55 protein-coding genes (1 of these 55 running past the window's edge) are annotated in these 54789 nt (G+C 67.1%); 30 read left to right on the top strand and 25 right to left on the bottom strand.

Annotation, left to right across the window (positions count from 1 at the left end; translation table 11 throughout):
* The 5 genes from ACIPRI_RS18465 to hda all read right to left on the bottom strand — a co-directional run.
* Positions 1-442, bottom strand: partial view of an anion permease gene (locus ACIPRI_RS18465; protein ID WP_446622927.1) — the 5' portion only. The gene continues 569 nt to the left of window position 1, outside the view; only the first 442 of its 1011 coding nucleotides appear in the window; the start codon lies at positions 440-442; its stop codon lies off the left edge, out of view.
* A gap of 10 nt (positions 443-452) precedes the next feature.
* A complete protein-coding gene (locus tag ACIPRI_RS18460; RefSeq protein ID WP_446622926.1) occupies positions 453-1097 on the bottom strand; it encodes a DUF47 domain-containing protein in 645 nt (214 codons plus the stop codon).
* A 129-nt stretch (positions 1098-1226) separates the two neighbouring features.
* Positions 1227-1685 (bottom strand): 2-amino-4-hydroxy-6-hydroxymethyldihydropteridine diphosphokinase, encoded by a 459-nt coding sequence (gene folK, locus ACIPRI_RS18455; protein ID WP_446622925.1) that lies wholly within the window; start codon positions 1683-1685, stop codon positions 1227-1229.
* Positions 1682-3274 (bottom strand): polynucleotide adenylyltransferase PcnB, encoded by a 1593-nt coding sequence (pcnB, locus tag ACIPRI_RS18450; RefSeq protein ID WP_446622924.1) that lies wholly within the window; start codon positions 3272-3274, stop codon positions 1682-1684. The genes folK and pcnB overlap by 4 nt, the downstream gene beginning before the upstream one ends.
* 35 nt (positions 3275-3309) lie before the next feature.
* Positions 3310-3996 carry a DnaA regulatory inactivator Hda gene (hda, locus tag ACIPRI_RS18445; RefSeq protein WP_446622923.1) on the bottom strand — a complete coding sequence of 229 codons (687 nt, stop codon included), beginning with the start codon at positions 3994-3996 and terminating at the stop codon, positions 3310-3312.
* A gap of 143 nt (positions 3997-4139) precedes the next feature.
* On the opposite strand from hda, the gene purM reads away from it, so the two are divergent.
* The 5 genes from purM (at position 4140) to ACIPRI_RS18420 (ending at position 8564) form a co-directional block, all read left to right on the top strand.
* Complete coding sequence (gene purM / locus ACIPRI_RS18440; RefSeq protein ID WP_446622922.1) at positions 4140-5189, top strand: phosphoribosylformylglycinamidine cyclo-ligase; 1050 nt, start codon at positions 4140-4142, stop codon at positions 5187-5189.
* 24 nt (positions 5190-5213) lie between these two features.
* Complete coding sequence (locus ACIPRI_RS18435) at positions 5214-6287, top strand: AI-2E family transporter (protein ID WP_446622921.1); 1074 nt, start codon at positions 5214-5216, stop codon at positions 6285-6287.
* Between the two features lie 104 nt (positions 6288-6391).
* Positions 6392-6964, top strand: a complete 573-nt coding sequence (locus tag ACIPRI_RS18430) for an isochorismatase family protein (RefSeq protein WP_446622920.1) — start codon at positions 6392-6394, stop codon at positions 6962-6964.
* On the top strand, positions 6961-7599 hold the full coding sequence (locus ACIPRI_RS18425; RefSeq protein ID WP_446622919.1) for a DJ-1/PfpI family protein: 639 nt from the start codon (positions 6961-6963) through the stop codon (positions 7597-7599). Before ACIPRI_RS18430 ends, ACIPRI_RS18425 begins: the two co-directional genes overlap by 4 nt.
* Positions 7566-8564, top strand: a complete 999-nt coding sequence (locus tag ACIPRI_RS18420; RefSeq protein ID WP_446622918.1) for a GlxA family transcriptional regulator — start codon at positions 7566-7568, stop codon at positions 8562-8564. Before ACIPRI_RS18425 ends, ACIPRI_RS18420 begins: the two co-directional genes overlap by 34 nt.
* Here ACIPRI_RS18420 and ACIPRI_RS18415 read toward each other — a convergent pair.
* The 3 genes from ACIPRI_RS18415 to murJ all read right to left on the bottom strand — a co-directional run bounded on the left by ACIPRI_RS18415 (position 8561) and on the right by murJ (position 11550).
* Positions 8561-8974 carry a VOC family protein gene (locus tag ACIPRI_RS18415; RefSeq protein ID WP_446622917.1) on the bottom strand — a complete coding sequence of 138 codons (414 nt, stop codon included), beginning with the start codon at positions 8972-8974 and terminating at the stop codon, positions 8561-8563. The genes ACIPRI_RS18420 and ACIPRI_RS18415 overlap by 4 nt on opposite strands.
* Positions 8975-8991: 17 nt before the next feature.
* On the bottom strand, positions 8992-9843 hold the full coding sequence (locus ACIPRI_RS18410) for a SirB1 family protein (protein WP_446622916.1): 852 nt from the start codon (positions 9841-9843) through the stop codon (positions 8992-8994).
* Between the two features lie 141 nt (positions 9844-9984).
* Positions 9985-11550 (bottom strand): murein biosynthesis integral membrane protein MurJ, encoded by a 1566-nt coding sequence (murJ, locus tag ACIPRI_RS18405; protein ID WP_446622915.1) that lies wholly within the window; start codon positions 11548-11550, stop codon positions 9985-9987.
* Between the two features lie 104 nt (positions 11551-11654).
* On the opposite strand from murJ, the gene rpsT reads away from it, so the two are divergent.
* Positions 11655-11957 carry a 30S ribosomal protein S20 gene (gene rpsT / locus ACIPRI_RS18400; protein WP_446622914.1) on the top strand — a complete coding sequence of 101 codons (303 nt, stop codon included), beginning with the start codon at positions 11655-11657 and terminating at the stop codon, positions 11955-11957.
* A gap of 138 nt (positions 11958-12095) precedes the next feature.
* On the opposite strand, the gene ACIPRI_RS18395 is transcribed toward rpsT, so the two are convergent.
* Complete coding sequence (locus tag ACIPRI_RS18395) at positions 12096-12440, bottom strand: hypothetical protein (protein WP_446622913.1); 345 nt, start codon at positions 12438-12440, stop codon at positions 12096-12098.
* A 250-nt stretch (positions 12441-12690) separates the two neighbouring features.
* Between ACIPRI_RS18395 and ACIPRI_RS18390 the strand changes: the two genes are divergently transcribed.
* Complete coding sequence (locus ACIPRI_RS18390; RefSeq protein WP_446622912.1) at positions 12691-13479, top strand: TorF family putative porin; 789 nt, start codon at positions 12691-12693, stop codon at positions 13477-13479.
* A 61-nt stretch (positions 13480-13540) separates the two neighbouring features.
* On the opposite strand, the gene ACIPRI_RS18385 is transcribed toward ACIPRI_RS18390, so the two are convergent.
* The 4 genes from ACIPRI_RS18385 to ACIPRI_RS18370 form a co-directional block, all read right to left on the bottom strand.
* Positions 13541-14041 (bottom strand): GlcG/HbpS family heme-binding protein, encoded by a 501-nt coding sequence (locus tag ACIPRI_RS18385; RefSeq protein ID WP_446622911.1) that lies wholly within the window; start codon positions 14039-14041, stop codon positions 13541-13543.
* A 125-nt stretch (positions 14042-14166) separates the two neighbouring features.
* A complete protein-coding gene (locus ACIPRI_RS18380) occupies positions 14167-14823 on the bottom strand; it encodes a response regulator transcription factor (RefSeq protein WP_446622910.1) in 657 nt (218 codons plus the stop codon).
* Between the two features lie 18 nt (positions 14824-14841).
* Positions 14842-16311, bottom strand: coding sequence for a sensor histidine kinase (locus ACIPRI_RS18375; protein ID WP_446622909.1), 1470 nt, complete (start codon positions 16309-16311; stop codon positions 14842-14844).
* Between the two features lie 46 nt (positions 16312-16357).
* Positions 16358-16693 carry a DUF3579 domain-containing protein gene (locus tag ACIPRI_RS18370; RefSeq protein WP_446622908.1) on the bottom strand — a complete coding sequence of 112 codons (336 nt, stop codon included), beginning with the start codon at positions 16691-16693 and terminating at the stop codon, positions 16358-16360.
* 175 nt (positions 16694-16868) lie between these two features.
* Between ACIPRI_RS18370 and ACIPRI_RS18365 the strand changes: the two genes are divergently transcribed.
* Positions 16869-18077 (top strand): acetylornithine/succinylornithine family transaminase, encoded by a 1209-nt coding sequence (locus ACIPRI_RS18365; protein ID WP_446622907.1) that lies wholly within the window; start codon positions 16869-16871, stop codon positions 18075-18077.
* Positions 18074-19006 carry an ornithine carbamoyltransferase gene (gene argF / locus ACIPRI_RS18360; protein ID WP_446622906.1) on the top strand — a complete coding sequence of 311 codons (933 nt, stop codon included), beginning with the start codon at positions 18074-18076 and terminating at the stop codon, positions 19004-19006. Before ACIPRI_RS18365 ends, argF begins: the two co-directional genes overlap by 4 nt.
* 96 nt (positions 19007-19102) lie before the next feature.
* Here argF and ACIPRI_RS18355 read toward each other — a convergent pair whose 3' ends face one another.
* The gene (locus ACIPRI_RS18355) at positions 19103-21058 is read right to left on the bottom strand and encodes a prolyl oligopeptidase family serine peptidase (RefSeq protein ID WP_446622905.1); all 1956 of its coding nucleotides are present in this window, start codon (positions 21056-21058) and stop codon (positions 19103-19105) included.
* 108 nt (positions 21059-21166) lie between these two features.
* Here ACIPRI_RS18355 and ACIPRI_RS18350 point away from each other — a divergent pair, with 108 nt between their 5' ends.
* The 7 genes from ACIPRI_RS18350 to ACIPRI_RS18320 all read left to right on the top strand — a co-directional run bounded on the left by ACIPRI_RS18350 (position 21167) and on the right by ACIPRI_RS18320 (position 27754).
* A complete protein-coding gene (locus ACIPRI_RS18350; RefSeq protein ID WP_446622904.1) occupies positions 21167-21823 on the top strand; it encodes a response regulator in 657 nt (218 codons plus the stop codon).
* On the top strand, positions 21820-23208 hold the full coding sequence (locus tag ACIPRI_RS18345; protein ID WP_446622903.1) for a sensor histidine kinase: 1389 nt from the start codon (positions 21820-21822) through the stop codon (positions 23206-23208). The genes ACIPRI_RS18350 and ACIPRI_RS18345 overlap by 4 nt, the downstream gene beginning before the upstream one ends.
* 9 nt (positions 23209-23217) lie before the next feature.
* Positions 23218-23532, top strand: coding sequence for a YkgJ family cysteine cluster protein (locus ACIPRI_RS18340; protein ID WP_446622902.1), 315 nt, complete (start codon positions 23218-23220; stop codon positions 23530-23532).
* A 70-nt stretch (positions 23533-23602) separates the two neighbouring features.
* Positions 23603-24250, top strand: coding sequence for an arylformamidase (gene kynB, locus ACIPRI_RS18335; RefSeq protein WP_446622901.1), 648 nt, complete (start codon positions 23603-23605; stop codon positions 24248-24250).
* Positions 24251-24259: 9 nt separating this feature from the next.
* Positions 24260-25627 (top strand): kynureninase, encoded by a 1368-nt coding sequence (kynU, locus tag ACIPRI_RS18330; RefSeq protein ID WP_446623055.1) that lies wholly within the window; start codon positions 24260-24262, stop codon positions 25625-25627.
* An 8-nt stretch (positions 25628-25635) separates the two neighbouring features.
* Entirely contained in the window at positions 25636-26475 is an 840-nt protein-coding gene (gene kynA / locus ACIPRI_RS18325; protein WP_446622900.1) for a tryptophan 2,3-dioxygenase, read from the top strand.
* Positions 26476-26506: 31 nt separating this feature from the next.
* The gene (locus ACIPRI_RS18320) at positions 26507-27754 is read left to right on the top strand and encodes an SMI1/KNR4 family protein (protein ID WP_446622899.1); all 1248 of its coding nucleotides are present in this window, start codon (positions 26507-26509) and stop codon (positions 27752-27754) included.
* A 10-nt stretch (positions 27755-27764) separates the two neighbouring features.
* Here ACIPRI_RS18320 and ACIPRI_RS18315 read toward each other — a convergent pair whose 3' ends face one another.
* The 4 genes from ACIPRI_RS18315 to ACIPRI_RS18300 are packed head-to-tail and all read right to left on the bottom strand — an operon-like array spanning position 27765 to position 31446.
* The gene (locus ACIPRI_RS18315; RefSeq protein ID WP_446622898.1) at positions 27765-28964 is read right to left on the bottom strand and encodes an FAD-dependent monooxygenase; all 1200 of its coding nucleotides are present in this window, start codon (positions 28962-28964) and stop codon (positions 27765-27767) included.
* 1 nt (position 28965) lies between these two features.
* On the bottom strand, positions 28966-29256 hold the full coding sequence (locus tag ACIPRI_RS18310) for a DUF6587 family protein (protein ID WP_446622897.1): 291 nt from the start codon (positions 29254-29256) through the stop codon (positions 28966-28968).
* Between the two features lie 8 nt (positions 29257-29264).
* The gene (feoB, locus tag ACIPRI_RS18305) at positions 29265-31142 is read right to left on the bottom strand and encodes a ferrous iron transporter B (protein WP_446622896.1); all 1878 of its coding nucleotides are present in this window, start codon (positions 31140-31142) and stop codon (positions 29265-29267) included.
* Complete coding sequence (locus tag ACIPRI_RS18300) at positions 31135-31446, bottom strand: FeoA family protein (RefSeq protein ID WP_446622895.1); 312 nt, start codon at positions 31444-31446, stop codon at positions 31135-31137. The genes feoB and ACIPRI_RS18300 overlap by 8 nt, the downstream gene beginning before the upstream one ends.
* Before the next feature lie 189 nt (positions 31447-31635).
* Here ACIPRI_RS18300 and ACIPRI_RS18295 point away from each other — a divergent pair, with 189 nt between their 5' ends.
* Complete coding sequence (locus tag ACIPRI_RS18295) at positions 31636-32541, top strand: peptidoglycan-binding domain-containing protein (protein WP_446622894.1); 906 nt, start codon at positions 31636-31638, stop codon at positions 32539-32541.
* Between the two features lie 3 nt (positions 32542-32544).
* On the opposite strand, the gene ACIPRI_RS18290 is transcribed toward ACIPRI_RS18295, so the two are convergent.
* Positions 32545-35412, bottom strand: coding sequence for an aconitate hydratase (locus ACIPRI_RS18290; protein WP_446622893.1), 2868 nt, complete (start codon positions 35410-35412; stop codon positions 32545-32547).
* 153 nt (positions 35413-35565) lie between these two features.
* Between ACIPRI_RS18290 and ACIPRI_RS18285 the strand changes: the two genes are divergently transcribed.
* Positions 35566-36384 carry a helix-turn-helix domain-containing protein gene (locus tag ACIPRI_RS18285; RefSeq protein ID WP_446622892.1) on the top strand — a complete coding sequence of 273 codons (819 nt, stop codon included), beginning with the start codon at positions 35566-35568 and terminating at the stop codon, positions 36382-36384.
* 38 nt (positions 36385-36422) lie between these two features.
* Here the strand turns inward: ACIPRI_RS18285 and ACIPRI_RS18280 are convergent, their stop codons facing one another.
* The 6 genes from ACIPRI_RS18280 to ACIPRI_RS18255 all read right to left on the bottom strand — a co-directional run bounded on the left by ACIPRI_RS18280 (position 36423) and on the right by ACIPRI_RS18255 (position 43915).
* Positions 36423-37637, bottom strand: a complete 1215-nt coding sequence (locus ACIPRI_RS18280) for a serine hydrolase domain-containing protein (RefSeq protein WP_446622891.1) — start codon at positions 37635-37637, stop codon at positions 36423-36425.
* A gap of 131 nt (positions 37638-37768) precedes the next feature.
* Positions 37769-40363 (bottom strand): bifunctional aconitate hydratase 2/2-methylisocitrate dehydratase, encoded by a 2595-nt coding sequence (locus tag ACIPRI_RS18275; protein WP_446622890.1) that lies wholly within the window; start codon positions 40361-40363, stop codon positions 37769-37771.
* A gap of 86 nt (positions 40364-40449) precedes the next feature.
* On the bottom strand, positions 40450-41013 hold the full coding sequence (locus ACIPRI_RS18270; RefSeq protein ID WP_446622889.1) for a hypothetical protein: 564 nt from the start codon (positions 41011-41013) through the stop codon (positions 40450-40452).
* 33 nt (positions 41014-41046) lie between these two features.
* Positions 41047-42063, bottom strand: coding sequence for an HpcH/HpaI aldolase/citrate lyase family protein (locus tag ACIPRI_RS18265; RefSeq protein ID WP_446622888.1), 1017 nt, complete (start codon positions 42061-42063; stop codon positions 41047-41049).
* Positions 42060-42914: a trans-aconitate 2-methyltransferase gene (gene tam / locus ACIPRI_RS18260; protein WP_446622887.1), complete on the bottom strand. Its 855-nt coding sequence runs from the start codon at positions 42912-42914 to the stop codon at positions 42060-42062. Before tam ends, ACIPRI_RS18265 begins: the two co-directional genes overlap by 4 nt.
* Positions 42915-42928: 14 nt before the next feature.
* A complete protein-coding gene (locus ACIPRI_RS18255; RefSeq protein ID WP_446622886.1) occupies positions 42929-43915 on the bottom strand; it encodes a malate dehydrogenase in 987 nt (328 codons plus the stop codon).
* Positions 43916-44113: 198 nt separating this feature from the next.
* On the opposite strand from ACIPRI_RS18255, the gene ACIPRI_RS18250 reads away from it, so the two are divergent.
* The 12 genes from ACIPRI_RS18250 (at position 44114) to leuB (ending at position 54737) form a co-directional block, all read left to right on the top strand.
* A complete protein-coding gene (locus ACIPRI_RS18250; RefSeq protein ID WP_446622885.1) occupies positions 44114-44875 on the top strand; it encodes a GntR family transcriptional regulator in 762 nt (253 codons plus the stop codon).
* Positions 44876-45012: 137 nt separating this feature from the next.
* Positions 45013-45456 carry a succinate dehydrogenase, cytochrome b556 subunit gene (gene sdhC, locus ACIPRI_RS18245; protein ID WP_446622884.1) on the top strand — a complete coding sequence of 148 codons (444 nt, stop codon included), beginning with the start codon at positions 45013-45015 and terminating at the stop codon, positions 45454-45456.
* Positions 45457-45473: 17 nt separating this feature from the next.
* Positions 45474-45839, top strand: coding sequence for a succinate dehydrogenase, hydrophobic membrane anchor protein (gene sdhD, locus ACIPRI_RS18240; protein ID WP_446622883.1), 366 nt, complete (start codon positions 45474-45476; stop codon positions 45837-45839).
* Positions 45840-45844: 5 nt separating this feature from the next.
* Entirely contained in the window at positions 45845-47653 is a 1809-nt protein-coding gene (gene sdhA, locus ACIPRI_RS18235) for a succinate dehydrogenase flavoprotein subunit (protein WP_446622882.1), read from the top strand.
* Positions 47654-47677: 24 nt separating this feature from the next.
* Entirely contained in the window at positions 47678-48379 is a 702-nt protein-coding gene (locus ACIPRI_RS18230; protein ID WP_446622881.1) for a succinate dehydrogenase iron-sulfur subunit, read from the top strand.
* Positions 48380-48399: 20 nt separating this feature from the next.
* A complete protein-coding gene (locus ACIPRI_RS18225) occupies positions 48400-48684 on the top strand; it encodes an FAD assembly factor SdhE (protein ID WP_446622880.1) in 285 nt (94 codons plus the stop codon).
* Between the two features lie 70 nt (positions 48685-48754).
* A complete protein-coding gene (gene gltA, locus ACIPRI_RS18220; RefSeq protein WP_446622879.1) occupies positions 48755-50065 on the top strand; it encodes a citrate synthase in 1311 nt (436 codons plus the stop codon).
* A 155-nt stretch (positions 50066-50220) separates the two neighbouring features.
* Complete coding sequence (locus ACIPRI_RS18215; RefSeq protein ID WP_446622878.1) at positions 50221-50361, top strand: entericidin A/B family lipoprotein; 141 nt, start codon at positions 50221-50223, stop codon at positions 50359-50361.
* 115 nt (positions 50362-50476) lie between these two features.
* On the top strand, positions 50477-51424 hold the full coding sequence (locus tag ACIPRI_RS18210; protein ID WP_446622877.1) for a LysR family transcriptional regulator: 948 nt from the start codon (positions 50477-50479) through the stop codon (positions 51422-51424).
* Positions 51425-51466: 42 nt separating this feature from the next.
* Positions 51467-52888, top strand: coding sequence for a 3-isopropylmalate dehydratase large subunit (leuC, locus tag ACIPRI_RS18205; protein ID WP_446622876.1), 1422 nt, complete (start codon positions 51467-51469; stop codon positions 52886-52888).
* A 74-nt stretch (positions 52889-52962) separates the two neighbouring features.
* Positions 52963-53613, top strand: a complete 651-nt coding sequence (leuD, locus tag ACIPRI_RS18200) for a 3-isopropylmalate dehydratase small subunit (RefSeq protein ID WP_446622875.1) — start codon at positions 52963-52965, stop codon at positions 53611-53613.
* Between the two features lie 35 nt (positions 53614-53648).
* Complete coding sequence (gene leuB / locus ACIPRI_RS18195; protein WP_446622874.1) at positions 53649-54737, top strand: 3-isopropylmalate dehydrogenase; 1089 nt, start codon at positions 53649-53651, stop codon at positions 54735-54737.
* Positions 54738-54789 lie beyond the last annotated feature (52 nt).

The raw sequence follows: 54789 nt of genomic DNA, 5'->3' as shown, positions 1-54789 counted from the left end.
GCAGCGGCGAAACGAAGATGAAGGCCACCGTCTTCAGGATGCCAGCGCCCAGCAGCGCGCCGGAGCCGGCCTTGGCCATCACCGAACCCACGATGCCGCCGATCAGCGCATGCGAGGAGCTGCTGGGAATGCCGTAGTACCAGGTCACCAGGTTCCAGGTGATGGCGCCGATCAGGGCGCCGAACACCACGTGCACGTCGACGATGCCCGGCTCGACGATGCCCTTGCCCACGGTGGCGGCCACGCTCAGGTGGAACACCCCGATCGCGATCAGGTTGAAGAAGGCCGCGAACAACACCGCATGCGCCGGCTTGAGCACGCCGGTGGAAACCACCGTGGCAATGGAATTGGCCGCGTCATGGAAGCCGTTCATGAAGTCGAAGGCCAGCGCAAGGCCCACGAGCAGGATCACCAACCAGAGGCTGGCCTGGACGGTCGTCATGGCACGCCGCTCAGGAGTTTTCGAGGACGATGCCCTCGATCACGTTGGCGACGTCCTCGCACTTGTCCGTGATGGTCTCGAGCAGCTCGTAGATGGCCTTGAGCTTGATCACTTCGCGCACGTCCGGCTCTTCGCGGAACAGCTTGCTCATCGCGCTGCGCATGACGCGGTCGGCGTCGGACTCGAGCCGGTCGATCTCCTCGCAGGCCTTGAGCGTGGCTTCCGCGGTGGCCGGGTCGGTGATCTTGCCCAGGTACTTGACGGCATCCTTCACGCGCTCGCAGGACTTCACGCTGAGCGTGGTCAGGCGGGTAATCTCTTCCGTCATGTGGCGCACGTCGTACAGCGCCATGGTTTCGGCCGAATCCTGGATCAGGTCGGCCACGTCGTCCATCGTGTTGATCAGCTTGTGGATCTGCTCGCGGTCGATCGGGGTGATGAAGGTCTTGTGCAGCAGGCGGTTGACGTCATGCGTCACGCGATCGGCGGCGCGCTCGGCGTTGTCCACGTCGCGGTTGTATTGCTCGCGCAGGTGCAGGTCGTTGTAGTTGGCCACCAGTTGCTCGAAGGCGCGGCCGGCCTCAACGATGCGCTCGGCATGCTGGTTGAACATTTCGAAAAAATTGCCCTCGCGGGGCAGCAGCTTGCCGAACATGGCGTGGATCCCTTGGGGAAGTTGTTTTATGTCAGTTTGATGACACGCACGGAACCCGCGAGTGTAATTGCCCCGTATAAACCCGGATCGGCCGTCCGTCGGGCCGGTCGATCGACGCTTGCGCGGCGGTCAGAGCCGCTGAATGGCCTGGCTGGCGACTGCGGCCAGTTGCTCGGGCGAAACCCGATCGGGCGCGATCTCTGCCAGCGGCACCAGCACGAAGGCGCGCTGGTGCATGCGCGGATGCGGCAGGGTCAGGGTGGGCGCATCCATCACCTGGTCGCCACAGCTCAGCAGGTCGAGATCAAGGGTGCGCGGTGCGTTGCGGTAGGGCCGCTCGCGCCCGGCCCGCGTTTCGATGGCCTGCAGTTCGGCCAGCAGGGCCAGGGGTTCGAGGCCGGTTTCCAGCGCCACCACGGCATTGATGAAATCGGGCCCGCTGGCGTCCACCGGCGCGGTGCGATAGAGCGAAGATTGCGCCGCCACACGGCTTTGCGGCAAGGCGTTCAGCGCCTCGATGGCGTTGCGGACCGTCTGCCGCGCGTCGCCCAGGTTGGCGCCGATCGCGACATAGGCCGTCGTGCTCATTCCGCGCTCGCAGCGCCGCCGTCTTGCGCGCCGCCGCCGGTGCGCGGCTTGCGGCGGCGCCTGCGCTTGCGCGGCGCGCTTGCTTCGCCGCCCTCTTCGCCGGCGGGCGCGTCGGCAGCCGGAAAGGAAGCGGCTGCCTCGGCCGCCTCGGCCGCCTCGACCGGCTCGCGCTTCGGTGCGCGGGTGTGGACGCGGCGGCCCTTCTGGTGTTGCTCTTCACGGACCTGGTCCAAGAGGTCTTGCCTGCGCAGGTCGTCGGCGGTGCTGAATTCCTGCCACCACTCGGCAATCGCCTCGCTGACCTCGCCCACGTCGGCGCGCAGGCGCATGAAGTCGAAGGCGGCACGGAAACGCGCCTGCTCGACCAGGCTGTAGGGCGTGGCACCGCTGCGCTTGTCGAAGCGCGGCTGCATCATCCAGATCTCGCGCATGTCGGCCGCCAGCTTGCCGCGGCCCGAGACGTCGCCGATGCGCGCGTTGAACACGTCGTCGATCGCGTCCTGCAGGGCGGGGAACGGCGGCTGGCCGCGCTGGCCGTGGCGGCCCTCCATGCGCTGGGCCCAGCCATCGCGCACATCCTTCCACAGCACGCAGGCCAAAAGGAAGCTGGGCGCCACCGGCTTGCCCTCGCCGACGCGGCGATCCGTGTCCTGCAGCGCCGCCTTGACGAAAGGCAGGTCGGCCCGTTCCACCACCACGTCCAGCAGCGGGTAGATGCCGCGCTCCAGCCCCAGCGTGCGCAGTTGCGCCACGGTGGCCAGCGAATGGCCGGTCTGCAAGAGCTTGAGCATCTCGTCGAACAGCCGGCTTTGCGGCACGTCGGCCAGCAGCTGGCTCATTTCCACCAGCGGAGCGGCGGTCTTGGCTTCCAGCTTGAAGCCCAGCGCGGCCAGCTTGGCGGAGAAGCGGATGGCGCGAATGATGCGCACCGGGTCTTCGCGGTAGCGCGTGGCCGGGTCGCCGATCATGCGCAGCACCAGCTTCCTGGCGTCTTTCAGGCCGTTGTGATAGTCCACCACGATCTGGTTGGCCGGGTCGTAGTACATGGCGTTGACGGTGAAGTCGCGGCGCGCGGCGTCCTCGTCCTGCGGGCCCCAGACGTTGTCGCGCAGCACTCGGCCGCTGGCATCCACTGCATGCTTCATGGCGGCCAGCTCGCCCTTGCTGGTGCGCTCGTTGCCCGAGACCTGCTCGGCGGCGGCGTTGTCCATGTAGGCGCGGAAGGTCGAGACCTCGATTACCTCGTGCTCGCGCCCGCGGCCATACACCACGTGCACGATGCGAAAGCGCCGGCCGATGATGAAAGCGCGCCGGAACAGCGCCTTGACCTGCTCAGGCGTGGCATTGGTCGCCACGTCGAAGTCCTTGGGCCGCAGGCCCAGGAGCAGGTCGCGCACGGCGCCGCCCACCACGTAGGCCTCGTAGCCGGCGTCTTGCAGCGTGGTCACGACATTCCTGGCGCGCTCATCCACCAGCGCCGGGTCGATGCCGTGCACGCTGGCGTCATGCGCCTGGCGCTTGCCGAAGCGCGTCTTGGCGCCGGCGCCGTTGGATTTGCCCAGCAGCTTGTCGATGAATTTCTTGATCATTGAATTTATTTCTTGGAAGGCCCTTTTTCGGGCCTTCATTCATTTTCGAGCATGGCTCGGATGAGCGGGATGGTGATGGCGCGTTGCGTCTGCAGCGCGAAGCCGTCGAGCTGGACCAGCAATTCCATCAGGCTGCCCAGATCGCGGCTGAATCGGTGCAGCATGTAGTTGAGCACGTCGTCGGTGAGCATCAGGCCACGCGCATCCGCCGCCTGGCGCAGCACCGCACGGCGCTCCTCCTCGGTCAGCACCTGCAGGGCAAACACATGGCCCCAGCCCAGGCGGGTGCGCAGGTCCTCTCGCAATGGCAGGTCGGCCGGCGGCAGGCTGCCGGCGGCCATCACGCCGCGCTGCAGGCTTTGGGCGTTGACGAACCAGTTGAAGGCAGCGTGCTGCTGCACCGCACTGTAACGGTCGACGTCGTCCATCACCACTGCCACCCAGTCTTCGTCGAATTCGGGCGGTTCGTGCAGATCGGCATGCAGCCAGCCGACCCGCGCACCCTGCGCGGACAACGCCGCGCCCACGCCGCCCAGCAGGTGCGACTTGCCGCTGCCGCTCTCGCCCCACAGGTAGGTGGGGACGGGCGAGTGAAGGGTGGCGTGTCCGGTGCCGCCCAGCCAAAGCTGGAGGTGGCGCAAGGCCGCTTCGTTGGGTCCCGCGAAGTAGCCTTCGAGCGTCGGACCCGTCGTCAAGCCGATGTCGAGCGCGAGCTGCTTCATGCGAAAGGGGTTCCTGGATGGCCCGGGTGTGCTGCCCCAGGCCCTTAAAATCGTGCGGAATTCTATCGGCCCGGCTTTGGACGCCGCCGCGCAAGGCCACACAGGGTCCGATTTCCTTCTTCCCAATTCCCCTCCTTCACGCCATGACTTCCGCCTCTTCCACCCCGCTCAGCTACAAGGATGCCGGCGTCGACATCGACGCGGGAGACGCCCTGGTCGACCGCATCAAGCCCTTGGCCAAGAAGACCATGCGCGAGGGCGTGCTGGCCGGCATCGGCGGCTTCGGCGCGCTGTTCGAGGTGCCCAAGCGCTACAAGGAGCCGGTGCTCGTGAGCGGCACCGACGGCGTGGGCACCAAGCTCAAGCTGGCCTTCGAATGGAACATGCACGACACGGTGGGCATCGACCTGGTGGCCATGAGCGTGAACGACGTGCTGGTGCAGGGCGCCGAGCCGCTCTTCTTCCTCGATTATTTCGCTTGCGGCAAGCTGGACGTGGACACCGCCGCCGCCGTGGTCGGCGGCATCGCGCGCGGCTGCGAACTCAGCGGCTGCGCCCTGATCGGCGGCGAGACCGCCGAAATGCCCGGCATGTACCCGGCCGGCGAATACGACCTGGCGGGCTTTGCGGTCGGCGCGGTCGAGAAGTCCAAGATCCTCACCGGCGCGAGCGTGAAGGCGGGCGACGTGGTGCTGGGCCTGGCCTCCAGCGGCGTGCATTCCAACGGCTTCAGCCTAGTGCGCAAGGTGATCGAGCGCGCCCAACAATCCGGTAGCGAGCTGCCCGCCAAGCTCGACGGCAAGCCCTTTCGCGAAGCAGTGATGGAACCCACCCACCTGTACGTGAAGCCTGTGCTGGAGGCGCTGGGCAAGCACCCGATCAAGGCGCTGGCCCACATCACCGGCGGCGGCCTCTTGGAGAACATTCCGCGCGTGCTGCCCGAAGGCACTGCCGCGCACCTGAAGAAGGGCAGCTGGCCGCAAACCGAGCTTTTCGCCTGGCTGCAGAAGGTGGCCGGCATCGACGACATCGAGATGAATCGCACCTTCAACAACGGCATCGGCATGGTGGTGGTGATCGACGCCGCCCATGCCAAGGCCTGCGCCGACACCCTGCGCGCCGCCGGCGAAAGCGTGCATGAGATCGGCGTCATCGCCGAGCGCGGCCAGGGCGCCGCCGTCGTCGTCGCCTGAGCGGCAAGCGCCGGCACCACCGCGATGGAGAACCCGCCCGCGTTCCCGCTGACAACGCGCGAGCGCGCGTTCTCGCGCCCCGTGCTGATGGCCAGCTACGCGCTGATGGCCAGTGCCCTGCTGGTGTGCATGACGGCGCACCTGCTGACCGGCCTGCTGGCCGTGTGCATCGGCTTTCTCGCGGTGCGCTGGCTCTCGCGCTGGATCCTGGCCGGCCTGCTGCGCATCTGCGCGCACCGCGTGGCGCCTGCGCGCCTGGGCCTTCTGGCCGACACGCTGGCGGTGACGCTGTTGCTGCTTTCGCCCATCGCCATCCTGACCGGCACGCTGTCGCAGTCGCGCGAGGTGATGCTCTACGCACCTGCCCAATACCGCGAGTTGCTGGACTACACCGCGCGCACGGTGTTGGAGCTGCGCTCCAAGCTGCCGACCGACATCGCCGTCTACCTGCCCGACGGCACGGCCGACCTGCAGCGCCTGGTGGCCAAGTACCTGAGCGCGCAAGCCGGCTCCCTGGCGCTGGCCGGCCGCTCCTGGCTCAATGCCCTGCTGTTCGCCTACGTCGGCCTGATCGTGGGCGGGCTGGCCGCCGTCAGCCACCGGGCCGTGGCCTCCGGGCCGCTGACGCAGGCGCTGCGCGAACGCACCGGGCTGTTCGGCGAGGCCTTCCGCCAGATCGTGGCGGCGCAGTTCTGGATCGCCACCTTCAACACCGCGCTGACAGCCGTCTTCCTGCTCTTCGTGCTGCCGATGTGGAACCTGCACCTGCCCTACACGCCGGCGCTGATCACACTGACCTTCCTGGCCGGGCTGGTGCCCATCGTCGGCAACCTGGTGTGCAACGGCGTGATCACGGTAGTGGGCCTGTCGGTGTCGCCGCTGACGGGCCTGGCCTGCCTGGCCTTCCTGATCCTGATCCACAAGGCCGAATACCTCATCAATGCCAAGGTGGTCGGTCGCCGCACGCAGATGGCGGTGTGGGAACTGCTGGCCGTCATGTTTGCGGCCGAGGCCGTGTTCGGCCCCGCCGGACTGGTGGCGGCGCCGCTCTTCTACGCCTACCTCAAGAAAGAACTGCAGGCCGCCCAGCTGGTCTGATGTCCTGATTTGATCGGTTCTGGTCCGACGGTGCGTGGCGCCTTGACCTGCATTCCCTGGAGAATTGGCGTACCGTCCCACTTTTTCTCACGAGGATGCAAGCCATGAAGAGCTGTCTGATTGTGATCGACGCGCAGGAGTCCTTCCGCCAGCGCCCCTTTTTCACCGAGCGCGACCTGCCCGCCTACCTGGCGGCGCAGAACGCGCTGATCGAAGGCGCCAAGGCGGCCGGCGTGCCGATCGTGCGGGTCTTCCACGTCGACGGCCCCGCCGTTGCCAGCAACCCCTTCGCGATGGAATCGGGCCACGTGCGGCCGCTGGAAGGCCTGGCGCCTTTCGAGGCCGACGCCACCTTCCACAAGCGGCGCCACAGCGCGCTGGTGGGCACCGGCCTGGACGTGTGGTTGACGCAGAAGGGCATCGGCCGGCTGATCATCAGCGGCATTCGCACCGAGCAATGTTGCGAAACCACGGCACGCCATGCCTCCGACCTGGGCTGGTCGATCGACTACGTCACCGATGCCACCCTCACCTTCGACATGAAGCAGCCCGACGGCAATCCCTTGTCGGCCCAGGACATCAAGGCACGCACCGCCACCGTGCTCGCCGGCCGCTTCGCGACCATTGCCACGGCGGACCAGGCGCTTGCGCGCGTCGCGGCACCGGTCGCGGCATGAGCGCTTCCGGGAAAGGCACCTTGTGCGTGCTGATCCTGGCCTTCGACGGTGTCGAGGCGCTGGATTTCGCCGGCCCCTTCGAGGTCTTCACCACGGCCAGCCGCATGCACGCGCGCCGGCATCCGCAGGCGCCGGCGCTGTTCGAGGTGCAGTCGGTGGGCGAAGCGCAGCGGGTGCAGGCCCGCGCCGGCCTGAGGCTGCTGGCGGACCTGGACCTCGATCGGGCGGTGCAGGCCGATCTGCTGATCGTGCCGGGCGGCGTGGTCGACGCACCGTTGGCAAGCCCCGCCACCCTGGCCTGGATCGCAGCGCAGGCGCGGGGCGCGCGCATCACCGCCTCGGTGTGCACCGGCGCCTTCCTGCTGGCCAGCAGCGGCGTGCTGCAGGGCAACGAGCGCGTCACCACCCACTGGGAAGACGTGGCCGAATTGCGCGAGCGCTTTCCCGGCCTCGAGGTGGTGGACGATGTGCGCTGGGTCGACAACGGATGCACCGTCACCTCCGCCGGCATCAGCGCCGGCATCGACATGAGCCTGCACCTGGTGGAACGCCTGGCCGGACGCGAACTGGCGCTCGCTACCGCACGCCAGATGGACTTTGCATGGACCCCGAATCCGAGCGCCCCATCCGCGTAGTCTTTGCCCTGCTGGACCACAGCCTGGTGCTGGATTGGGCCGGTCCGGCCGAGGCGCTGCGCATTGCCAACCAGGCTCTGCGCGCCCGCGGCCAGCGCGAGCGCTTCGCGATCGAGTTCGCCAGTCCCTATCCGGATTCCGTCACCTCGGTCGGCGTGCGGCTGTGCGGCTTGCAGCCGCTGCCGACGCGTTGGGACGGGCCCGCCTGGGTAGTGCTGGTCGGACAGCCGGGCCGCTCCATCTCGGTAGAAAGCGATGGCGCGCGGCAGCTCATCCACTGGCTGCGCGGCCTGCGCTTCGAGGCCGGCCGGCTCGAGCTGCTGACCATCTGTGCCGGCGCCCTGCTGGCGGCACACGCCGGCGTGCTGAGCGGGCGGCGCGCCACCACGCATCACCATCATCTGCAGGAGCTGCGCGAAGCCGATGCACGCTGCGAGATCGTGGCCAACCGGGTCTTCGTGCGCGATCCGCCCGTCTACAGCAGCGCCGGGGTCACCACCGGCATCGACCTGGTGCTGCATCGAATCGGCGAACTCTGCGGCGCGGCGCTGGCCGCCCAGGTGGCGCAGACCATGGTGGTGGCACAGCGGCGCGGGCCGCATGACCCCGAGCTGTCACCCTTCCTGGCCCACCGCCACCACCTGCATGCGACCTTGCACCGGGTGCAGGACGCGGTGAGCGAAAGGCCGCAGCACGACTGGAGCGTGCCGCGCATGGCCAAGGTGGCGCACACCTCGCCGCGCCACCTGACACGCCTCTTTGTCGAGCATGCCGGCGTAGCGCCTCTGACCTACCTGCGCCGCCTGCGCCTGGCCAGCGCGCAGCTGGCATTGCAATCCGGCGCCAGCGTCACACGCGCCGCCGAGCTGTCGGGCTTTGGCTCCGACACGCAATTGCGGCGCGCCTGGCACCAGTTCGGGCTGGAGGGCTCGCCTTCGGCTGCAGTGCAACGGCTAGTACGCTAGAGGTATCCGCAAAAGCGCAGCACGTGGCCATCGGGCTCGCGCAGGGCAAATTCGCGCAGGCCCCAGGGCTGCGATGCCAGCGGCTCGACGATGTCCACGCCGCGCTTCACGTAGGCCGCGTGCAGGCCGTCCACGTCATGGCCGACGTGGATCACGATCTCGCCCTTCCACGACTGGCCGCTGGCCGGCGCGGCGCCGCACTGCCACAGCCGCAGGTAGACCGGATCGCCATGGCGGCGCTCGGCGCCTTTTTTCACCCGTGCATAGCTGGGCGGCTCGCCGGCGATGAAGTCGATCTCGAAGCCCAGCACGTCGCGAAAATAGCGGGCCGCGCGCGTCACGTCGGCCACCGGCAGCACCGGCTGCACGCCATGGAACTGGTGCAGCGTGCCCAGGTCGGGCGCAGTCATGGGGCGAGGCCTTCGGTTCAGCCGGCGGCGCGGCGCAAGGTGGCGCAGCGTTCGGCGATCACGTCGATGTCGAGCGCGTCCTCGGCGTGCGCCAGGTAGATCTCCAGGTCGCGCACCGCCAGCGCATTGTTGCCCTGGCCGGCATGCGCCAGGCCGCGGTCGCGGTACTCGCCCCAGGCTTCGGGCAGCAGCACGACCAGGCGGTCTTGCACCGCGATGGCGCGCTGCCAGTCTTCCTGCGTGTGGTGGATTTCCTTCAGGTTGCGCAGCATGCGCGCAATGATCTCGCGCGGCGTCGCGGGCTGCAGGTACAGGCCGAGCGGCACGTCGAACTCACCCACCAGGCCGCTGCTGCGCTTGTAGGGTTCCAGCCGCTCGCTGAGTTCTTCGCGCGAGAGCGAGCGGCCGGTGAAGGGATCGATCACCACCTGCCCCTTGGGCATCGTGACCTTGAGCATGAAGTGCCCCGGAAAGCCCACGCCGCGCGCATGCAGATGCAGACCCTGCGCCAGTTCCAGCCACAGCACCGCCAACGAAATGGGAATGCCGCGGCGCGTGCGCAGCACCGCGTTCAGGTAGCTGTTGTCGGGGTCGTAGTAGTCGTTGACGTTGCCGCCGAAACTCAGGTCATGAAAGAAGAACTGGTTGAGGGCACGCAGGCGTTGCAGCGGCGCCGCATCGGCCGGCAAGCGGCGGCGCAGGCGGGCCAGCAATTGATCGACGTCGCCCAGCACCTGTTGCACGTCGAGCTCGGGATATTCATCCTGCGCCAGGCTGGCGACGGCCTCCAGCAACGGAAATTGCTCGTCGCTTTGAACCAGCGTGCCGAAATATTCGAGGGCGGTCGGTGCCGTGATGCTCAGGGACATGTGTCTTTGTAGTGGACGCCTCGGGGGGCGTCAAGGCGAGTGCACTGTCCCGCAAATAACTGCGCATGAAATCGCGCCTTTCGCGTCATGGCGGCGTTGCAAATCCTCGCGATACCTACGGGTATCGCTGCGGTCAGCGCACTAGTGGCGCAACAGCTTGCGCAACTTCATGCCGCTGGCCAGCAGCACGCCGAAATACACGGCGCCGGCGCCGGCCATCAACGCCGCCAGCAGGCCGATGCGGCGCAGCGGATCGGCCCGCATGGCCACCCAATCGAAGTGATGCGCGCCCCAATAAAGCAGGCCGCCCAGGGCCGCCGTTGCCAGCAGCACGCGCAGGATGAACAAGGGCCAGCCGGCCACCGGCTTGTAGGTGCCCGCGCGCAGCAGGCCCACCAGCAGCCACAGCGAATTGACCAGCGCACCGATGCCTATCGACAGGGTCAGCGCCGCATGCTTCAGGTGCGGCACCAGGAAGAAGTTCAGCACCTGGGTGAAGATCAGCACGCCGACGGCAATGCGCATCGGCGTGCGCATGTCGTGCCGCGCGTAATAGCCCGGCGCCAGCACCTTGATCGCCACGATACCCAGGAGGCCCACGCCATAGCCCACCAGCGCGGCGCTGGTGCGCGCCACGTCGCTGCCTTCGTACAGGCCGTAGTGGAACAGCACCGCCACCAGCGGCCCGGAAAACACCAGCAGCGCCATCGCGCAGGGCAGCGACAGCAGCAGCACCAGCCGCAGGCCCCAATCGAGCATGGACGAATAGCGCACCTCGTCGCCCGCCGCCCGCGCGCCCGCCAGTTGCGGCATCAGCACCACGCCCAGCGCCACGCCCAACAGCGCAGTGGGAAATTCCATCAGGCGGTCGGCATTGGTCACCCAGGTCACACTGCCGGGCGCCAGATGCGAGGCGATCTGCGTGTTGATGAGCAGAGAGATCTGCGCCACGCTCACGCCCAGCAGCGCCGGCAGCATCAGCCGCACCACCTTGCGCGTGGTTTCGTCACGCCAGGCGGTGCGCAAGGCCCCCCAGCTGGCGCCGATGTTGGGCAGAAGGCCCAGCCGTCGCAACGATGGCAGCTGCAGCGTCAGCTGCAGCGCGCCGCCCACCATCACGCCCACGCACTGGGCATAGATGGGCTCGATGCCGCGGCTCTTGAACCAGGGCGCGCCCAGCACGATCGAGCCGATCAGGCACAGGTTCAGCAGCACCGGCGAGGCTGCCGGCACCGCGAAGCGCTTCCACGTGTTGAGGATGCCGCCGGCCAGCGCCACCAGGGACATGAAGCCGATGTAAGGGAACATCCAGCGCGTCATGACCACGGCAGCGTCGAAGCCGTTGCCCGTCTGCTTCAGGCCGCTGGCCATGGCCAGTACCAGGATCGGCGCCGCCACCACGCCGGCGATGCACAGCAGCACCAGCGCCCAGGTCAGCAGGGTGGCGACATGGTCGATCAGCTCGCGGGCGCCAGTTTCGCCCCGCTCTGCCTTGCGCGCCGCCAGCACCGGCACGAAGGCCTGGCTGAAGGCGCCCTCGCCAAATACCCGACGAAAGAGATTGGGAATACGAAAGGCGACGTTGAAAGCGTCGGTCAGGGCGCTGACGCCGAACACCGAGGCCATCAGCACGTCCCGCACGAGACCGGTGATGCGCGAGGCGAGGGTCAGGAGGGAAACGGTGGAGGCGGATTTGAAAAGCGACACCAGCCAAGTGTATGTGTTGGAAACCGCCCAACGCCCGCGGCGCCAGCTTCGCCTATAATAGAGGGCTTTGCTGCAACATCCTCAGACACTTAAGGATATAAACCATGGCATCGTCCAAGCCCAAGAAAAAGAACCCGCGCCTCGCGTCGGGCCGCAAGCGCGTCCGTCAGGACGTCAAGATCAACGCCGCGAACACCTCGCTGCGCTCCAAATACCGCACCGCCGTGAAGAACGTCGAGAAGGCTGTCGCCGCTGGCGACAAGACCAAGGCGACTGAACTCTTCGCCAAGGCCCAGAGCATCGTCGACATCGTCGCCGACAAGGGTATCTTCCACAAGAACAAGGCTGCTCGCGACAAGAGCCGCCTGTCGGCCAAGGTCAAGGCCCTGGCCACCGCCGCCGCCTGAGGCCCATCAGGCAACACCCAGCCCGGACCGACCACCGGTCCGCCGTTTGATCGGGGTGCGCTGCAGCAAAGATGAGAAACCGCCTTCGGGCGGTTTTTTCATGGGCGCTCGTTCTTGCCGCCCACGGCGTGATGCCGCTCAATGCGCTGCACCGAGCCCGCAGCGCTTGAGGTGATCGCGCCAGCTCATGAGCCGGCCCAGTTCGCCGGTGGGCACGGCCTGCAGCAAGGCATGCAGCACGTGCAGATAGCTTGATTGCGCCAAGCGGATCATGAGCCGCACGCGGGGCGCGTCATCCTCGCTGGTGGAACATCGTTCGTGCAGCAGCACACGGCAGCGCACCACGCCGGCGCCCGGACAGCGCGCAATCGCGCGGCGCACTTGCTGCGCATCGGCGCAGCTCACCGTCACGTCGAGAACATGAAATGAGGCGGCGCCGTCGTTGTTCTTGTTCTTGCGAACCGACGCGGTCTTCGTGACCACGGCGTGGTCACAGTAAGCGGCATAAGCCATCAATGACACCCAAATCCAGACAGGAGGCTTGCAGTCTGGGCAGGTGCGCATAAAAGCGGTGCAAAAAATGATGGAGCAGGCGGAAACGCGCGTCGTGCAAGGCGCGCTGTCCCGCGCACAGCGACCGAATCTTTATTCGCGGCGCGCGGTTCTTTACGAACTTTTGATGCCCGCCCTCCTAGGCTTGGTGCTTCCTCAACAACAAAGATCCTCGCCCCTCATGAACCGAGTTCTCGCCAAGGCGCTGGCCGCTTTTTCACTCGCAGCGCTTCCTCTCCTTGCCAGCGCCCAGCTGAGCGGCAACGCCGCCCTCACCACCAACTACAAGTTCCGCGGCCAGGACCAGGACACCTTGGGCAGCAACGGCAACTTCAAGACCAGCGCCGTCAAGCCGGCCATCCAGGGCGGCTTCGACTATGCCCACGAGAGCGGCTTTTATCTCGGCAACTGGAACTCCAGCGTCAACTGGATGACTGGCAACAGCATCGAGATGGACGTCTACGGCGGCTACAAGTTCAAGGGCGGCGGCATCGACTGGGACGTGGGCACCCTGGGCTACATCTACCCCGGCGCCACCGCCGGCAACACCTGGGAAATCTATGGCGCCGCCACCTATGCCAACGACGCTTTCGGCGCCTTCACCGTGAAGTACTCGCACACCGTCTCGGACGACTACTTCAACTACGCCGGCAACAAGAGCGGCTCGGGCCTGAAGGGCAGCAACACGGGCTACCTGAACCTGGGCTACGCGAAGGCGATCGCCTCCAAGCTGACCCTGAAGGCCGCGGTGGGCTACACCAACATGTCCTCGGACATCGAGGGCCTGGGCTACGAGAGCTACGTGGACTACAGCCTGGGCCTGTCCTACGACTTCGGCGGCGGGCTGGCGCTGGCCGGCTACGTGCAAGGCGCCAACAAGGGCAGCGCCTACGAAGTGACGGGGGCCGACGGCAAGACCCTGTCCCCGAACAAGGCCCGCTTCATCGTGGCCCTGACCAAGACGCTCTAGAAAGAAAAAAGCTGACCGCCCCTTGCGAGGCCGGTCAGCTCACGTTTTAAGGAACGGCCGATCAGCCGAGTTCGCCCTTGACTTTGTCGAGCGCGGTCTGGGCGCACTGCTCGTCCAGATGACCGCCCGGCGCGCCGCCGACGCCAACGGCGCCGATCACCTCGTTGCCAGCCTTGATCGGCAATCCGCCGCCCAGCAGCAAAAAGCCCGGGATGTCGCCCAGCGTGGCGGCACCGGGGTTCTTCTGCGAGTTCTCCAGCATGGTCTTGGTTGGTGCCTTGGCCGAGGCCGAGGTGAAGGCCTTGCGCTCGCTCGCTGCGATGGTGTGCGGGCCGGCATTGTCGGCACGCTGGACAGCACGCACCACGCCGGCACGGTCGACCACGGTGGCAGCCACGGCGTAGCCGTTGGCGGCGCAAGCGGCCACGGTGGCGGTGGCGATCTGGTTGGCCAGCTCGAGCGAAATGTTCTTCTCGGCGCGCACGGCGCCGGTCTGGGCTTGGGCGCCGAGGGCGGCGAGGACCAGGGCGGCGCTGACAGCCAGGCGGGAGCGAATGGACATGTGCTTATCTCCAGGGTTCACAAGAACAAAGAAACGAGGCGGAGGCACTCGCCGCCGCTCATCGCATTGTTGAAAACGCGCGCCGCGCGGTCCATTCGTAGCGCTACGCGCTGCGCTCCGTAGTTCTACGGTGCGCCCTCGCCGTCGTCCGCGCCGTCGACCACCAGGTCGGCGTAGTGCCGGATCAGCTGCGCCAGCGAAGCGCATTCCAGCTTGGCGAAGATGTTGGCGCGGTGGCTTTCCACGGTGCGCGGCGACAGGCCGAGCACGCGCGCGATCTCCTTGTTGGACAAGCCCCGTACGATATGCGCCAGCACCTCGCGCTCGCGCTCCGACAACTGCGCAAAACGCCCGCGGGCGGCCTGATCGACCCGGCCGCGCTCACGCGAGCGTACGTGGCGGCGCACCGCCTGGCGCAGGGCCTCCAAGAGCTCTTCGTCGTCCACCGGCTTTTCCAGGAACTCGGCGGCGCCGGACTTGAAGGCGCGCCGGCACATCTCCACCGTGGCATGGCCGGTGAGCATCAGGATCGGCTGGTCCACGCCTTCGGCCACCAGCGTCTCGAGCACCGCCAGGCCGCTGATGCCGGGCATGCGCACGTCCAGCACGATGGCGCCGATGCTGCCGCGGTCGAACTCGGCGACGAAGCGCTGCGCGTCGCCCCAGGTCTGCACGCGCAGGCCGATGGTGCCGATCAGGAGGGCCAGGCTGTCGCGCACGGCCGCGTCGTCGTCGATCAGGTGGATCAGCGGCGATTGATGCGAGGCAGGCAGTTCGTTCATGCGACTTCTCTTTTGCGGCTATTGGACACGCGGCAGGCGCAGGGTGAAGCAGGCGCCGTGGCCGTCCTTGCCCATCGCCGCGCCGAGCGAGCCACCCATCTCTTGCGCCAGGGTCTCGCACAGGCTCAGGCCCAAGCCCAATCCATGCTCGCGGGTACTGAAGAAAGGCTCGAAGATGCGCGGCAACAGCTCGGGCGCAATGCCGGGGCCGTTGTCGCAAACCTCGATTCGGCAGTGACGCGCGTCCGCGGCGCCATACGACAGTTCGATGCGCCGCGTGCCCGGTGCTTGCTGTGCCTGGGCCTGCATCGCGTTGAGCAGCAGGTTGTGCACGATCTGCTCCAGCGCCACCGGGTCGCCGCTGGCGCGCAGCCCCTGGGGACCGCTGCCGGAAAGGCGCACCTCGACGCCGTGGCGCGCCAGCTCGGGCTCCAGCAGGTTCAGCGCACGCCGCAGCACCCCGTGCAGGTCGAGCGCCTGGCCGCGGTTGTCACTGGCGGGGCGCTCGATCGCGCGGCGCAGGCGGCCCACGACGTCGGAAGCGCGCCGCGCCTGTTCGGCCGCCTGGCCCATGGCGCTGCGCGCAGTCGCCAGTTCGTCCGGCCCCGCCTCTTCATCCAGCAGGCGGCGCGCAGCCTGGGTGTTGGCCAGCACCGCCGTCAACGGCTGATTCAACTCGTGCGCCATGCCGGCCGCCAACTCGCCCAGGGCATTGAGGCGCGCCACCTGGGCAAAGCGGACGCGCTCCTCGGCGCGGCGGCGCTCGGTGCGCTGGCTCTGCAGCCAGCGGGCGCTGGCGAGCAGCAGGCCCACGCCCAGCATCCAGGCGAGCATCCAGCCCCAGGGCAGTTCGGACAGCAGCACCGAGCGCTCTGCCGCCACGTCGAAATCCTGGCTGGCCGAGGCCAGGTGCTTGTGAAATTCGAAGCGCCAGGGTCCCTGCGCCTTCGCGCCGGGCTGCACCACGTAGTGCTGGCCAGCCAGCTGCAAGGTCAAGCGCACCGGGCTGGCCTTGGGGTCCATCGGCCAGTCGGCCCAGGGCACGGTGCGCGCCAGGTCGATGTCGAGGGCATAGCTCACCGGCTGCGCTGCCATCACCAGCCAGTAGCGGCCGGCGGCCAAATCCACCGGGCCCAGTTGCGCACGCTGCGCCTGGCGCGATTGCGCCTCGGCCGCCGCCAGCCGCGCATCGGGCCAGGCCGCGTCGGCATCGCGCCGCGCCACCCGCAGGATCGAGGGATAGACGGCCGACAGGCGCTGCTCGGCGCCGCTGCGGTCGTCGGCGTTGCCCAGCAGGGCGAGGGTGGCGAGCACGGCGTCGTACTGCACCACCTGCTGGCTGAGAAGCCGGTGGGTGATGCGCGCCTGCGTGTCGAAGTCGTCCTGCAACTGGCGCAGGCCGTCGCGGGCGATCCAGGCAGCGCCGGCGGCGCTCAGCACCAGCCAGGCGAGCAGCCAGATCGAGAGCGTGCCCCAACGAGTTTTCATCGGGGGCGATTGTGCTGCGTCCGGCAAGTGGCGCCGGCGGGAGGGCTCAGCGCGCGGGTTTGTCCGCCGGCTTGGGCGCGTCCGGGACCAGGCAGGCCTCGGCCACCTGCAGGTCGTTGTCGCGGGCGAAATTCAGGACGAAATCCCAGGCCATGGGCTCATAGTCGCGCAGCTCCCGATTCACCACCACGCACTTGATGCCGTTGATGACCATCGGCACGCACCAGGGCGAATAGTTGAGGTGGCTGCCCGGCTGCGCCCCGCCCGGCCGGAAGGAGCACATCACGCCCGCCAATCGCTCAGCCCAATCGCTGGGCCGGAAGGTGCGGCCGTCGCGGGTGATGCCCTGGATGAAGATTTCTTTGGCGGTGGGAGAGACCATGTGTGCGAAGACGTGCTGCAATGCTGCAGCGCACAAGGATTCTACCTTTCGAGACACCTGCGCCGTCACTTGGGGGACATTGCTGTGATGCGCAATCCTCAAGGAACGCGTCATGACCGGCGCCTAGAATTTGCCCTTCTTTCTTCCTGTCCACCTCCCCCATCCGGAGAACCGCATGAGCGCCAACGCCCAGCCCACCTCGCCCCACGTCATGAACACCTACGGCCGCCTGCCGATTGCCTTGTCGCATGGCCAGGGCTGCCGCGTGTGGGACACGAACGGCAAGGCCTACCTGGACGGTCTGGGCGGCATCGCCGTCAACACGCTGGGCCACAACCACCCGGAACTGGTGCCTGCCCTGCAGGACCAGATCAGCAAGCTGATCCACAGCTCCAACTACTACCACGTGCCGGGGCAGGAACAGCTGGCCACCAAGCTGACCGAGCTGTCGGGCCTGACCAATGCCTTCTTCTGCTGCACCGGCCTGGAGGCCAACGAAGCGGCGCTGAAGCTGGCGCGCAAGTTCGGGCATGACAAGGGTATCGAGCGCCCCGAGATCGTGGTCTACGAAGCCGCCTTTCATGGCCGCTCCATCGCTACCCTGTCGGCCACCGGCAACCCCAAGGTGCAGGCCGGCTTCGGCCCGCTGGTGGAAGGCTTCATCCGCGTTCCGCTGAACGACATCGAGGCCTTGAAGAAGGCCACCGAAGGCAACCCCAACGTGGTGGCCGTGTTCTTCGAGACCATCCAGGGCGAAGGCGGCATCAACCCGATGCGCCTGGAATACCTCAAGCAGGTGCGTGCGCTTTGCGACGAGCGCGACTGGCTCCTGATGATCGACGAGGTGCAGTGCGGCATGGGCCGCACCGGCAAGTGGTTTGCCCACCAGTGGGCCGGTATCAAGCCGGACGTGATGCCGCTGGCCAAGGGCCTGGGCTCGGGCGTGCCGATCGGCGCGGTGGTGGCCGGCCCCAAGGCCGCCAACATCTTCGGTCCCGGCAACCACGGCACCACTTTCGGCGGCAATCCGCTGGCCATGCGCGCGGGCATCGAGACCATCCGCATCATGGAAGAGCACAAGCTGCTGGAGAATGCCGACAAGGTGGGCACGCACCTCAAGACCGCCCTTGCCCGCGAGCTGGCCGACGTGGACGGCGTGAAGGAAGTGCGTGGGCAGGGCCTGATGCTGGGCATCGAGCTGGACCGCCCCTGCGGCGTGATCCTGCAGCGCGCCTGCGATGCCGGCCTGCTGCTCAGTGTGACGGCCGACAGCGTGATCCGCCTGGTGCCGCCGCTGATCCTCTCGCAGGCCGAGGCCGACGAGATCGTGGCCATCCTGGTGCCTATCGTGAAAGGCTTTCTTGCGGAAGAATCGAAGGCATGAGCACCGCCGCCGCCACCGCCATTCGCCACTATCTTCATTTCGCCGATTTCACGGCGGACGAGTACGAGCACCTGTTCGCACGCGCCGCGCTCATCAAGAAGAAGTTCAAGGCCTACGAGAGGCACCAGCCACTGGTGGACCGCACCATGGCGATGATCTTCGAAAAGGCCAGCACGCGCACCCGCGTGAGCTTCGAGGCCGGCATGTACCAGATGGGCGGCAGCGTGGTGCACCTGACCACCGGCGACAGCCAGCTGGGCCGCGCGGAGCCGATCGACGACAGCGCCAAGGTCATCAGCCGCATGGTCGACCTGGTGATGATCCGCACCTTCGAACAGACCAAGATCGAGGCCTTTGCCGCGCATTCGCGCGTGCCAGTCATCAACGGCCTGACCAACGAGTTCCATCCCTGCCAGATCCTGGCGGACATCTTCACCTACATCGAGCACCGCGGCTCGATCAAGGGCAAGACGGTGGCCTGGGTCGGCGACGGCAACAACATGGCCAACACCTGGCTGCAGGCCGCCGAGATCCTGGGCTTCACTGTGCATGTGAGCACGCCCACCGGCTACGAGGTCGACCAGTCGGTGGCCGGCATTCGTTCGGGCGACAGCTACAAGGTCTTCCAGGACCCGATGGAAGCCTGCCGCGGCGCCGACCTGGTCACCACCGACGTCTGGACCAGCATGGGCTACGAGGCCGAGAACGAGGCGCGCCGCAAGGCCTTTGCCGACTGGTGCGTGGACGAAGAGATGATGCGCGTCGCCCAGCCCGACGCCCTCTTCATGCATTGCTTGCCCGCGCACCGCGGCGAGGAGGTGCAGGCCGAAGTGATCGACGGCCCGCAGTCGGTGGTGTGGGACGAGGCGGAGAACCGCATGCATGTGCAGAAGGCGCTTATGGAGTTCCTGCTCCTGGGACGGCTCTAAACAAGCCGCCCTTGGGCCTTCTCAAGCAAATGTGGCTCTGCCACTTTGCTTGATCCCCCCGCGGGGGGCGGGCCGGGCTGGCCCGGCCCTGGGGGCTCAGAAGGCCCAGGCGCCCAGCTGGTAGTAGTCGAAGCCGCTGCTGCGCCCGCCCAGGCAGCCCGCCAGGAAGTCCTCGGTCTTGCGGTACATGGCGAGGTTGTTGGTCCACTTCTGATTGCCATGGCCGTCGTCCTGGAAGCTGACGAACTCGACCTGCTTGCCGGCGTCGCGTAGTGCCGTCACCATGCGCTCCGATTGGTCGAACCTCACGCGCGGGTCGTTCACGCCATGCATGATGAGCAGCGGTGCGCGCACCTTGCCGACATGATTGATGGGCGACTTGGCGTCCATGATCTTCCGCTGGGCCGGATCGGCCGGATCACCCACGTAGCGCTTCCACCAGGGCAGCCCCAGCGTCCAGTACGCGGGCGCATTCTCGATCAGTCGCGACAGGTCGGACATGCCCACCGCATCCACCGCACAGGCGAAAGTGTCGGGCGTCATCGTGGCACCCACCAGCGCCGAATACCCGCCGTAGCTCGCGCCATAGATGGCCACGCGCGCCGGGTCGGCCACGCCCTGCGCCACGGCCCAGCGCACGCCGTCGATCAGGTCGTCGTGCATCCTGCCCGCGAACTCGCCCACGGCCTTTTCCATGAAGGCGCGGCCGTAGCCGCTGGAACCGCGGTAGTTGACCTGCAGCACCGCATAGCCACGGTTGGCGAGGAACTGCTGCACGCTGCGGTTGGTGCCCTGGTAGGTCCACAGATCGCGCGCCCAGGGGCCGCCATGAACCAGCAACACCATCGGCAGCGCGCGTGCCTGAACACCCCGCGGCAGCGTGAGATAGCCATGGATCTGCAGGCCGTCGCGCGCCGCGTAGGCGATCGGCCGCGTCGACGCCAGCGATGAGGCAAGGCCGCTGATGCTGTTCTCGCCGAGCAGTTCCGGCGCCTTCGACGCGCCGGCGAGCAGGTAGTACTTCCAGCCCCGGTCGGTGCCGACGCTCACGGTCATGGTCTGCTCATCGTCGGACTTGCTGGTCACGTGGACCGCGGCGGGCTCGCCGCCCGCAAGGGGTTCGAGCCGCGCCGCCAACGCAGCATCGAAGTACCGGGCGCGCGGATAGGCCGGCATCGAATAGGCCGCGAGCGGCATGTTGCCGTGGCGGTTCATTAGAACCTGCTCGATGTCGACCTCGGGCTCTTGGTGGACCACCTCCTCGGCACCCGATTCGAGATCGATGCGCACCAGGGCCTCCTTGTCGCGCCCGCGGCCCGAGACCGCCCACGCGGTGTTCGTGCCAGGCACGAAGTCGGCGATCCACCAGTTCTCGTCCTTCTGCCAGCGCAGCGTGGTGCGCCATGCGGCGCCATCGGGCACCTGCAGGTAGCGGTCATCCCCCTCCTGCACCGAGCGTGCGCGCAGGCGCCCATCGCGATCCACCGACCAACTCGTGACGTTGCCCGGGTTCTTTGCAAGCAAGGTGCGCGAGCCGGTGGCGGGGTCGATCCGGTAGAGGTCGAACACCTTCTTGTCGCGCGCGTTCGAGTACACGACCACCTCGGCGCCGTTGTCGATGCGCCGCTGAATGCGCGAACGCGAGCCCTTAAACGGTGTCAGGTCGACTGGCTGCGCATCGGCGCGCGCTGTGTCGACGGCGAACACGTGCGTGTCCTCGTCGCCGGTGCGATCCACGGTGAGGAACAGAAAGCGGCCGTCGCCCGACCAGACGATGGCTTGCGCGCGCATCGGGATCGCCCATGTCTCGCCGCTGGCCAGCTTCTTCACCCACACGGCCGGCTTCAGGCCGCTGACGCCTTTCCAGGCGAGCGATACGCCATCGGGCGACACACGGTATTGGCTCGTGCCCTCGATGTTGGCGACGAACTCGCGCACCGGAATCAAGGGCGGCAGCGCCTGGCTTTGCAGCGCCGGATGCGTGGGCGCGACGCTGCAGCCGCCGAGGTGGGCCGCCGACAAGGCAAGGAACAGAACCATCAGCAATCGCATGGAGCCTCCATCTGAAGCGCCGATTCTGCTGGGCCGAACCTTGGGCAATGCCAAAAAGGAGGTGCGTCTTTGGCTGCGCCCAAGACTTCGCCGCCAGAATCGGGCGCCATGCACATCCTGCTCATCGAAGACGACCTGGACCTCGGCCGCGCGCTGCAGGCCGCGCTCAAGGTCGAGGGCCTGACCAGCGAATGGCGGCGCCGCGCCGCCGACGCACTGATTCGCATCGACGACGCTTCGATCGATTGTGTGTTGCTGGACCTCACCCTGCCCGACGGCAGCGGATTCGACCTGCTGACCCGCTGGCGCAAGGGCGGCACACGGACACCCATCATCGTGATCACCGCACGCTCGGCCCTCGAAGACCGCTTGAGCGGTCTGGACGGCGGCGCCGACGACTTCGTGATCAAGCCTTTCGCCACGGCGGAGCTGATGTCGCGCATCCATGCGGTACTGCGGCGCAGTGCCCGCCAGGCGAGCGACGAATGGCGCCTGGGCGACCTGGTGATCGAGCCGCGCCGCCACCTGGCGCGCCTGGACGGGCAAGCACTGCCCTTGTCGCAACGCGAGTTTCAGCTGCTGGTCGAACTGGCGCGCGAACCCGGTGCGGTGGTGGCCAAGGGCACGTTGTCCGAACGGCTCGAGCCCTTGGGCGAGCCGCTGGACTTTGCAGCCATCGAGGTCCACGTGTCGAATCTGCGCCGCAAGATTGGCAGCGAGCGCATCCGCACCGTGCGCGGCGTGGGCTACCAGCTGAACGCATGAACGCATCACGATGGTTGGAACGGGCCCTGGAGCCCTCGCTGGTGCGCCGCAGCGTCTGGGCGGTGCTGCTGGCCTTCTTCCTGGTGTGGGCGGCCCTGCTGAGCTACCTGTACCTGGACCGCGTGCGCATCCGCACGCAAGACCCCGGCCTGCCGAAGTTCGCTGCCGCCATGGAAGCGGCGCTGGCGCATGTTCACTCCGAGGCAGAAGGGGCTGCCTTCGCCGCAGCCACCGCCACCTGGATGAACATCCGCCGGCAGGGCAACGAGCGTGTGCCAGGCGCGCTGGAGTTCGAACTGCTCGACACCGCCTCCGGACGCCGCGTCTATGCGACGCCGGGCCTGTGGGCCGACGCCCTGCCCGCGCCGGCGGCGCCGGTGCAGGCGCTCGAACTTCAAGGCACGCACTACCTGCTGACGCAGGCACGCACGCCCCAATGGACCTTGCGCATCGCCGAACCCCTGCGCAGCGACGCCGCTTTCCTGAGCTACAACGCGCGCTTCCTGCTGCCCTACCTGCTGATCGCGCTGCCCATCGTCCTGCTGGCCATCTGGCTGCCCATCCTGCGCGGCCTGCGCCCCCTGCAGGAACTGGCCACGCGCATCGGCGCGCGTGACGCGAGCGACCTGCGGCCGGTCGGCTTTGACGCAAAGCATCGCGAGCTCAAGCCGCTGGTGGCAGCGTTGGACGACCTGCTGGCACGGCTGCGCCACAAGCTCGAGCGCGAACGCGCCTTCGTGCAGGACGCGGCGCACGAGATCCGCACGCCGCTGGCGGTGATCAATGCCCAGGCGCACGTGCTGGCCCATGCCGACAACGCCGCCGAGCGCGTGCAAGCCGAGACGCAGCTGGACCAGGCGATCGCCCGCACCTCGCACATGGCGCAGCAGTTGCTCGACCTCGCGGCGCTGGACCAGGACGGCGCTGCGCACACCCGCCATCTGGACGTGGCGCACTGGTTGCGCGGGGCGTTGGCGCCATTGGCGCAAAGCGCGTTTGCCAAGGACATGGAACTCTCGCTGGAAGCACCGGAACAACTGGCGTGGAAGGTCGAGGTCGCGGCCCTGGGTTCGGTCGTCAACAACCTCGTGGACAACGCCCTTCGCTATGGCCGGCAGGGCGGCACGGTGGCTGTTGCCTTGCATGAGGCGGGCGGCGAGCTGCATGTGCGCGTCCAGGACGACGGACCTGGCATTGCCCAGGCACTGCACGCGAAAATCTTCGAGCGCTTCTACCGCGGTGCCGACCACGAAGCACGTGGCTCGGGACTGGGGTTGGCGATCGTCCGGCAGGCTGCCCTGCGCATGGGCGGCGGGGTCGAGATCGGCGAAGGCCTGGACGGACGCGGTGTAGGCTTCGTGGTCCGAATTCCCAGCAGCGTCTGAAGCCCCGTCATGCACCCCTCCCCCTGCCAGCAATGCGGCGCCTGCTGCGCCAGCTTTCGCGTCGACTTCAGCGTCTTCGAACTGGATGAGCAAGGCGGCCCCGTGCCTTCCGGCCTGGCGGTGGACGTGAACGACACGATCGCACGCATGCGCGGCACCGACCATGCGCGGCCGCGCTGCGCCGCACTGGTGGGGCAGATCGGCACCCAGGTCTCCTGCGGCATTTACGAGTGGCGGCCCAACCCTTGCCATGAACTGGAAGCCGGCAGCGATGCCTGCGAACGGGCACGTGCCCGACACGGTCTACTGCCGCTGGCACGCTGATATTTTTTGATTCATTTGCGTTGGAAATAACCGACACCACGGTTATTCGCGCAGCGCTACCTTCAGCGCCATGGAATCTTCAACTCCCCGCCTGTGGGACATCTCGCCGCCCGTGCACGAGGGCGCGCCGGTTTTCCCAGGCGACACGCCCTACCGCCAGCGCTGGGCCGCGACCATCGCGCCGGGCTGCCCGGTCAATGTCAGCGAGATCACGCTCTCGCCGCACGTCGGCGCGCATGCCGATGCGCCGCTGCATTACGACGCCGACGGTGCCACCATCGGCGCGGTCGAGCTGACGCCCTTCCTGGGGCGTTGCCGCGTCATCCACGCCATCGACTGCGGGCCGCTGGTCGAGTGGCGCCACATCGAGCACGCCCTGCAGCACGACCTGCCGCCGCGCGTGCTGGTGCGCACCTATCGCCGCATGCCTATAGAGCGCTGGGATCCGCAGCTCTCGGCCTATGCGCCCGGCACCATCGAGCGCCTGGCCGACCTGGGCGTGACGCTGGTGGGCATCGACACCGCCAGCATCGATCCGGCCGACAGCAAGCGCCTGGACAGCCATCAGGTGATCCGCCAGCGCGGCCTGCGCGTGCTGGAGAACCTGGTGCTGGACGACGTGCCCGAGGGCGACTACGAACTCATCGCGCTGCCGCTGAAGCTGGTCAGCGCCGACGCCTCTCCCGTGCGTGCCGTGCTGCGCGAACTGATCTCCTAGAAGAAACTGCTGATGAAACTCGAAGACTGCAAGCGCCTCGATGCGCAAGACCCCTTGGGCGCCCTGCGCGATCAATTCCTCTTGCCCGAGGGCGTGATCTACCTGGACGGAAATTCGCTGGGCGTGCTGCCGAAGACCGCCCCCGCGCGCGTGGCCGAGGTGGTGGCCAAGGAATGGGGCGAAGGCCTGATCCGCTCCTGGAACAGCGCCGGCTGGTTCGACCTGCCGCAGCGCCTGGGCGACATGGTCGGGCGCCTCGTCGGCGCGGCGCCCGGCGAAGTGGTGTGCACCGACAGCACCTCGATCAACCTCTACAAGGTGCTGTTCGCCGCCATGGCCCAGGCCAAGGCGACGGATGCGAAACGGCGCGTGGTGCTGAGCGAGCGCAGCAACTTCCCGACCGACCTGTACATCGCCGAATCGCTGTGCCGCGAGCACGGCATGCAGCTGCGGCTGATCGACAACGAAAGCGAGCTGCCCGCCGCCATCACGCAAGACGTGGCGGTGCTGATGCTCACCCATGTGAACTACCGCACCGGCGCCATGCACGACATGGCGCAGCTGACGGCCGCGGCCCATGCGGCCGGCGCGCTGACGGTGTGGGACCTGGCGCACAGCGCCGGCGCGGTACCGGTGGCACTGAACGAAAGCAACGCCGACTTCGCCATCGGCTGCGGCTACAAGTACCTCAACGGCGGCCCCGGCGCGCCCGCCTTTGCCTGGGTCCACACGCGCCACGCAGGGCAGTTCATGCAGCCGCTGTCGGGCTGGTGGGGCCATGCCGCGCCGTTCGAATTCACGCCGCACTATCGGCCGGCCCCGGGCGTCGCGCGCTACCTGTGCGGTACACAACCGATCGTCAGCCTGGCAGCGCTGGAGTGCGGGCTGGACACCGTGCTTGCCGCCGAGCCCCACGGCGGCATGGCGGCGCTGCGTGCCAAGTCGCTGGCGCTCACCGATGCCTTCATCACGCTGGTGGAAGAGCGCTGCCCCGGCCGCTTCCAGCTGATCACGCCGCGCGAGCATGACCGGCGCGGCTCGCAGGTCTGCCTGGCCATGCAGCAGCAGGAGACGCCGACCCAGGCTTACGCCATCGTGCAAGCCTTGATCGCGCGCGGCGTGATCGGCGACTACCGCGCCGGCGACTCGCCCGAGGAAGCGCCGGGCCGCTCCCAAGCTTCCGAGCGCCCCTCGGGGGCCGGCCCCGGCTTGGCGGGGCCCGGGGGCCGGCGCTATCCAGACATCCTGCGCTTCGGCTTCACGCCGCTGTACCTGAGCTTCGAGGACGTGTGGAATTCGGTGGAGCACATCGTGCAGGTGCTGGAGCGCGAAGAATGGAAGCGCCCCGAATTCAATGCCAAGAACGCAGTGACCTGAGCAGCGCCATGAGTACCACCGAAAAAATCGTGCAGGACGAAAAAGCCCAACTGGACTTCAGCCAGTCCATGAGCTATGGCGACTACCTGCACCTGGACGAGGTGCTGAACGCCCAGCACCCGCTCTCGCCCGCGCACGACGAGATGCTCTTCATCATCCAGCACCAGACCAGCGAACTGTGGATGAAGCTGATGCTGCACGAGCTGGGCGGCGCCACGGCCTGCATCGCGGCCGACCGCCTGCCCGATGCCTTCAAGATGCTGGCGCGGGTGAGCCGCATCATGGAACAGCTGGTGAGCGCATGGACGGTGCTCTCGACCATGACGCCGCCCGAATACACCGCGATGCGCCCCTACCTGGCCAACTCCAGCGGTTTTCAGAGCGCGCAGTACCGTTGCATCGAGTTCGCACTGGGCAACAAGAACGCCGCCATGCTCAAGCCCCACGCGCACCGGCCCGAGCTGCTGGCGCAGGTGGAGGCGGCTTACCGCGCGCCCTCGCTTTATGACGAAGCGCTTCGCCTCCTGGCGCGCCAGGGCCTGCCGGTGCCGGCCGATCGCCTGGCGCGCGATTGGACGGAGCCCTATACCGCCAGCGATGGCGTTGAAGCGGCCTGGCTGATCGTCTACCGCGATCCGCACGCGCACTGGGACCTCTACCAGCTGGGCGAAAAACTCACGGACATCGAGGATGCCTTCCGGCTCTGGCGCTTCCGCCACGTGACCAGCGTGGAGCGCGTGATCGGGTTCAAACGTGGCACTGGCGGCACGGGCGGCGTAAGCTATCTGCGCAAGATGCTCGACGTGGTGCTCTTTCCGGAGATCTGGAAGCTGCGCACCGATTTGTAGTAGCCGACGCCCAGAAACAAGGGAGGCCTGGATGGACGACTTCTTCTCCGCCGACGAACGCATGCAACTGCGCGCACACGGCATCGTGATCTTTGCCGGCCGCGTGATCTTCGACGCGCGCGCACCCATCACCGACCAGCAGCTGTCCGCCATCGAGGCGGCCTGCATCGGCCCGGTGCCGCCCTCCCTGCTGGCGCTGTGGCGCGAGACCGCGGGCGGCGCACTCGACTACGATCTCTCGGTGCGCATGAACGGCAGCGAGGAGCCCGTTCATTGGGCCGAGCTGTTCGGCTACGGCCCCGAGGGCTTTCTCGACCTGCCGGGCTGGATCGCCCACGAGCGCGAGCACGGCGCCGGCACCGACACGCAGGGCAAGGGCTGGGCGCCGAAGCTGGCCGCCCTGCCCTTCGGCGGCTTCGAGGACAGCGACCGGATCTATGCCGTGACCGAACCCGGCGCGCAGTTCGGCCACATCCTGGCCTGGAAGCAGGGCCTGCCGGAGGCCTGGCCGCATGCCATGCACCAGGACGGCCTGGCCACCGTGGCCACCGACCTGGAAGGCGCCCTGGCCGCGCTGCACCTGGCCGAAGACCCGCTGGCGCCGGCCGGCGACTATTTCACCGGCCAGGCGCTGCTGGACTACCTGGACGAGCGGCACGGCGATCACGGCCTGGACCTGGACCTGGCCGACAAGCTGATCGCCTACTACCGCCGCGCCCTGATCGACTGGCGCACGCCGCTGACCGAAGGCCGGCTCGCGCAGGAGGCACCGCTGGCCGCGCAGATCGCGCAGCGCCACGCCATCGCCACCGACGATGCCGGGCTCATCAACGAACTGGCGGCCGCCGGCCTGCGCTTCGAGGCCCCCCTGCACGGCAGCGCCCTGCCCACCGACCTGGCGCTGTCGCACGGTGCCTACGCGGCGGCGGCGGCGCTGGTCGAGGCCGATGCGCCATTGAGTCCCGACGCGCTGGACAACATCGAAGGCGCGATCTCGCCCGAGCTCACGCAGGAGCTGCTGGCCCGTGGGGCCCAGCCCAGCATGCATGCCATGGCCCAGTGCGTGGCCGCCGGTGCGCCGGCGGCGGCGCGGGTCATCGCCAAGGCCTACGAGAAGGCGCACGACGACCTGCCGCAGGCTTTCGAATCGGCACGTGGCGCCTTGCTGGAACAGCTGCAGGCCGCGCTGGCCGAAGCCAGCAGCGCCGGCCTGTCGCAGGAACTCGGCGCCGAGGGGCTGGCCGAGCGCATCCGGCACTTGCAGAGCTTCTCGCTCTAAGCGCCCGCCCTCAGCCCTCGTAGAGCCAGGGGTTGTCGAGCAGGTGCGCGCCAAGCACGCGCAGGGCTGCGTCGCGCGCCAGGCGGCGCGCACCGCTGGCATGGAACATCTCGCCATTGCGCTGTGCCCTGGCCTGCACCCGCGCATTGCGCTGCCAGCGGGCGGCGGCGTAGCGGCTGAAGGCGGCAGGCAGTTCTGCGGCGCTGCCTCCGGCCACGCGTTCGGCCAGCGCCACCGCGTCTTCGATCGCCATGCCGGCGCCCTGCGCCAGGTAGGGCAGCATCGGATGCGCCGCATCGCCCAGCAGGGCCACGCGGCCGCGCACCATCTCGTCGGGGCCGGCCAGCGGCGGCCGGTCGTTGAGTTGCCAGGCGCGCCAGTACGGCATGGCTTCGATGAGCGGACGCACGCCGCCGCAGCGCTCGCCGATGGCGGCCAGCAGCGCCGCCAGGTCGGCCTGCTGGTCCCAGTCGGCAGGATCCTGCTTTTGCGCGGCCGCGCCGCCGGGCTGCACTTCGGCAATCACCACCAGATTGAGCCAGTCGCCGCCGCGCACCGGATAGGCCACGGCGTGCAGGCGCTCGCCCAGCCAGACCTGCACGTCGGTGCGGCGCAGGCCGGCGGGCAGCATCTCCATGGGCGCCAGCGCGCGCCACGCGGTGTGGCCGGTGGCGCGCGGCGGCTGTGCCTCTTCGACCACGCGCGAACGCACCAGGCTCCACAGGCCGTCGGCGCCGACCAGGCCATCGCCCTCCCAGGCACGCAGCTGGTCGCCGCCCAGGCACACGGTCTCGCCGCGCGCCGCCACCTGGATGATGCGCACGCCGGTGCAGAGCTCGACCCTGGGCGCGCACGCGCGCGCCGCTTCCAGCAACACGGAATGCAAGTCCGCGCGATGCATGCACAGATAGGGACCGTCGTACTTGCGTTCGATGGAATCGGCCAGCGGCATGCGCGCCAACAGGCTGCCATCCTGCGCGTCGCGCACCGCCACGGCCGGGGGACGCGCCGCCAGCCGCAGGGCCGGTTCCAGCAGGTCCAGCGCCTTCAGGCGCCGCGTGACATTGGGGCCAAGCTGGACGCCGGCGCCGATCTCGCCGAAGGCGTGCGCCTGCTCCAGCACCTCCACGCTCTGGCCACGGCGGGCCAAGGCAACGGCGGCCGCAAGTCCGCCAATGCCGCCGCCGGCAACGAGGATGCGCGCCGGCATCTCAGCGGACGCGGGTGAGGGGAACCTCGATCGGCCCGGCCTTGGCCTGGGTCTTTTTTTCGTCGCCGCCGGCGCAGGCTGGCGAGCAACTGTCGCAGGCGCCGCATCCGGATTTCTTGGCCAGCGATGCGGCCAGTTGCTCGGCGCGCGCCTCGTCCACCAGGCCGGCGCGCTGCCCGCCGGCGGCCAGCCTGGCAGCCAGGCTGCGGCGCCAGGGCGCGGGCATCCAGCGCCAGGCCAGGTAAAGCGCCGCCAAGGCGACGATGAGTGCGACGATGACTTCTTGAACCATGACGATGGTCAGCCGGCCCCCAGGGCCAATGCAATGCGGTAGGTGACGAAGCACGCAATATAGGCCAGGGCGAACAGATAGCCCGCCATGATCCACACGTAGCGCCACGAATTCGTCTCGCGCTTCACCGCCGCCAGGGTCGAGATGCACTGCGGCGCAAACACGTACCAGACCAGCAGCGACAAGGCGGTGGCCAGGCTCCAGCTTTGCATGATGAGCGGCTGCAGCTGGTTGGCCACGTCGTCGCCGGTGGCCGACAGCGCGTAGACGGTGCCGAGCGCGCCCACCGCCACCTCGCGCGCCGCCAGGCCCGGCACCAGCGCGATCGAGATCTGCCAGTTGAAGCCGATGGGCGAGAAGATGTGCTCCAGGCCGCGCCCGATCATGCCGGCCAGGCTGTACTGGATGGCCGGGCCGGTGGCGCCTTCAGGCGGCGCCGGAAAGGTGGAAAGGAACCACAAGAGGATCATCAAGGTGAGGATGATCGTGCCCACGCGACGGATGAAGATCCAGGCCCGCTCGTACAGGCCCAGCGCCAGGTTGCGCAGGCTGGGCCAGCGGTAGGCGGGCAGCTCCATCATCAGCGGCGAATGGACGGCGGCGCCGCGCCAGCGCTTCATGACCCAGGCCACCGCCATCGCCGAGACGATGCCGAACACGTACAGGGCGAACAGCACCAGGCCCTGCAGGTTGAACACCCCGCCCACGGTCTTCTCGGGAATGAAGGCGGCGATCAGCAGCGCATAGACCGGCAGGCGCGCCGAGCAGGTCATGAGCGGCGCGATCATGATGGTCACCAGCCGGTCGCGCCAGTGGCTGATGGTGCGGGTGGCCATCACGCCCGGAATGGCGCAGGCAAAGCTGGACAAGAGCGGAATGAAGGAGCGGCCCGACAGGCCCACGGTGCCCATCACCCGGTCCAGGAGGAAAGCCGCGCGCGGCAGGTAGCCGGAATCTTCCAGCGCCAGGATGAACAGGAACAGGATCAGAATCTGCGGCAGGAAGACGATCACGCCGCCGGCGCCGGCGATCACCCCGTCCACCAGCAAGCTTTGCAGCATCCCCTCGGGCACCACCGCCTTGACCAGTTCGCCCACGGCGGCAGTGCCCTGCTCGATCAGGCCCATGGGCACTTCGGCCCAGCTGAACACCGCCTGGAACATCAGGAACAGCGCCGCGGCCAGCACCAGCATGCCCCACAGCGGATGCAGCACCACGCGGTCGATCTTGTCGCTGGTGTCCAGGCTGCCCACCGGCTCGCGCACCGCCACCGCCAGGATGCGGCGCACCTCGCGCTGGGTGTCCAGCACATCCTCGAAGGCAGGCGCCTTCCAGGCGGCCGGCTTGCCGGCAGCCACCGGCACGTCGATGGCCGCCAGCAGCCCCTTGGCGCCGTCGGCACTGACGCCCACCGTCTCGACCACCGGCACGCCCAGTTCGCGCGAAAGCTTCTCGGTATCGACCTGGATGCCCTGGCGGCGCGCCATGTCGCTCATGTTGAGTGCCACCAGCATCGGCAGGCCCAGCGCGCGGGCTTCCAGCACCAGGCGCAGGTTCAGGCGCAGGTTGGTGGCGTCGGTGACGCACACCAGCAGATCGGGCAGCGCTTCGTCGCTCTTGCCCGTGACCACGTCGCGCGTCACCGCCTCGTCGGCGGAGAGCGCATTCAGGCTGTAGGCGCCGGGCAGGTCCAGCACGAAGACACGGCGGCCGGAGGGCGTCTTCAAGAGACCCTCCTTGCGCTCCACGGTCACGCCCGCATAGTTGGCCACCTTCTGGCGGCTGCCGGTCAAGAGGTTGAACAGGGCCGTCTTGCCGCAGTTCGGGTTGCCCAGCAGGGCCACGCGCGCCGGCACTTGCAGGGTGCTCGTTGTTGCCTCAGCCATGCTTGGCAGCTCCCGGCACGACGCGAATCAGCGCGGCCTCGTGGCGGCGCAGCGCAAACGTGGTGTGGCCCAGACGCACCGCCAGCGGCTCGCGCCCCGGCACGCCACTGGCGACGATGCGCACCGTCTCGCCCGGCACGAAGCCGATCTCCGTGAGGCGCAGCGCCAGTTCGCGGTCTTCGGCGTCCTCGGGCCGCTGCACGTCCAGCACGGTGGCCCACTGTTGGCTGGGAAGTTGGTCAAGGCCCAAGGCGGCCGCTGCTACACCGTTCAAAGTCGTCACCCGAAAGGCCCCTGTTTTCAAAAATGAGAATTATTCTCGAAAACTCGGCCGGCGGGCGACTCAGGGCCAAAACCACCCCTTCATATGCCTTTCTGGCGGGTCCGGGAGGCGGCCATGGCGAATGGAGGCGGCTGCTTGCACCTCTAGCCAGTTCCCGCGCTCGGGGGCGCTGCCTACACTTTTTGTGAGCAGATTCAAGGAGGCAGCGCGATGGCACGAAACATCCTGGCATCGGTAGGACTGGGCGGCGCCAATCGCGCCGACGACGTGGTGACGGTGCAGTCCATGCTGAACTGTGTGCCGCTGGGCAGCGGCGGGCCAACGCCTGCACTGGACACCGACGGCAAGTGCGGCCCGCTGACGGTAGGCGCCATCCGCAACTTCCAGTTCGCCCAGTTCAAGTCATCAGACGGCCGGGTGGACGTGGGGCAACGCACCATCGAGCGGCTGCAGAGCTTCGACACCGGCCCGGGCCAAGGCGCCACGCCGGTGCCCGGAGGCATCGTGTTGCCGCAGATCGTGACGCCGCCTGGGTATCTGCCGCCCAAGTCGGATGTGCCGCCCAATCCCTCGATCGACATCCCGGCCGGACTGTCGCCGCTGCGCCGCAAGATCCTGGAGATCGGCATGGGCGAGGCCTTGCCCGAGCCGGCCGTGACCGACCTGAAGACCCTGCAGGATGGCGGCCAGACGGTGCGCGCCGGCTGGAAGCGGCTCAAGCAGTACTTCGATGAGGGCGTGGAAGGCTGGAGCGAGCAGAAGTGGAAGGACAAGGCCACCTACGACGGCGTGCGCATTCCGGGCCGGCGAATTCCGCAACCCGGCACTTCCGGCGTGAGCTGGTGCGGCATCTTCGCCACCTGGGTCGCGCGATCGGCGGGCATCGAGACCCAATGGCGCATGGGCCTCGGCCCCAGCGGCCTGAAGCTGCACTACGCGCGCGACTGCAAGCCGGGCGATATCGCCGTGATGGCGAAGAACGTGCACCACTTCATCATCGCCGGGCCGATTTCCGACACCGTCCTCACCATCAACGGCAATTCGGACAACCAGAGCATCCAGGTGAAGCCGCGGCCGTTGAGCAGCGTGGTGTACTTCTACAGCGTCGAGGACTGAACTTCAGGCCGCAAGAAGTTGCCGCAGCACGAAGGGCAGGATGCCGCCGTGCTGGTAGTAGTCCACCTCGATCGGCGTGTCGATGCGCAGGCGCACCTTCACCTCTTGCGCGCTGCCGTCGGCGCGGTGGATCACCAGCTTGACGTCCATCTGCGGCTTGAGCTCGCCGCCGACGACCACGTCGATCTTCTCGTCACCCTTGAGCTTGAGCGATTCCCACGAATCGCTGCCCAGGAACTGGAGCGGCAGCACGCCCATGCCCACCAGGTTGGCGCGGTGGATGCGCTCGAAGCTGCGTGCCACCACCGCCTTGATGCCCAGGAGCTGCGTGCCCTTGGCCGCCCAGTCGCGCGATGAGCCGGTACCGTATTCCTCGCCGCCGAAGATCACCGTGGGCACGCCGGCCGCCATGTATTTTTGCGCCGCGTCGTAGATGAACATCTTCTCGCCGCCGGGCTGGTAGAGCGTGACGCCGCCCTCCTCCCGCGTGGCGTTGGCATCCGGCGGGATCATCAGGTTCTTGATGCGCACGTTCGCAAAGGTGCCGCGCATCATCACCTCGTGGTTGCCGCGGCGCGAGCCGTAGCTGTTGAAGTCGGCCTTGCTCACGCCGTGCTCCTTGAGCCAGCGGCCGGCGGGCGAGCTTTCCTTGATGGAGCCGGCCGGCGAGATGTGGTCGGTGGTGATCGAGTCGCCGAACAGCGCCATGATGCGCGCGCCCTGGATGCCGGGGTCCGAGGCCGTCGGCTGCAGCTTGAAGCCGTCGAAGAAGGGCGGCTGGGCGATGTAGGTGGACTTGGGCCAGTCGTAGACCTGGCCGGTGGTGCCCTGGATGCTGGTCCACAGCTTGCCCGGCTCGTCCTTGATCTTCTCGTAGTTCTGGCGGAAGGCCTTGGCGTTCATGGCGAGAAGCAGGTTCTCGTCGATCTCCTTCGCGCTCGGCCAGATGTCGCCCAGGTACACGTCCTTGCCGCCCTTGCCCTTGCCCACCGGCTGCGTCATCAGGTCGACCATCACGTTGCCGGCAATCGCGTAGGCCACCACCAGCGGTGGCGAGGCCAGGAAGTTGGCCTTCAGGTTCGGGTGGATGCGCGCCTCGAAATTGCGGTTGCCCGACAGCACCGCCGCGCACACCAGGTCGTTTCGGGTGATGGCTTCGTTGATCTCCGGTGCCAGGTCGCCGGCATTGCCGATGCAGGTGGTGCAGCCGTAGCCGGCGAGGTAGAAGCCCAGCTTCTCAAGATAGGGCAAGAGGCCGGCCTTCTCCAGGTACTCGGTGACGATGCGCGAGCCCGGCGCCAGCGAGGTCTTCACGTGCGGCTTCACCTTGAGCCCCGCCTGCACCGCCTTCTTGGCCAAGAGGCCCGCCGCCAGCAGCACGCTGGGGTTGGAAGTGTTGGTGCAGGAGGTGATGGCGGCGATCAGCACGTCGCCATTGCCGATGCTCACCTGGCTGGCCGCCACCGCCGGGGCCGAAGCCGCGATGTGGGCTGCCGCATGCGTCGGGCGATTGGCTTCCATCTCCACCACCGGCGCCGGTGCGCCGGGTGCGGCCTCGGGTGCCTCGTCCTCGCCGGCCTGGCCAGTGGCGGGCAGCGGGTGGCGCAGGTGCAGCTTGTCGGCCGGCTGGTTGAAGCCGTTGGCCTCGTTCGGCTTGCTGTAGAGCTCGGAGAATTGAGTCGAGAGCTTGCCCAGGTCGATGCGGTCCTGCGGGCGCTTGGGGCCAGCCAGGCTGGGCGTGACGGTGCCCAGGTCCAGCTTGACGGTCTTGGTGAAGTTGAGTTCGCCGGGGGCCGGCATGCCGAACAGGCCCTGCGCCTTGTAGTAGGCCTCGAAGCGCTCGATCTCGCCGTCCTTGCGGCCAGTGCCTCTGAAGTAGTCCAGCGTCTTGTCGTCGACCGGGAAGAAGCCCATGGTGGCGCCGTACTCGGGCGCCATGTTGCCGATGGTGGCGCGGTCCGGAACCGGGATGGAGGCGGCACCCGGGCCGAAGAACTCGACGAACTTGCCCACCACCTTCTCGGCGCGCAGGATGTTGGTGACGTACAGCACCAGGTCGGTGGCAGTAACGCCTTCGCGCAGTTGGCCGCTGAGCTCGAAACCCACCACATCGGGCGTCAGCATGTACACCGGTTGGCCCAGCATGGCGGCCTCGGCCTCGATACCGCCCACGCCCCAGCCCACCACGCCGATGCCGTTGATCATGGTCGTGTGGCTGTCGGTGCCCACCAGCGAGTCGGGGTAGTAGACCGGCGCTTTCGAGTCGTCATTCGGGTTCTTGTAGACGCCGCGCGCGAAGTACTCCAGGTTGACCTGGTGCACGATGCCAAAGCCCGGCGGCACCACGCCGAAGGTGTCGAAGGCCTGCATGCCCCACTTCATGAACTGGTAGCGCTCGTGGTTGCGCTGGAACTCCAGCTTCATGTTCAGATCCAGCGCCTTGGGCGTGCCGTAGTGGTCGACCATCACCGAGTGGTCCACCACCAGGTCGACCGGCACCAGCGGCTCGATGGTCTTGGGCGACTTGCCCAATTGCTTGGCCACGCTGCGCATGGCGGCCAGGTCGGCCAACAGTGGCACGCCGGTGAAGTCCTGCAGCACCACCCGGGTCACGACGAAGGGGATCTCGTCCACCCGCTCGGCGTTGGGCTGCCAGTTGGCCAGGGCTTCGACGTGCGCGGGCAGCACTTTCTGCCCGTCGCAATTGCGCAGCACCGACTCCAGCACGATGCGGATCGAGACCGGCAGCCTGTTGACGTTGGGGTACTTCCTGGCGAGCTCGGGCAGCGAGTAGAAGCTGCCCACCTTGCCCGATTGGGTCTTGAAGGTCTTGCGCGTAGCGGCGAAGGCGTGTGCCGAATCCGGGGTCATGTGCAACTCCTTGTTCCTTGTTGATACGTGGGGGCTGAACCTGTCACTTGAAGATAGCAGGGATCGTTGAAAGGACGCTGTCAGCATGCGTGCTGCCGGCATGACCTGTGAGGTCATGTCGCCGATGACGCCCAAGACATTAGTATCCGCGCCATGAACCCGCAAGCCGCTTCGACGCCGACCGCTGCCGACCCCTTTGGCAGGCATCTGCGCCACTGGCGCCAGCAGCGCCGCCTGAGCCAGCTCGACCTGGCGCAGGAGGCCGACATCTCCACCCGCCACTTGAGTTATGTGGAAACCGGCCGCGCCGCGCCCAGCCGCGAGATGGTGCTGCGCCTGGCCGAACGGCTGGAAGTGCCGCTGCGCGAGCGCAATGCCCTCTTGGTGGCGGCGGGCTATGCACCGATGTACCGCCAACGCTCGCTGGACGATCCGGCGCTCTCGGCGGCGCGGCGCGCGGTGGATCTGGTGCTCAAGGGTCATGAACCCTTCCCGGCGCTGGCGGTGGACCGCCACTGGCACCTGGTGGCGGCCAATGCGGTGGTGCCGCTGTTGATGGCGGGGGCTTCGCCCGAACTCCTGAAGCCGCCCGTCAATGTGCTGCGCCTGAGTCTGCACCCGCAAGGCCTGGCGCCGCGCATCGCCAACCTGGCGCAGTGGCGCGAGCACTTGTTGGAGCGCCTGGCCCAGCAGATTGCGGCGACCGGGGACAGCGTGCTGTCCGCCTTGCGCAGCGAACTGGCCGCCTACCCCATCGATCACCCGGGCCAGCAGGGGCCCGTCGCCGGCAGTGAACTGGCCGGCGTGGTCGTGCCTTTTCAGCTGATGACGCCGCAAGGGGTACTGAGCTTCATCAGCACCACTACCATCTTCGGCACGCCGGTGGATGTGACTCTGCAGGAGCTGGCGGTGGAGTCCTTCTTCCCGGCCGATGCCCGGACGGCCGAAGCCCTGTCGACCTTGCGAGGCTGACCGGTCAGCGGCGCGCGGGCCGGCCGGCGCGCTGAACCTCAGCCGCCCGACGGCTTGCCCGTTCGCTCGTCGTCGATCGCCTTCTGCACCGCCTTGTAGAAATCCTCGCGGCTTGCGCTGGCAACCCGGTCCACCGCCCCGCCGGCCCAGTTGGCGTTGGAGGCGATGACCAGATCGCGCTTCGGATCGATGAAGATGCCCTGGCCGAAGATGCCGCGTGCGGCAAAGCTGCCGTCGTCGTAGGTCCACCACTGGTAGCCGTAGCCGCGGCCCGGCTGCCCGATCGGCATGCGGCTGGTGGTGGCCTGGGCCAGCCAGCCATCGGGCACCATGGGTGACCCGCCGCTGGCGGCGCCATCCAGGATGAAGCGGCCGAAGCGAGCCATGTCGCGCGTGGCGGCCTGGATGCAGCAGCCGCTGATCTCCTGGCCGGTGCGGCTCAGGAGCCAGGTCGCCTGTTGCTCCATGCCGGCCGGCACCCAGATCTTTTCCGAAAGGTAGGTGGCCAGCGGCTTGCCTGTGGCGCGTGCGACCAGCACGCCCACCAGGTTGGTCTCGCCGGTGCTGTAGTTCCAGCGCGTACCGGGCGGCGCCACGCGCGGCAGCTTGCGCAGGTAGCTCACCAGCGAATCGACGCCCTCCTCGGGCTGGTGGTTGTTGAAGCGCGCCACGTCCGACTGCGGGTCGGCGTAGTCCTCGTTCCAGCCCACGCCCGAGCTCATGGTCAGCAGCTGGCGGATGCTGACATCGTCATAGGCCGAGCCTTTCATCTCCCGGATGTAGTCGCTGACCTTGTCGTCCAGGCTGCGGATGTGGCCGTCGCGCACGGCCGCCCCCAACAGCGTGGAGGTGATGGACTTGGCGACGGAGAAGCTGGTCCATCGGCCCTCGCGCTCGAAGCCCAGGCCGTAGCGTTCCAGGCGCAGCTTGCCGCCTTGCAGGATCAGCAGCGCCGCGCTGCGCTGCCCTGCCATGTACGCATCGAGGTCCAGCGGCAGGGCCAGCGGCGGACCGGGTGGCAGCGGTGAGGTCGTGGCGCCCGCAGCCACCACGCGCGCCTTGGCCAGCACGGGCAGGCGGTCCAGCGCGCGAAAGGCGGCGTCACGCTGCGGCTGGCTCCAGAACAGCAGGTCGCGGTTGGTCGGCAGCGTGGCCAACAGTCCGCGCGTTTCCTTGTCCAGGCTGGCCCAGCCCGCGGTGCCAGCAACGGCCAGCACTGCCACAGCGCCCAGGATGATCTTGCGAAATTTCATGTTCTCGTCCCTCGTCGGATGTGTCAGCGCATTGGACAGGACAGCGGCGGTGCAGCGCATCCGTTGCGCACCCGATGGCGCAGGCAAAAAAAGACCCGCCGAAGCGGGTCTCTTGCTGCGTCGGCAGAGGATCAGGCCGAAACCGTCGCCGCTGCCCGCGTGAACTCTTCGATCTTGTCGAAGTTCAGGTACTTGTAGATCTGGTCGCCGTTGGCGTTGAGCACGCCCATGTCGGCCATGTACTCTGCCTTGCTCGGGATCTTGCCCAGCTTGGAGCAGATCGAGGCCAGCTCGGCGCTGCCCAAGTACACGTTGGTGTTCTTGCCCAGGCGGTTCGGGAAGTTGCGGGTGCTGGTGGACATCACCGTCGCGCCTTCGCGCACCTGCGCCTGGTTGCCCATGCATAGCGAGCAGCCCGGCATTTCGGTGCGGGCACCGGCGTTGCCGAACACGCCGTAGTGGCCTTCTTCGGTCAGCTGGTGCGCGTCCATCTTGGTCGGCGGTGCGATCCACAGCTTGACCGGGATGTCGCGCTTGCCTTCCAACAGCTTCGAAGCGGCACGGAAGTGGCCGATGTTGGTCATGCACGAGCCGATGAACACTTCGTCGATCTTGGCGCCGGCCACTTCGCTGAGCGTCTTCACGTCGTCCGGGTCGTTCGGGCAGGCGACGATGGGCTCGTGCACGTCGGCCAGGTCGATCTCGATCACGGCTGCGTATTCGGCGTCGGCGTCGGGCTGCAGCAGCTGCGGGTCTTTCAGCCAGGCTTCCTGTGCAGCGATGCGGCGTGCGAGCGTGCGGGCGTCGGCATAGCCTTCGGCGATCATCCACTTCATCAGCGTGATGTTGCTGTTGATGTATTCGGCGATCGGCTCCTTGTTCAGGTGCACGGTGCAGCCGGCGGCCGAGCGTTCGGCCGAAGCGTCACTCAGCTCGAAAGCCTGTTCGACCTTCAGATCCGGCAGGCCTTCGATTTCCAGGATGCGGCCGGAGAAGATGTTCTTCTTGCCCTTCTTCTCGACCGTCAGCAGGCCGGCCTTGATGGCGTACAGCGGAATGGCGTTGACCAGGTCGCGCAAGGTGACGCCGGGCTGCATCTTGCCCTTGAAACGCACCAGCACCGACTCGGGCATGTCCAGCGGCATCACGCCGGTGGCTGCCGCGAAAGCCACCAGGCCGGAACCGGCCGGGAAGCTGATGCCGATCGGAAAGCGGGTGTGGCTGTCGCCGCCCGTGCCCACGGTGTCGGGGGTCAGCAGGCGGTTGAGCCAGCTGTGGATCACGCCGTCGCCCGGACGCAGCGAGATGCCGCCGCGGGTGCTGATGAAGTCCGGCAGCTCGTGGTGCATCTTCACGTCGACCTTCTTCGGATAGGCCGCCGTGTGGCAGAACGATTGCATGACCAGGTCGGCCGAGAAGCCCAGGCAGGCCAGGTCCTTCAGCTCGTCGCGGGTCATCGGGCCGGTGGTGTCCTGCGAGCCGACCGAGGTCATCTTGGGTTCGCAGTAGGTGCCCGGGCGCACGCCTTCGCCTTCCGGCAGGCCGCAGGCGCGGCCGACCATCTTCTGGGCCAGCGAGAAGCCCTTGGTGCTGGCGGCCGGGCTTTGCGGCAGGCGGAACAGTGTGGATGCGGGCAGCCCCAGCGCTTCGCGCGCCTTGGCCGTCAGGCCGCGACCGATGATCAGCGGAATGCGGCCGCCGGCGCGCACTTCATCGAACAGCACGTCGCTCTTGACCTGGAATTGCGCGATGACTTGGCCGTCCTTCAGGGCCTTGCCTTCATAGGGGCGCAGCTCGATGGTGTCGCCCATGTTCATCTGGTTGACGTCCAGCTCGATCGGCAGCGAACCGGCGTCTTCCATGGTGTTGTAGAAGATCGGGGCGATCTTGGTGCCCAGGCAGATGCCGCCGAACTTCTTGTTGGGAATGAAGGGGATGTCTTCGCCCGTCCACCACAGCACGCTGTTGGTGGCGGACTTGCGGGATGACCCGGTGCCGACCACGTCACCCACGTAGGCCACGGGCAGGCCGCGTGCCACCAGCTCCTGGATGAACTTGACGGGGCCGCGCTTGCCGTCTTCTTCCGGCGTGAAGGGGGCGCCATCGCGCTTGTTCTTCAGCATCGCCAGCGCATGCATCGGGATGTCGGGACGAGTGGTGGCGTCGGGCGCGGGGGAGAGGTCGTCGGTGTTGGTCTCGCCAGGCACCTTGAACACGGTGAAGGTGATGCTCTTGGGCACTTCCGGGCGGCTGGTGAACCACTCGGCATCGGCCCAGCTCTGCAGCACGGCCTTGGCGTTGGCATTGCCCTTGTCGGCCAGTTCCTTGACGTCATGGAACTGGTCGAACATCAAGAGCGTCTTCTTCAGGCCCTCGGCCGCCACGGCGCCGACTTCGGCGTCGCCCAGCAGATCGATCATCGGGCCGATGTTGTAGCCGCCCAGCATGGTGCCCAAGAGCTCGGTGGCGCGGGCACGCGAGAGCACCGCGCACTTTTCGCTGCCGTGCGCCACGGCGGCCAGGTAGCTGGCCTTGACCTTGGCGGCGTCGTCCACGCCGGCCGGCACGCGGTACGTCAGCAGGTCCAGCAGGAACTCGCCTTCCTTGGCGTCGGCCGGCTTCTTCAGGAGCTCGATCAGCTCGCTGGTCTGCTGGGCCGTCAGGGGCAGCGGCGGGATGCCCAGCGCGGCGCGCTCGGCAACGTGGGCACGGTAGGCTTGCAACATTCTTCTTTCTCTCTCTGGGGTTTCTGATTTCTGGCGGCCTATGCAAGAAAAGCGGGCCGCCCTCGCCGTGGGGTCTTCTGCTTTGCTTATTTGGCCGGTGCGTCGGCGCCTTCGAACAGGCTCTTGGGCGGGTTCTTCTTCATTTCTTCTTGCACCGCCACCTGGGCCGCTGCCTGGCACTCGTCGGCCAGGCGCTCACCCTTCTTCTGGCTCATCAGCATGGACTTGTTGCCCAGTTGCAGCCACATGGCTTCGGCGCGCGGATCTTCCAGGCGGATGGCGCCGGTGCGGCTGTTGACCGGGTGCATGCGGAAACGGGTCTTGCCATGCGTCACGTTGAAGAAGCCCGGCTTGGCCGCATCGGCTTCGATGTTGACGCTGGCACCCAGCTCGCACTTGATGGTGCCGGTGTGCACGAACTTGGCGGCGTTCAGGTCTTCGGGCGTGAGCACGATGTTGGTGTCATCGGAAATCGGCTTGGCCTCTTCGAGTTCCTTGATGATGGGCTTGGGCACCACTTTCTGCGTGACGCGCTTGCCCGTCGTCGGCGCCTTGTACTTGGCGGCCGGCTTGGCCGCGTCGCTGGTCTGGGCCGTTGCGGCGAAGGGCAGAGCCAGGGCCAGGGCGGCAACGAGGAGGATCTTTTTCATGTGTGGGCTTTCCTTGAGAACGGATGGGGACGATCAAAATGATGCTGAAGCTTGGGCCGCGGCAAACCAGGCGCGGGCCTCGGGCGGCAAGGCACGGCCGGTTGCGTGGGCACGCTCCAGCACCTGCCAGTAGAGCCTATAACTGGCGCGGTCATGTAACACGCCTTGAAAACTGACGGGGGCCCAATGGGCCTGCTGTGCGGCCTCGATCAAGCGCACCGCGGCCTCGATTTGCCGCTCGCTGGGCGCAAACGCATCCAGGATCGGGCGGATCTGGTTGGGGTGGATGCTCCACATGCGCGTGTAGCCGAACTCGTTGGCGGCGCGGCGCGCGGCGGCGCGCATCGCATCCACGTCGCTGAATTCGGTGACCACGCAGTGCGAGGGCACCTTGCCGTGCGCATGCGCCGCCGAGGCGATCTCGAGCTTGGCGCGTACCACCAGCGGATGGCTGAACTGGCCGCCGGCCGCCATGCCTTCGGCGGGAATCGCGCCGGCATGGGCCGACACGAAATCCATCAGGCCGAAGCTGAGCGACTGCACCCGCGGATGCGCGGCGATCTCGAAAGCGTTGTGCACCGCCAGCGGCGACTCGATCAGCACCTGCAGCGGCAATGTGCTGGCGCCGGCCGCATCGAGCGCAGCGCACGCGCGCGTCACGTCAGCCACCGACTCGACCTTGGGCAGCATGATGTGGCACAGGCGCTGGCCGGCACGGCCGGCAACGGTCGCGACGTCGGCGCCAAAAGACGGGTGGTCGACCGGATGCACCCGCACCGCCACCCGCATGCCGGGAGCGGCCGCCAGGGCCAGCTCGGTCACCAATTGCGCATGCTCGGCTTCGCCGCCCACCGGGGCGCCGTCTTCGCAATCGAGCGTGACGTCGAACACGCAGGCGCCAAACTCCTGCGCCATCTCGGCCTGCAGCGCCAGGCTCTTTTTCATGCGCGCCTCGACGCCGCTGTAGTGGTCGCACACCGGCAGCGACACGGCGCCGGCCTGTGCGCCCAGCAGCACCTGGCGGGGATGGAGGGACGATGCGGTGCTCATTGGATACCTTCGCCCTGGCGGGCTGCGGTGCGAGCGCCTTCGGGCGGCCGGACGGCGCTCATTGCCTTGCGGGTGGCCACAATGAAAAGACGCGGGAATGCGAGCAGCCGCTGGCCGTCGGCGCGCGCCGGATAGGCGGCGTCGATGCGGCGCTCGTACTCGGCCAGATAGCGCTCCCGCAATTCAGGCGAGAGCGGATCGATGAAGGGACGCAGGCCGGTGGAACGCACCCAGTCGACGATGGCGCGCGGCGACGCCATCGGATGCTGGTAGGCGGTGCGCCAGATGTCGACCTGCGCGGCCAGCGGCGACAGCAGGTCGTAGTAGCCGCCCAGCCCGAGCAGCTCGGTGCGCAGCTTGTCGTAGTCCCCGATCGCGGCGGCAAAGTCGGGCTCGGCCGCCACTTCGCGCATCAGGCGGTGCGTGGGCTCGGCCCGGTTGTCCGGCATCTGGATGGCCAGCACGCCGCCGGGCGCCAGCGCATTCAGCAGGCGCGGCAGCAGCGTTTCGTGATCGGGCACCCATTGAAGCGCCGCGTTGGCGTAGATCAGGTCAGGCGCTTGGCTGGGCTGCCAGCTGGCGATGTCGCTCAGTTGAAAGCGCAGTGTTGGAAATCGGGCCTCAGGGAGGCGTTCGCGCGCCGATTCGATCATTGACGGCGAGTTGTCCGTGCCGACGACGGCAGCGGACGGAAAGCGTTCGACCAGCAGCTCGGTCGAATTGCCCGGGCCGCAGCCCAGGTCGATGGCCAGGCCGGCCGAGTGGAGCGCCACGCGCGCGAGCAGGTCGCGTGCGGGGCGGGTGCGCTCGTCCTCGAAGCGGGCGTAGAGCGCGGGGTTCCAGTCAGCCATGGGCCCGAGGCAAATTACAGCAGGTGCTTGACGCCGTCTTGTTCGCCTTGCAGCTCGGCCAGCGTCTTGTTGATGCGCTCCTGGCTGAACTCGTCGATGGCCAGGCCTTCGACGATCTTGTATTCGCCGTTTTCGGTGGTGACCGGGAAGCCGAAGATCACTTCCTTCGGAATGCCGTATTCGCCGTTGGAAGGCACGCCCATGGTGACCCACTTGCCCTTGGAGCCCAGGGCCCAGTCGCGCATGTGGTCGATGGCGGCGTTGGCAGCCGAGGCAGCCGACGACAGGCCGCGCGCTTCGATGATGGCGGCGCCGCGCTTGCCCACGGTAGGCAGGAAGGTGTCGGCGTTCCAGACCTGGTCGTTGATCATGTCCTTGACGCTCGCACCGCCGATGGTGGCGAAGCGGTAGTCGGCGTACATCGTGGGCGAGTGGTTGCCCCAGACGGTGAGCTTCTCGATGTCGCCCACGGCCTTGCCGACCTTGGCTGCGATCTGGCTGGCAGCGCGGTTGTGGTCCAAGCGCAGCATGGCGGTGAAGTTCTTGGCGGGCAGGCTGGGCGCGCTCTTCATCGCGATGTAGGCGTTGGTGTTGGCCGGGTTGCCGACCACCAGCACCTTGACGTTGCGGCTGGCGACCTTGTCCAGCGCCTTGCCCTGGGCCGTGAAGATCTGGGCGTTGGCGGCCAGCAGGTCGGCGCGCTCCATGCCGGGGCCACGCGGGCGGGCACCCACCAGGAGGGCGTAGTCGGCGTCCTTGAAGGCCACTTCCGGGTCACCGGTGGGGATCACGCCGGCCAGCAGCGGGAAGGCGCAATCTTCCAGTTCCATGATCACGCCCTTGAGCGCCTTCTGGGCCTTCTCGTCGGGGATCTCGAGCAGTTGCAGGATCACGGGCTGGTCTTTGCCGAGCATTTCCCCGGATGCAATGCGGAACAACAGGGCGTAACCGATTTGGCCTGCGGCGCCGGTGACGGCAACGCGAACGGGCTTCTTGCTCATGGGAGGACTCCAGGATGGTGATGAAAATGAGGGCGCAAGAGGCGGCGGACGGCGCGTCGCGCGCGTGGTCCGCGGGCACGGCGCCCCGGTCGAGAAACGGCCACGATTCTATGCCGATTCGAGCCCGGGATGGCGCATGTCTTATGTCTTATATAAGATACGAGCTGTTGCATCGCCCCGATGCGGCGCAGCCACGCCATGACCACCAACTCCAGCACAACCGCCGACCACCTGGCGCCCGCCTTCAGTCCGCTTTATCAGCAGATCAAGACGCTGATCCTGCGCAGCCTGCAGGCCGGCGAATGGAAGCCGGGCGAGCCCATTCCCAGCGAGATCGAGCTGGCGGCGCGCTTCGGGGTGAGCCAGGGCACCATGCGCAAGGCGATCGACGAGCTGGCGGCCGAGAACCTGGTGGTGCGCCGCCAGGGCAAGGGCACCTTCGTCGCCACCCATGCCGAGCAGCACGTGCAGTACCGCTTTCTGAAGCTGGTGCCCGACAGCGGCGACATTGCGGCCGAAGGGCCCGCGGTGCGCACCATCGTTGACTGCAAGCGCCAGCGCGCTGCCGCCGACGTGGCGCGCGCCCTTGCCTTGCGCACCGGCGACGCGGTGCTGCAGGTGCGGCGCGTGCTGGCCTATCGCGGCGTGCCCACCATCCTGGAAGACCTGTGGCTGCCGGGCGTGCCCTTCAAGGGACTCACCGCCGAACGCCTGGCGCAGTGGCACGGCCCGATGTACGCCATGTTCGAAACCGAGTTCGGCGTGCGCATGGTGCGCGCCGAAGAAAAGATTCGCGCCGTGCTGCCTGACGATGAACAGGCCGCGCTGCTGCAGGTGAACACCGCGACGCCCTTGCTGAGCGTGGAGCGCCTGGCCCACACCTATCACGACACGCCGATGGAGCTGCGCCGCGGCCTGTACCGCACCGACACGCACCACTACCGCAACGAGCTGGGCTGATGAATCCTGGTGCAGTCTTGTCGGCCATGTCGCGCCCGAGCGCCCTGACCGATGGTGCATTGCAATAGAATTTTGGGTTGTTTGCTTCTTTGCACCGAAGAACAAGCCGCCCCCCAAAGAAAGCCACGAAAGTCCCCATGACAGAGCTTGCAACACCACGGCCACCGCGCCGCGAATTTCGCAACATCAATGCCTTCACCGATCTGACCACCTACCGGCTGCCGCCGGCGGGCATCGTGTCGATCCTGCACCGCGTGAGTGGCATTCTGATGTTCCTTCTGCTGCCGTTCATCATCTGGATGTTCGACAGCTCGGTCTCCTCCGAGATCTCGTTTGCCAAGTTCAAGGCCGTTTTCAACAACGGCTTTTCTTTCGTCCCGGGCTTCCTGGTCAAGCTGGTGGCGCTGGCCCTGATCTGGGCCTACCTGCACCATTTCATCGCCGGCGTCCGCCACCTGTGGATGGACGTGAGCCATGCCGCGGTGACCAAGGAATTCGGCAACAGCTCCGCCATCGTGACCCTCGCCCTGAGCGTCCTGCTGACGGTGGTGCTGGGCCTCAAGCTCTTCGGCGCCTACTGAGAAGAAGGAACAACAACATGGCAGTGAACTACGGCTCCAAGCGCATCGTCGTCGGCGCGCACTACGGTCTGCGCGACTGGCTCAGCCAGCGCGTCACCGGCGCCCTGATGGCGCTCTTCACCATCATCCTGTTGGCACAGGTGATCTTCTCCAAGGGCCCGATCGGCTACGACAAGTGGGCGGGCATCTTCGCCTCGCAATGGATGAAGGTCCTCACCTTCGCGGTGATCGCCTCGCTTCTCTATCACGTGTGGGTCGGCATGCGCGATGTCTGGATGGACTACGTCCAGCCCGTCGGCATCCGCCTGGCCCTGCAAATCTTCACCATCGTCTGGCTTGTCGGTTGCGCGGGTTGGGCCATTCAAGTGCTCTGGAGAGTCTGAACCTCATGTCCTACACCAAAGACCAAATCACGACGCGCAAGTTCGACGTCGTCATCATCGGCGCCGGCGGCTCCGGCATGCGCGCCTCGCTGCAGCTGGCGCGCGCCGGCCTCAACGTGGCCGTGCTGTCCAAAGTCTTCCCGACCCGCTCGCACACCGTGGCGGCGCAGGGCGGCGTGGGCGCCTCGCTCGGCAACATGAGCGAGGACAACTGGCACTACCACTTCTACGACACGATCAAGGGTTCCGACTGGCTCGGCGACCAGGACGCGATCGAATTCATGTGCCGCGAAGCACCCAAGGTGGTGTATGAGCTCGAGCACTTCGGCATGCCGTTTGACCGCAACCCGGACGGCACCATCTACCAGCGCCCATTCGGCGGCCACACCGCCAACTACGGCGAAAAGCCGGTGCAGCGCGCCTGCGCCGCGGCCGACCGCACCGGCCACGCGATGCTGCACACGCTCTACCAGAAGAACGTGGAAGCGCGCACCCAGTTCTTCGTCGAGTGGATGGCGCTCGACCTGATCCGCGACGCCGAGGGCGACGTGGTGGGCGTCACCGCGCTCGAGATGGAAACCGGCGACCTGCACATCCTGCAGGCCAAGACCGTGCTCTTGGCCACCGGCGGCGCCGGCCGCATCTTTGCCGCATCGACCAACGCCTTCATCAACACCGGCGACGGCCTGGGCATGGCGGCGCGCGCCGGCATCCCGCTGCAGGACATGGAGTTCTGGCAGTTCCACCCCACTGGCGTGGCCGGCGCGGGCGTGCTGCTGACCGAAGGCTGCCGCGGCGAAGGCGCCATCTTGCTCAACAGCAACGGCGAGCGCTTCATGGAGCGCTATGCGCCCACCCTGAAGGACCTGGCGCCGCGCGACTTCGTCTCGCGCTCGATGGACCAGGAAATCAAGGAAGGCCGCGGCTGCGGTCCCAACAAGGACTACGTGCTGCTCAAGCTCGACCACCTGGGAGCAGAGACCATCCACAAGCGCCTGCCCTCGGTGTATGAGATCGGCGTCAACTTCGCCAACGTCGACATCACCAAGGAGCCGATCCCGGTGGTGCCCACCATCCACTACCAGATGGGCGGCATTCCCACCAACATCAACGGCCAGGTCGTGGTGCAAAAGGGCGAAGAGAACAGCGCCGTCATCAACGGCCTGTACGCGGTGGGCGAATGCTCGTGCGTGAGCGTGCACGGCGCCAACCGCCTGGGCACCAACTCGCTGCTCGACCTTCTGGTGTTCGGCCGCGCGGCCGGCAACCACATCGTGCAGTTCAACGACAAGAACCGCGAGCACAAGCCGCTGCCGACGGATGCGGCAGACCGCACGCTGGAGCGCCTGAACCAACTCGAGAAGTCGACCGACGGTCTGTACGCCCAGGACGTGGCCAACGAGATCCGCGCCACCATGCAGCAGCACGCCGCCGTGTTTCGCAAGCAGGCCTCGATGGACGAAGGCGTGCAAAAGATCGCCGCCGTGCGCGAGAAGGTCAAGGCCGTCACGCTCAAGGACAAGTCGCGCGTGTTCAACACCGCCCGCATCGAGGCGCTGGAAGTCGACAACCTGATCGAAGTGGCGCAGGCCACCATGGTGTCGGCAGCAGCCCGCAAGGAATGCCGCGGCGCCCACACGGTGGAAGACTACGAGCGTCCGGCGGACGATCCGGTCGCGCCGCTGGGCCGCGACGACGCCAACTGGATGAAGCACACGCTGTGGTACAGCGCGGACAACCGCCTCTCGTACAAGCCGGTGAAGATGCAGCCCCTGACGGTCGAGTCGGTGCCTCCCAAGGTCCGCACGTTCTAAGAGAAGACACAACAAGGTTTCACGATGAAGCGCACATTCCAGATCTACCGCTACGACCCGGACAAGGACGCCAAGCCCTACATGCAGACCATCGAGATCGAACTCGACGGCCACGAGCGCATGCTGCTGGACGCCCTGATGAAGCTCAAGGCACAAGATCCTTCGCTGTCGTTCCGCCGCTCCTGCCGCGAAGGCGTCTGCGGCTCGGACGCGATGAACATCAACGGCAAGAACGGCCTGGCTTGCCTGACCAACATGAACACGCTCAAGGGCACGGTCGTGTTGAAGCCGTTGCCGGGCCTGCCCGTGATCCGCGACCTGATCGTGGACATGACGCAGTTCTTCAAGCAGTACAACTCGATCAAGCCCTACCTGCAGAACGACACGGTGCCGCCCGAGAAGGAGCGCCTTCAGTCGCCCGAAGAGCGCGAAGAGCTCAACGGCCTGTACGAGTGCATCCTGTGCGCCAGTTGCTCCACCAGCTGCCCCAGCTTCTGGTGGAACCCGGACAAGTTCGTCGGCCCCGCCGGCCTGCTGCAGGCCTACCGCTTCATCGCCGACAGCCGCGATGAAGCCACCGCCGAGCGCCTGGACAACCTGGAAGACCCGTACCGCCTGTTCCGCTGCCACACCATCATGAACTGCGTGGATGTGTGCCCGAAGGGCCTGAACCCGACCCAGGCCATCGGCAAGATCAAGGAATTGATGGTCCGCCGGGCCATCTAAGCAGCAACCGCAAGCCCATCATGCAAGCCGCTGCCGCAGCACCGAACGACCAGCCGATCGACGAACGCACGTTGAGCCGGCTGAAATGGCGCTGCCGGCGCGGCCTGCTCGAAAACGACCTGTTCATCGCCCGATTCTTCGAGCGACATGAAGCCGCCCTCACCATGGGGCAGGCACAGGCACTGGAGACACTGATGGATCTGTCGGACAACGACCTGCTCGACCTCCTGCTGCGCAGAAAGGAGCCCGAGCCAGCACTGGCCGGGGCCGGCGTGGCCGAACTCCTGCAGCTCATGCGCATCTGACCGGGCCGATCACGCACGACGCCGCCTTTTCTTCGCTTCCTCCAGTACATCTCCTTCAGAAAGACCAGCCATGAAAGCCTCCGATACCAAGGCCACCCTGTCGTTCAGCAACGGCGGGCAGCCCGTCGACCTGCCGATCTACAAGGGTACGTTGGGCCCGGATGTCATCGACATTCGCAAGCTCTATGCCCAGACCGGCATGTTCACCTACGACCCGGGCTTCATGTCGACCGCGTCCTGCGAATCCGCCATCACCTACATCGACGGCGACAAGGGCGAACTGCTGTACCGCGGCTACCCCATCGAACAGCTGGCCACCAACTGCGACTTCCTGGAAACCTGCCACCTGCTGCTGTACGGCGAGCTGCCCAACGCCGGGCAGAAGGCCAAGTTCACCGACACCGTGACGCACCACACGATGGTCAACGAACAGATGCAGTTCTTCCTGCGGGGCTTCCGCCGCGACGCGCACCCGATGGCCATCATGACCGGCCTGGTGGGCGCCCTGTCGGCCTTCTATCACGACAGCACCGACATCACCAATCCGAAGCACCGCGAGATCGCCGCCGTGCGCCTGATCGCCAAGATGCCGACGCTGGTGGCCATGGCCTACAAGTACACCGTCGGCCAGCCCTACATGTACCCGAGGAATGACCTGAGCTATGCCGGCAATTTCCTGCACATGATGTTCGCCACGCCGTGCGAGGAGTACAAGGTGAGCCCGGTGCTCGAGCGCGCGCTCGACCGCATCTTCATCCTGCACGCCGACCACGAGCAGAACGCCTCCACCTCCACCGTGCGCCTGTGCGGTTCCTCGGGCACCAACCCCTTCGCCGCCATCGCGGCGGGCGTGGCCTGCCTCTGGGGCCCGGCCCACGGCGGCGCCAACGAGGCGGCGCTGAACATGCTCTACGACATCCAGAAGGCGGGCGGCGTCGACAAGATCGGCGAGTTCATCAAGCAGGTCAAGGACAAGAACTCCAACGTCAAGCTGATGGGCTTCGGCCACCGCGTCTACAAGAACTACGACCCGCGCGCCAAGCTCATGCAGGAAACCTGCCGCGAAGTGCTGGGCGAACTGGGCCTGGAAAACGACCCGCTGTTCAAGCTGGCCATGGCCCTGGAAAAGATCGCACTGGAAGACGAGTACTTCGTCTCGCGCAAGCTCTACCCGAACGTGGACTTCTACTCGGGCATCGTGCAGCGCGCCATCGGCATCCCGGTGCCGCTGTTCACCGCGATCTTCGCGCTGGCCCGCACGGTGGGCTGGATCGCCCAGCTCAACGAGATGATCGGCGACCCGGACTACAAGATCGGCCGCCCGCGCCAGCTGTTCGAAGGCTCGCCCAAACGCGACGTCAAGCCGATCAGCGCACGCTGATACGGCCCCCACGGGCGCGTCCTGCGCCCGCATCCAGGAAAGCTGCCTTCGGGCAGCTTTTCTGCGTTTTGGCTGACAGGACGGCAAAGGTCCGGCGCGTACTTTTGCAGCAGAGGGATCTCCCTCGCTTTCAACCCTGACGAAGGAGTCTTGCCATGAAGAAGATTGCCGCCTTTCTCGCCATTGCCTTCACCCTGTCCATCCCGCTGGCAGGCTGCAACACCATGAAGGGTGCCGGCCAGGATATCCAGCAAGGCGGCCAGAAGCTGGAGGACAGCGCCGAAAAGAAGCGCTGAGGCAGCGCCCAATCATCGCTGCACGGCATCCTGGTCATCGCGGATCGCGATGGCGAATGCCATATTTCAGTAGCAAAATGGCGGAATGCATCGTGAAATGCGATGCCCTCCGCCCATGTCGCTCCCAGACCGCAACTTTGTCCGCCGTGTCGACCTGACTTCGCTCCAGCTCTTCGTGGCGGTGTGCGAGCTGGGCAGCATCGGCCGCGCGGCCGAGCGCGAATTCATCGCCGCCTCGGCCATCAGCAAGCGCCTGTCGGACCTCGAGGCCGCTCTTCACACGCCCCTGCTCTATCGCCATACGCGCGGTGTCGACCTGACGCCAGCCGGCGAAAGCCTGCTGCACCACGCCCGCACGGTGCTCTACAGCCTGGAGAAGATGCAGGGCGAGCTTTCCGAGTATGCCGATGGCGTGCGCGGCCATGTGCGGGTGCATGCCAACATCTCGGCCATCGTGCAGTACCTGCCAGAAGACCTGGGCGTCTTCACGCGCGAGCACGAGGCCATCAAGATCGACCTGGAAGAACACCTCAGCAGCGAGGTGCTGCGCGCGGTGCAGGAAGGCGCCGCCGACCTGGGCATCTGCCACGCGAGCGACGGCGCGCACGAACTGCAGAGCCTGCCCTACCGCAAGGACCGGCTGGCGCTCGTCGTGCCGGCCGGCCACGCGCTGGCCAAGCACGATTCGATCGACTTCATCTCCACGCTGGACTACGACCACGTCGGCCTGCACACCAACAGTTCGATCTACGTCGCGATGCACCAGGCAGCCACCGACGCCGGACGCAGCATCAAGCTGCGCATCCACGTCACCGGGCTGGACGCCATGTGCCGCATGATCGAGAACGGGCTGGGCATCGGCGTCATGCCGCTGCGGGCCTTCGAGCTGATGCGAGGCGGCATCGGCCGCGGCCTGTTGAGCATTGCCCTGGATGACCCCTGGGCCGAGCGCGAGATCCGCCTGGTGGCGCGTGACTTTTCCACCCTTCCTGTGGCTGCGCGTTCCCTGGTCGCGCACCTCCACGCCAGCACCGACGCGACGCAGCAGGTGCGGGCCGCCTGAATCACTTCACCCGAACAAAAGCATTCCCCACGAAAGACCACCATGGCACGCACGCTCTACGACAAGCTCTGGGACGAACACGTCGTCCACACCGAGGAAGACGGCACCTCCATCCTCTACATCGACCGCCACCTGGTGCATGAGGTGACCAGCCCGCAAGCCTTCGAGGGCCTGCGCGAGGCCGGCCGCAAGCTCTGGCGCATCAGCTCGGTGGTGGCCACCGCCGACCACAACACGCCGACCACGAACTGGGAGCTGGGCTACGACGGCATTTCCGATCCCGTCAGCAAGGAGCAGATCACCACCCTGGACCACAACATCCAGGAGTTCGGCGCCGCCGCCTTCTTCCCCTTTCTCAGCAAGCGCCAGGGCATCGTGCACGTGATCGGGCCCGAGTCGGGCGCCACCCTGCCGGGCATGACCGTGGTGTGCGGCGACTCGCACACCTCCACTCACGGCGCCTTCGGCGCGCTGGCGCACGGCATCGGCACCAGCGAGGTCGAGCACGTGATGGCCACGCAGACCTTGCTGGCCAAGAAGGCCAAGAACCTCTTGGTGAAGGTGGAAGGCAAGCTGCCGCTGGGCTGCACCGCCAAGGACATCGTGCTGGCCATCATCGGCCGCATCGGCACTGCCGGCGGCACCGGCTACACCATCGAGTTCGCCGGCTCGGCCATCCGCGACCTGACGATGGAAGGCCGCATGACGGTGTGCAACATGGCGATCGAGGCTGGCGCCCGCGCCGGCCTGGTGGCGGTGGACGACAAGACCACCAGCTACGTCAAGGGCCGCCCGCTGGCGCCCACCGGCGTCGAATGGGACCAGGCGGTGGCCTATTGGCGCACCCTGCAGTCGGACCCGGGCGCGCACTTCGACAGCGTGGTCGAGCTCGACGCCACGCAGATCAAGCCGCAAGTCACCTGGGGCACCTCGCCCGAGATGGTGGTGCCGATCGACGGGCGCGTGCCCGATCCGGACCGCGAGAAAGATGCGAGCAAGCGCCACGCCATCGAAAGCGCGCTCAAGTACATGGGCCTGGAGCCCAACAAGGCGATGAACGACATCTTCATCGACAAGGTGTTCATCGGCTCGTGCACCAACAGCCGCATCGAAGACATGCGCGAGGCCGCCGCCGTGGTCAAGCGCCTGGGCCAGAAGGTGGCCAAGAACGTCAAGCTGGCGATGGTGGTGCCAGGCTCCGGACTGGTGAAGGAGCAGGCCGAGCGTGAAGGCCTGGATGCGATCTTCAAGGCCGCCGGCTTCGAATGGCGCGAGCCCGGCTGCTCGATGTGCCTGGCCATGAACGCCGACCGGCTGGAGCCGGGCGAGCGTTGCGCCTCCACCAGCAACCGCAACTTCGAAGGCCGCCAGGGCGCCGGTGGCCGCACCCACCTCGTGAGCCCGGCGATGGCCGCCGCTGCGGCCGTGCACGGCCACTTTGTCGACGTCCGTCAATTTTCCTAAGACTTTGCGGGACAGACCAAGAATTGCGAAGCAATTTTGCTCTGTCCTCTCAACTGACTAGATTGAGAAACACCATGCAGAAATTCAGCGTGCACAAGGGCCTCGTGGCCCCCATGGACCGCGAGAACGTCGACACCGACGCGATCATTCCCAAGCAGTTCCTGAAGTCGATCAAGAAGACGGGCTTCGGCCCCAACCTGTTCGACGAGTGGCGCTACCTGGACCGCGGCGAGCCCGGCCAGGACCCGGCCAGCCGCAAGCCCAACCCGGACTTCGTTTTGAACCAGCCGCGCTACCAGGGCGCATCGGTCCTGATCGCTCGCAAGAACTTCGGCTGCGGGTCCTCGCGCGAGCACGCCCCCTGGGCGCTCGACCAGTACGGCTTTCGCGCCGTGATCGCGCCCAGCTTTGCCGACATCTTCTTCAACAACTGCTTCAAGAACGGCCTGCTGCCGATCGTGCTGCCCGAGGCGCAGGTGGCGCAGCTCTTCGACGAGGTCTTCGCCTTCCCGGGCTATCAGCTGACCGTCGACCTGGAGCGCCAGGTGATCGTCAAGCCCGACGGCAGCGAGCTCGCCTTCGACGTGCAGGCCTTTCGCAAGTATTGCCTGCTCAACGGCCTGGACGACATCGGCCTGACCTTGCGCCACAAGGACAAGATCCAGGCCTTCGAAGCGGCACGCCTGGCCAGCAAGCCCTGGCTGTCGCACCAGATGGTTGCCTGAGCGCCACCACCCCAACCACTCGCAAAAGCTCACTCATGAAAATCGCAGTTCTCCCCGGTGATGGCATCGGTACTGAAATCGTCGAACAGGCCCTGCGCGTGCTCGACGTGCTCGACCTGAAGTTCGAGAAAGAAACCGCCCTGGTCGGCGGCGCCGCCTACGAGGCGCACGGCCATCCACTGCCCGATTCGACGCTCAAGCTCGCCAAGGAAGCCGACGCCGTGCTGTTCGGCGCGGTGGGCGACTGGAAGTACGACAAGCTCGACCGCCCGCTGCGTCCCGAGCAGGCCATCCTGGGCCTGCGCAAGAACCTGGGCCTGTTTGCCAACTTCCGCCCCGCCATCTGCTACGAGCAACTGGTGGGCGCATCGAGCCTCAAGCCCGAGCTGATCGCGGGCCTGGACATCCTCATCATCCGCGAGCTGACCGGCGACATCTACTTCGGCCAGCCGCGCGGCCGCCGCACGGCGGTGGACGGCCACTTCCCGGGCGCCGAGGAAGCCTTCGACACCATGCGCTACTCGCGCCCCGAGGTCGAGCGCATCGCACGGGTCGCCTTCGAGGCCGCCCGCAAGCGCAACAAGCGCGTGACCAGCGTCGACAAGGCCAACGTGCTGGAGACCTTCCAGTTCTGGAAGGACATCGTGACCGAGGTGCACAAGGACTACCCGGACGTCGAGCTCGATCACATGTACGTCGACAACGCCGCCATGCAACTGGTGAAGGCGCCCAAGAAGTTCGATGTGATCGTCACCGGCAACATGTTCGGCGACATCCTGTCGGATGAGGCGGCGATGCTCACCGGCTCCATCGGCATGCTGCCCTCGGCTTCGCTCAATTCGAGCAACCAGGGCCTTTACGAGCCCAGCCACGGCAGCGCGCCCGACATTGCCGGCAAGGGGGTTGCCAACCCATTGGCTACAATCCTGTCTGCAGCCATGATGCTTCGTTTTTCCCTGAACCAGCCCGAGTCCGCCGACCGTATCGAGTCAGCGGTTCAGCACGTGCTCGCCCAGGGTCTGCGTACGGCGGACATCTGGGCCGAGGGCACGAAGCGCGTCGGAACCCGCGAAATGGGCGATGCCGTGGTTGCGGCCATCACCAAAAAGACGATTACCGGCTGACACGTAGCCCGATTCGTCACGCCCCTCCCGGCTCGACGAGCCGGGCGCAAAG

The organism is Variovorax sp. LARHSF232 (assembly GCF_052871435.1).
Note: the sequence above shows the minus strand (reverse complement) of the source record. Positions and strands in the feature narration are given on the sequence as shown.

Bases quoted from the DNA above. Each gene is read 5' to 3' on its own strand.
- ACIPRI_RS18460 (WP_446622926.1), bottom strand. From the start codon at position 1,097: ATGTTCGGCAAGCTGCTGCCCCGCGAGGGCAATTTTTTCGAAATGTTC.
- folK (WP_446622925.1), bottom strand. From the start codon at position 1,685: ATGAGCACGACGGCCTATGTCGCGATCGGCGCCAACCTGGGCGACGCG.
- pcnB (WP_446622924.1), bottom strand. From the start codon at position 3,274: ATGATCAAGAAATTCATCGACAAGCTGCTGGGCAAATCCAACGGCGCC.
- hda (WP_446622923.1), bottom strand. From the start codon at position 3,996: ATGAAGCAGCTCGCGCTCGACATCGGCTTGACGACGGGTCCGACGCTC.
- purM (WP_446622922.1), top strand. From the start codon at position 4,140: ATGACTTCCGCCTCTTCCACCCCGCTCAGCTACAAGGATGCCGGCGTC.
- ACIPRI_RS18435 (WP_446622921.1), top strand. From the start codon at position 5,214: ATGGAGAACCCGCCCGCGTTCCCGCTGACAACGCGCGAGCGCGCGTTC.
- ACIPRI_RS18430 (WP_446622920.1), top strand. From the start codon at position 6,392: ATGAAGAGCTGTCTGATTGTGATCGACGCGCAGGAGTCCTTCCGCCAG.
- ACIPRI_RS18425 (WP_446622919.1), top strand. From the start codon at position 6,961: ATGAGCGCTTCCGGGAAAGGCACCTTGTGCGTGCTGATCCTGGCCTTC.
- ACIPRI_RS18420 (WP_446622918.1), top strand. From the start codon at position 7,566: ATGGACCCCGAATCCGAGCGCCCCATCCGCGTAGTCTTTGCCCTGCTG.
- ACIPRI_RS18415 (WP_446622917.1), bottom strand. From the start codon at position 8,974: ATGACTGCGCCCGACCTGGGCACGCTGCACCAGTTCCATGGCGTGCAG.
- ACIPRI_RS18410 (WP_446622916.1), bottom strand. From the start codon at position 9,843: ATGTCCCTGAGCATCACGGCACCGACCGCCCTCGAATATTTCGGCACG.
- rpsT (WP_446622914.1), top strand. From the start codon at position 11,655: ATGGCATCGTCCAAGCCCAAGAAAAAGAACCCGCGCCTCGCGTCGGGC.
- ACIPRI_RS18390 (WP_446622912.1), top strand. From the start codon at position 12,691: ATGAACCGAGTTCTCGCCAAGGCGCTGGCCGCTTTTTCACTCGCAGCG.
- ACIPRI_RS18385 (WP_446622911.1), bottom strand. From the start codon at position 14,041: ATGTCCATTCGCTCCCGCCTGGCTGTCAGCGCCGCCCTGGTCCTCGCC.
- ACIPRI_RS18380 (WP_446622910.1), bottom strand. From the start codon at position 14,823: ATGAACGAACTGCCTGCCTCGCATCAATCGCCGCTGATCCACCTGATC.
- ACIPRI_RS18375 (WP_446622909.1), bottom strand. From the start codon at position 16,311: ATGAAAACTCGTTGGGGCACGCTCTCGATCTGGCTGCTCGCCTGGCTG.
- ACIPRI_RS18370 (WP_446622908.1), bottom strand. From the start codon at position 16,693: ATGGTCTCTCCCACCGCCAAAGAAATCTTCATCCAGGGCATCACCCGC.
- ACIPRI_RS18365 (WP_446622907.1), top strand. From the start codon at position 16,869: ATGAGCGCCAACGCCCAGCCCACCTCGCCCCACGTCATGAACACCTAC.
- argF (WP_446622906.1), top strand. From the start codon at position 18,074: ATGAGCACCGCCGCCGCCACCGCCATTCGCCACTATCTTCATTTCGCC.
- ACIPRI_RS18355 (WP_446622905.1), bottom strand. From the start codon at position 21,058: ATGCGATTGCTGATGGTTCTGTTCCTTGCCTTGTCGGCGGCCCACCTC.
- ACIPRI_RS18350 (WP_446622904.1), top strand. From the start codon at position 21,167: ATGCACATCCTGCTCATCGAAGACGACCTGGACCTCGGCCGCGCGCTG.
- ACIPRI_RS18345 (WP_446622903.1), top strand. From the start codon at position 21,820: ATGAACGCATCACGATGGTTGGAACGGGCCCTGGAGCCCTCGCTGGTG.
- ACIPRI_RS18340 (WP_446622902.1), top strand. From the start codon at position 23,218: ATGCACCCCTCCCCCTGCCAGCAATGCGGCGCCTGCTGCGCCAGCTTT.
- kynB (WP_446622901.1), top strand. From the start codon at position 23,603: ATGGAATCTTCAACTCCCCGCCTGTGGGACATCTCGCCGCCCGTGCAC.
- kynA (WP_446622900.1), top strand. From the start codon at position 25,636: ATGAGTACCACCGAAAAAATCGTGCAGGACGAAAAAGCCCAACTGGAC.
- ACIPRI_RS18320 (WP_446622899.1), top strand. From the start codon at position 26,507: ATGGACGACTTCTTCTCCGCCGACGAACGCATGCAACTGCGCGCACAC.
- ACIPRI_RS18315 (WP_446622898.1), bottom strand. From the start codon at position 28,964: ATGCCGGCGCGCATCCTCGTTGCCGGCGGCGGCATTGGCGGACTTGCG.
- ACIPRI_RS18310 (WP_446622897.1), bottom strand. From the start codon at position 29,256: ATGGTTCAAGAAGTCATCGTCGCACTCATCGTCGCCTTGGCGGCGCTT.
- feoB (WP_446622896.1), bottom strand. From the start codon at position 31,142: ATGGCTGAGGCAACAACGAGCACCCTGCAAGTGCCGGCGCGCGTGGCC.
- ACIPRI_RS18295 (WP_446622894.1), top strand. From the start codon at position 31,636: ATGGCACGAAACATCCTGGCATCGGTAGGACTGGGCGGCGCCAATCGC.
- ACIPRI_RS18290 (WP_446622893.1), bottom strand. From the start codon at position 35,412: ATGACCCCGGATTCGGCACACGCCTTCGCCGCTACGCGCAAGACCTTC.
- ACIPRI_RS18285 (WP_446622892.1), top strand. From the start codon at position 35,566: ATGAACCCGCAAGCCGCTTCGACGCCGACCGCTGCCGACCCCTTTGGC.
- ACIPRI_RS18280 (WP_446622891.1), bottom strand. From the start codon at position 37,637: ATGAAATTTCGCAAGATCATCCTGGGCGCTGTGGCAGTGCTGGCCGTT.
- ACIPRI_RS18275 (WP_446622890.1), bottom strand. From the start codon at position 40,363: ATGTTGCAAGCCTACCGTGCCCACGTTGCCGAGCGCGCCGCGCTGGGC.
- ACIPRI_RS18270 (WP_446622889.1), bottom strand. From the start codon at position 41,013: ATGAAAAAGATCCTCCTCGTTGCCGCCCTGGCCCTGGCTCTGCCCTTC.
- ACIPRI_RS18265 (WP_446622888.1), bottom strand. From the start codon at position 42,063: ATGAGCACCGCATCGTCCCTCCATCCCCGCCAGGTGCTGCTGGGCGCA.
- tam (WP_446622887.1), bottom strand. From the start codon at position 42,914: ATGGCTGACTGGAACCCCGCGCTCTACGCCCGCTTCGAGGACGAGCGC.
- ACIPRI_RS18255 (WP_446622886.1), bottom strand. From the start codon at position 43,915: ATGAGCAAGAAGCCCGTTCGCGTTGCCGTCACCGGCGCCGCAGGCCAA.
- ACIPRI_RS18250 (WP_446622885.1), top strand. From the start codon at position 44,114: ATGACCACCAACTCCAGCACAACCGCCGACCACCTGGCGCCCGCCTTC.
- sdhC (WP_446622884.1), top strand. From the start codon at position 45,013: ATGACAGAGCTTGCAACACCACGGCCACCGCGCCGCGAATTTCGCAAC.
- sdhD (WP_446622883.1), top strand. From the start codon at position 45,474: ATGGCAGTGAACTACGGCTCCAAGCGCATCGTCGTCGGCGCGCACTAC.
- sdhA (WP_446622882.1), top strand. From the start codon at position 45,845: ATGTCCTACACCAAAGACCAAATCACGACGCGCAAGTTCGACGTCGTC.
- ACIPRI_RS18230 (WP_446622881.1), top strand. From the start codon at position 47,678: ATGAAGCGCACATTCCAGATCTACCGCTACGACCCGGACAAGGACGCC.
- ACIPRI_RS18225 (WP_446622880.1), top strand. From the start codon at position 48,400: ATGCAAGCCGCTGCCGCAGCACCGAACGACCAGCCGATCGACGAACGC.
- gltA (WP_446622879.1), top strand. From the start codon at position 48,755: ATGAAAGCCTCCGATACCAAGGCCACCCTGTCGTTCAGCAACGGCGGG.
- ACIPRI_RS18215 (WP_446622878.1), top strand. From the start codon at position 50,221: ATGAAGAAGATTGCCGCCTTTCTCGCCATTGCCTTCACCCTGTCCATC.
- ACIPRI_RS18210 (WP_446622877.1), top strand. From the start codon at position 50,477: ATGTCGCTCCCAGACCGCAACTTTGTCCGCCGTGTCGACCTGACTTCG.
- leuC (WP_446622876.1), top strand. From the start codon at position 51,467: ATGGCACGCACGCTCTACGACAAGCTCTGGGACGAACACGTCGTCCAC.
- leuD (WP_446622875.1), top strand. From the start codon at position 52,963: ATGCAGAAATTCAGCGTGCACAAGGGCCTCGTGGCCCCCATGGACCGC.
- leuB (WP_446622874.1), top strand. From the start codon at position 53,649: ATGAAAATCGCAGTTCTCCCCGGTGATGGCATCGGTACTGAAATCGTC.